Annotated in this window: 43 protein-coding genes, 1 tRNA gene, 1 pseudogene and 1 other annotated feature; of the genes and pseudogenes, 13 read left to right on the top strand and 32 right to left on the bottom strand. The window is 42.9% G+C overall.

Going from position 1 to position 55,522, the window contains the following annotated elements:
- Window positions 1–452 (top strand): XRE family transcriptional regulator (locus tag WMO75_RS07205; protein ID WP_349077867.1); only part of this gene is annotated, 452 nt, incomplete at its 5' end.
- A 201-nt stretch (window positions 453–653) separates the two neighbouring features.
- Here the strand turns inward: WMO75_RS07205 and tuf are convergent.
- The 4 genes from tuf to rpsL all read right to left on the bottom strand — a co-directional run bounded on the left by tuf (window position 654) and on the right by rpsL (window position 5,394).
- Complete coding sequence (tuf, locus tag WMO75_RS07210) at window positions 654–1,847, bottom strand: elongation factor Tu (RefSeq protein ID WP_005423313.1); 1,194 nt, start codon at window positions 1,845–1,847, stop codon at window positions 654–656.
- A gap of 263 nt (window positions 1,848–2,110) precedes the next feature.
- Window positions 2,111–4,234, bottom strand: coding sequence for an elongation factor G (fusA, locus tag WMO75_RS07215; protein ID WP_227222331.1), 2,124 nt, complete (start codon window positions 4,232–4,234; stop codon window positions 2,111–2,113).
- A gap of 17 nt (window positions 4,235–4,251) precedes the next feature.
- Complete coding sequence (rpsG, locus tag WMO75_RS07220; protein ID WP_044925146.1) at window positions 4,252–4,722, bottom strand: 30S ribosomal protein S7; 471 nt, start codon at window positions 4,720–4,722, stop codon at window positions 4,252–4,254.
- A 255-nt stretch (window positions 4,723–4,977) separates the two neighbouring features.
- A complete protein-coding gene (gene rpsL / locus WMO75_RS07225) occupies window positions 4,978–5,394 on the bottom strand; it encodes a 30S ribosomal protein S12 (protein ID WP_118253109.1) in 417 nt (138 codons plus the stop codon).
- Window positions 5,395–5,694: 300 nt separating this feature from the next.
- Between rpsL and WMO75_RS07230 the strand changes: the two genes are divergently transcribed.
- Entirely contained in the window at window positions 5,695–6,123 is a 429-nt protein-coding gene (locus WMO75_RS07230; RefSeq protein ID WP_118253112.1) for a hypothetical protein, read from the top strand.
- Window positions 6,124–6,156: 33 nt separating this feature from the next.
- The gene (locus WMO75_RS07235; RefSeq protein WP_118253115.1) at window positions 6,157–7,233 is read left to right on the top strand and encodes a serine hydrolase; all 1,077 of its coding nucleotides are present in this window, start codon (window positions 6,157–6,159) and stop codon (window positions 7,231–7,233) included.
- A gap of 62 nt (window positions 7,234–7,295) precedes the next feature.
- Here WMO75_RS07235 and WMO75_RS07240 read toward each other — a convergent pair whose 3' ends face one another.
- The 7 genes from WMO75_RS07240 to rplJ all read right to left on the bottom strand — a co-directional run bounded on the left by WMO75_RS07240 (window position 7,296) and on the right by rplJ (window position 20,141).
- Window positions 7,296–8,540 (bottom strand): hypothetical protein, encoded by a 1,245-nt coding sequence (locus tag WMO75_RS07240; protein ID WP_118253118.1) that lies wholly within the window; start codon window positions 8,538–8,540, stop codon window positions 7,296–7,298.
- A 19-nt stretch (window positions 8,541–8,559) separates the two neighbouring features.
- Window positions 8,560–9,366 carry a PP2C family protein-serine/threonine phosphatase gene (locus WMO75_RS07245; protein WP_302700781.1) on the bottom strand — a complete coding sequence of 269 codons (807 nt, stop codon included), beginning with the start codon at window positions 9,364–9,366 and terminating at the stop codon, window positions 8,560–8,562.
- Between the two features lie 13 nt (window positions 9,367–9,379).
- Entirely contained in the window at window positions 9,380–11,086 is a 1,707-nt protein-coding gene (locus tag WMO75_RS07250) for a serine/threonine protein kinase (RefSeq protein ID WP_022213570.1), read from the bottom strand.
- A gap of 334 nt (window positions 11,087–11,420) precedes the next feature.
- Window positions 11,421–15,134 (bottom strand): DNA-directed RNA polymerase subunit beta', encoded by a 3,714-nt coding sequence (gene rpoC, locus WMO75_RS07255; RefSeq protein ID WP_118253124.1) that lies wholly within the window; start codon window positions 15,132–15,134, stop codon window positions 11,421–11,423.
- A gap of 17 nt (window positions 15,135–15,151) precedes the next feature.
- Entirely contained in the window at window positions 15,152–19,009 is a 3,858-nt protein-coding gene (gene rpoB, locus WMO75_RS07260) for a DNA-directed RNA polymerase subunit beta (protein ID WP_118253127.1), read from the bottom strand.
- Between the two features lie 202 nt (window positions 19,010–19,211).
- Window positions 19,212–19,586: a 50S ribosomal protein L7/L12 gene (gene rplL / locus WMO75_RS07265; RefSeq protein ID WP_118253130.1), complete on the bottom strand. Its 375-nt coding sequence runs from the start codon at window positions 19,584–19,586 to the stop codon at window positions 19,212–19,214.
- Between the two features lie 42 nt (window positions 19,587–19,628).
- Entirely contained in the window at window positions 19,629–20,141 is a 513-nt protein-coding gene (gene rplJ, locus WMO75_RS07270; RefSeq protein ID WP_022213415.1) for a 50S ribosomal protein L10, read from the bottom strand.
- Window positions 20,142–20,173: 32 nt separating this feature from the next.
- Window positions 20,174–20,311: a sequence feature (ribosomal protein L10 leader region), on the bottom strand.
- 145 nt (window positions 20,312–20,456) lie between these two features.
- Here rplJ and WMO75_RS07275 point away from each other — a divergent pair.
- Window positions 20,457–22,547: a CDP-glycerol glycerophosphotransferase family protein gene (locus WMO75_RS07275; RefSeq protein WP_303223597.1), complete on the top strand. Its 2,091-nt coding sequence runs from the start codon at window positions 20,457–20,459 to the stop codon at window positions 22,545–22,547.
- A 64-nt stretch (window positions 22,548–22,611) separates the two neighbouring features.
- On the opposite strand, the gene WMO75_RS07280 is transcribed toward WMO75_RS07275, so the two are convergent.
- Window positions 22,612–23,724 (bottom strand): acyltransferase family protein, encoded by a 1,113-nt coding sequence (locus tag WMO75_RS07280; protein WP_022213417.1) that lies wholly within the window; start codon window positions 23,722–23,724, stop codon window positions 22,612–22,614.
- Between the two features lie 182 nt (window positions 23,725–23,906).
- Here WMO75_RS07280 and WMO75_RS07285 point away from each other — a divergent pair, with 182 nt between their 5' ends.
- A complete protein-coding gene (locus WMO75_RS07285; protein ID WP_303223595.1) occupies window positions 23,907–25,472 on the top strand; it encodes a CDP-glycerol glycerophosphotransferase family protein in 1,566 nt (521 codons plus the stop codon).
- Window positions 25,473–25,489: 17 nt separating this feature from the next.
- On the opposite strand, the gene WMO75_RS07290 is transcribed toward WMO75_RS07285, so the two are convergent.
- Genes WMO75_RS07290 through WMO75_RS07300 form a run of 3 tightly spaced genes read right to left on the bottom strand, consistent with a single transcriptional unit; the run spans window position 25,490 to window position 27,116 of the window.
- Window positions 25,490–26,266 (bottom strand): sulfite exporter TauE/SafE family protein, encoded by a 777-nt coding sequence (locus tag WMO75_RS07290; RefSeq protein WP_303223594.1) that lies wholly within the window; start codon window positions 26,264–26,266, stop codon window positions 25,490–25,492.
- 26 nt (window positions 26,267–26,292) lie between these two features.
- The gene (locus WMO75_RS07295; RefSeq protein WP_303223593.1) at window positions 26,293–26,844 is read right to left on the bottom strand and encodes a GNAT family N-acetyltransferase; all 552 of its coding nucleotides are present in this window, start codon (window positions 26,842–26,844) and stop codon (window positions 26,293–26,295) included.
- 20 nt (window positions 26,845–26,864) lie between these two features.
- Window positions 26,865–27,116, bottom strand: a complete 252-nt coding sequence (locus WMO75_RS07300; RefSeq protein ID WP_022213421.1) for a hypothetical protein — start codon at window positions 27,114–27,116, stop codon at window positions 26,865–26,867.
- A 145-nt stretch (window positions 27,117–27,261) separates the two neighbouring features.
- Between WMO75_RS07300 and WMO75_RS07305 the strand changes: the two genes are divergently transcribed.
- Entirely contained in the window at window positions 27,262–28,350 is a 1,089-nt protein-coding gene (locus tag WMO75_RS07305; protein ID WP_118253143.1) for a pyridoxal phosphate-dependent aminotransferase, read from the top strand.
- A gap of 16 nt (window positions 28,351–28,366) precedes the next feature.
- Here the strand turns inward: WMO75_RS07305 and WMO75_RS07310 are convergent, their stop codons facing one another.
- The 5 genes from WMO75_RS07310 to WMO75_RS07330 form a co-directional block, all read right to left on the bottom strand.
- The gene (locus tag WMO75_RS07310) at window positions 28,367–30,094 is read right to left on the bottom strand and encodes a helix-turn-helix domain-containing protein (RefSeq protein ID WP_349077875.1); all 1,728 of its coding nucleotides are present in this window, start codon (window positions 30,092–30,094) and stop codon (window positions 28,367–28,369) included.
- A gap of 113 nt (window positions 30,095–30,207) precedes the next feature.
- Entirely contained in the window at window positions 30,208–30,462 is a 255-nt protein-coding gene (gene spoIIID, locus WMO75_RS07315; RefSeq protein WP_022213424.1) for a sporulation transcriptional regulator SpoIIID, read from the bottom strand.
- 69 nt (window positions 30,463–30,531) lie between these two features.
- Window positions 30,532–31,524 carry an aldo/keto reductase gene (locus WMO75_RS07320; protein ID WP_303223592.1) on the bottom strand — a complete coding sequence of 331 codons (993 nt, stop codon included), beginning with the start codon at window positions 31,522–31,524 and terminating at the stop codon, window positions 30,532–30,534.
- A 102-nt stretch (window positions 31,525–31,626) separates the two neighbouring features.
- Entirely contained in the window at window positions 31,627–32,310 is a 684-nt protein-coding gene (locus tag WMO75_RS07325; protein WP_199705007.1) for a DNA alkylation repair protein, read from the bottom strand.
- Window positions 32,311–32,354: 44 nt separating this feature from the next.
- Window positions 32,355–33,176 carry a MerR family transcriptional regulator gene (locus WMO75_RS07330; protein WP_303019496.1) on the bottom strand — a complete coding sequence of 274 codons (822 nt, stop codon included), beginning with the start codon at window positions 33,174–33,176 and terminating at the stop codon, window positions 32,355–32,357.
- Between the two features lie 181 nt (window positions 33,177–33,357).
- On the opposite strand from WMO75_RS07330, the gene WMO75_RS07335 reads away from it, so the two are divergent.
- Window positions 33,358–34,449, top strand: coding sequence for an FtsW/RodA/SpoVE family cell cycle protein (locus WMO75_RS07335; protein ID WP_303223591.1), 1,092 nt, complete (start codon window positions 33,358–33,360; stop codon window positions 34,447–34,449).
- 33 nt (window positions 34,450–34,482) lie between these two features.
- Here WMO75_RS07335 and feoB read toward each other — a convergent pair whose 3' ends face one another.
- Window positions 34,483–36,846: a ferrous iron transport protein B gene (gene feoB / locus WMO75_RS07340; protein ID WP_118699083.1), complete on the bottom strand. Its 2,364-nt coding sequence runs from the start codon at window positions 36,844–36,846 to the stop codon at window positions 34,483–34,485.
- A 357-nt stretch (window positions 36,847–37,203) separates the two neighbouring features.
- Between feoB and WMO75_RS07345 the strand changes: the two genes are divergently transcribed.
- Complete coding sequence (locus WMO75_RS07345) at window positions 37,204–38,871, top strand: alpha-glucosidase (RefSeq protein WP_173905411.1); 1,668 nt, start codon at window positions 37,204–37,206, stop codon at window positions 38,869–38,871.
- 130 nt (window positions 38,872–39,001) lie between these two features.
- Here the strand turns inward: WMO75_RS07345 and WMO75_RS07350 are convergent.
- Window positions 39,002–40,156, bottom strand: a pseudogene (locus tag WMO75_RS07350) (FprA family A-type flavoprotein); the annotation flags it as partial.
- 235 nt (window positions 40,157–40,391) lie between these two features.
- Between WMO75_RS07350 and WMO75_RS07355 the strand changes: the two are divergent.
- Both WMO75_RS07355 and WMO75_RS07360 read left to right on the top strand, forming a co-directional pair.
- On the top strand, window positions 40,392–40,874 hold the full coding sequence (locus tag WMO75_RS07355) for an Lrp/AsnC family transcriptional regulator (protein ID WP_022213432.1): 483 nt from the start codon (window positions 40,392–40,394) through the stop codon (window positions 40,872–40,874).
- On the top strand, window positions 40,871–42,046 hold the full coding sequence (locus WMO75_RS07360) for an aminotransferase class I/II-fold pyridoxal phosphate-dependent enzyme (RefSeq protein ID WP_302700783.1): 1,176 nt from the start codon (window positions 40,871–40,873) through the stop codon (window positions 42,044–42,046). Before WMO75_RS07355 ends, WMO75_RS07360 begins: the two co-directional genes overlap by 4 nt.
- A 42-nt stretch (window positions 42,047–42,088) precedes the next feature.
- Here WMO75_RS07360 and WMO75_RS07365 read toward each other — a convergent pair whose 3' ends face one another.
- Window positions 42,089–42,961: a DMT family transporter gene (locus tag WMO75_RS07365; protein WP_302700784.1), complete on the bottom strand. Its 873-nt coding sequence runs from the start codon at window positions 42,959–42,961 to the stop codon at window positions 42,089–42,091.
- 241 nt (window positions 42,962–43,202) lie between these two features.
- On the opposite strand from WMO75_RS07365, the gene thrH reads away from it, so the two are divergent.
- The gene (thrH, locus tag WMO75_RS07370) at window positions 43,203–43,808 is read left to right on the top strand and encodes a bifunctional phosphoserine phosphatase/homoserine phosphotransferase ThrH (RefSeq protein ID WP_302700785.1); all 606 of its coding nucleotides are present in this window, start codon (window positions 43,203–43,205) and stop codon (window positions 43,806–43,808) included.
- 103 nt (window positions 43,809–43,911) lie between these two features.
- Here the strand turns inward: thrH and WMO75_RS07375 are convergent.
- Window positions 43,912–43,982 (bottom strand) — tRNA-Gly (locus WMO75_RS07375).
- 91 nt (window positions 43,983–44,073) lie between these two features.
- On the bottom strand, window positions 44,074–45,822 hold the full coding sequence (locus tag WMO75_RS07380; RefSeq protein WP_302700786.1) for an ABC transporter ATP-binding protein: 1,749 nt from the start codon (window positions 45,820–45,822) through the stop codon (window positions 44,074–44,076).
- 119 nt (window positions 45,823–45,941) lie between these two features.
- On the opposite strand from WMO75_RS07380, the gene WMO75_RS07385 reads away from it, so the two are divergent.
- The gene (locus WMO75_RS07385; protein WP_227222347.1) at window positions 45,942–46,304 is read left to right on the top strand and encodes a DegV family protein; all 363 of its coding nucleotides are present in this window, start codon (window positions 45,942–45,944) and stop codon (window positions 46,302–46,304) included.
- Between the two features lie 152 nt (window positions 46,305–46,456).
- Here WMO75_RS07385 and WMO75_RS07390 read toward each other — a convergent pair whose 3' ends face one another.
- The 5 genes from WMO75_RS07390 to WMO75_RS07410 form a co-directional block, all read right to left on the bottom strand.
- Window positions 46,457–47,416: a carbohydrate kinase family protein gene (locus WMO75_RS07390; protein WP_118697282.1), complete on the bottom strand. Its 960-nt coding sequence runs from the start codon at window positions 47,414–47,416 to the stop codon at window positions 46,457–46,459.
- Between the two features lie 135 nt (window positions 47,417–47,551).
- Window positions 47,552–49,036, bottom strand: coding sequence for a glycoside hydrolase family 32 protein (locus WMO75_RS07395; protein ID WP_302700787.1), 1,485 nt, complete (start codon window positions 49,034–49,036; stop codon window positions 47,552–47,554).
- Window positions 49,037–49,061: 25 nt separating this feature from the next.
- On the bottom strand, window positions 49,062–50,741 hold the full coding sequence (locus WMO75_RS07400) for a type 2 periplasmic-binding domain-containing protein (protein WP_118750214.1): 1,680 nt from the start codon (window positions 50,739–50,741) through the stop codon (window positions 49,062–49,064).
- 21 nt (window positions 50,742–50,762) lie between these two features.
- Complete coding sequence (locus WMO75_RS07405) at window positions 50,763–51,656, bottom strand: carbohydrate ABC transporter permease (RefSeq protein ID WP_227222322.1); 894 nt, start codon at window positions 51,654–51,656, stop codon at window positions 50,763–50,765.
- 16 nt (window positions 51,657–51,672) lie between these two features.
- Complete coding sequence (locus WMO75_RS07410) at window positions 51,673–52,611, bottom strand: ABC transporter permease (RefSeq protein ID WP_227222321.1); 939 nt, start codon at window positions 52,609–52,611, stop codon at window positions 51,673–51,675.
- A 222-nt stretch (window positions 52,612–52,833) separates the two neighbouring features.
- Here WMO75_RS07410 and WMO75_RS07415 point away from each other — a divergent pair, with 222 nt between their 5' ends.
- Complete coding sequence (locus WMO75_RS07415) at window positions 52,834–53,862, top strand: LacI family DNA-binding transcriptional regulator (protein WP_349077881.1); 1,029 nt, start codon at window positions 52,834–52,836, stop codon at window positions 53,860–53,862.
- A gap of 75 nt (window positions 53,863–53,937) precedes the next feature.
- Here the strand turns inward: WMO75_RS07415 and WMO75_RS07420 are convergent, their stop codons facing one another.
- Together WMO75_RS07420 and WMO75_RS07425 are read right to left on the bottom strand one after the other, a co-directional pair.
- Window positions 53,938–54,393, bottom strand: coding sequence for an Hsp20/alpha crystallin family protein (locus WMO75_RS07420; protein WP_227222319.1), 456 nt, complete (start codon window positions 54,391–54,393; stop codon window positions 53,938–53,940).
- 161 nt (window positions 54,394–54,554) lie between these two features.
- Window positions 54,555–55,013, bottom strand: coding sequence for an Hsp20/alpha crystallin family protein (locus WMO75_RS07425; RefSeq protein WP_118699090.1), 459 nt, complete (start codon window positions 55,011–55,013; stop codon window positions 54,555–54,557).
- Window positions 55,014–55,522: the final 509 nt, after the last annotated feature.

Raw genomic sequence — 55,522 nt, forward strand, 5'->3', positions numbered from 1 at the left:
AGAAATTTCATGTCTCACTGGACTGGTTATTTGGATTATCTGAAAATAAAGTACAGATTTCTACTCTCAGCGATATTCTTTGGGTTTTACTGCAGATGAATGAATCCAATGAACTCCGGTATGAACTGGATATAAATAATAAACTTCCCGGTGATATAGAAACAGAAACACAGAAATGGTATGCCGGACTTCGCTTTTATGGAAATGATCCTGAACATTCTTTAAACGCAGATATGTGTAATTTTCTTGCTGATCTGCAGGAGAACAGAGAAAGCCTGGAATCTTATTTCACAGGCAAAGATATGTTTGATATGTGGAAAAAGCAGACGTTGGAATACTACACTTCCAAACCTGTCACCCATAAAGAAATTGAAGAACTGGATTTTGAGACACGAATCCGTAAACGAGATGAACTTTTAACACAGAAATTTTCCAATAACGAACAGAAATAGTATCATAACAGTATCACAGGCAGATATGCGAAGATTTTCATTTTCTTCCCATACCTGCCTGTTTTTAATTTATTCGCTATTCTTTACAGCCTTATTTTAAACTTTTTACTCAACAGAAAAACCCCGGAAACCTTACGGTTCCGGGGTATCTTACGTTTGGACACATGTACCTTGCGGTACTCAATATATATTAGTCAGTGATTACTCGATGATTGTAGCAACACGTCCTGATCCTACAGTACGTCCACCTTCACGGATAGCGAAAGTAAGACCCTGGCTCATAGCGATTGGGTGGATCAGTTCGATTGTCATTTCGATGTTATCTCCAGGCATGCACATTTCTGTTCCTTCTGGAAGGTTGCAAACACCTGTTACGTCTGTTGTTCTGAAGTAGAACTGCGGACGATAGTTGTTGAAGAACGGAGTATGACGTCCACCTTCATCTTTTGTCAGAACGTAAACCTGAGCTGTGAATTTTGTATGGCATGTAAGTGTTCCTGGTTTAGCAAGAACCTGTCCACGCTCGATTTCGTTTCTCTGAACACCACGAAGAAGAGCACCGATGTTATCACCAGCCTGAGCTTCGTCAAGAAGTTTACGGAACATTTCGATTCCTGTAACAACAACTTTACGTGTTTCTTCTTTGATACCAACGATTTCAACTTCTTCAGATACGTGAAGAACACCAGCTTCTACTCTACCAGTAGCAACTGTTCCACGTCCTGTGATAGAGAATACATCCTCTACAGGCATAACGAACGGTTTGTCTGTGTCACGCTGTGGATCCGGAATGTACTCATCAACTGCGTTCATGAGTTCCATAATCTTGTCTCCCCATGGGCCAGCCGGATCTTCAAGAGCTTTAAGAGCAGATCCCTGGATAACCGGAATGTCATCTCCTGGGAAGTCATACTCGGAAAGAAGTTCACGAATTTCCATCTCAACCAGTTCAAGAAGTTCGTCATCATCTACCATATCACATTTGTTCATGAATACAACGATGTACGGAACACCAACCTGACGAGCAAGAAGAACGTGCTCTTTTGTCTGAGCCATAACACCATCTGTAGCAGCAACTACGAGGATAGCACCATCCATCTGAGCTGCACCTGTGATCATGTTCTTAACGTAGTCAGCATGTCCTGGGCAGTCAACGTGTGCATAATGTCTATGCTCTGTCTGATACTCAACATGTGCTGTAGAAATTGTGATACCACGCTCTCTTTCTTCTGGAGCTTTATCGATATCTTCGAAGTTTTCAACTGTGTTTCCTGGAACTCTTTCAGCCAGAACTTTTGTGATAGCTGCTGTTAAAGTTGTTTTACCATGGTCAACGTGTCCGATGGTACCAATGTTACAATGCGGTTTTGTTCTCTCAAACTTAGCCTTTGCCATTTTAAAATGTCCTCCTTAAAAACTATGCTCTTTCTTCCAGAGCATTTTATCAGTTTTAGACTTGCTATCCTTGATTATATTGCAAATCAAGGATATTTGCAAGCTTTTTTATTACTGTTCACTCCGTTCACAGTAACTTGGTCAAAATGCATTCCAAATCACCTACGGTGATAGCATTTTGCCCCGCATGTCTCGGGATTCTGCCATATTCATGGCAAAACACCTCGCGGAATATTCTCTGTAAACAGTAGTCTCTCTATTTATCAGTCTTTCTTAGAAAGAATCTTTTCCTGAACGGACTTCGGAACCTGTTCGTATTTCTCGAAGAACATGGAGTAGTTACCACGTCCCTGAGTTCTGGAACGAAGGTCTGTTGCATATCCGAACATTTCAGAAAGCGGAACGAATCCACGGATCATCTTACCTCCGCCGATATCATCCATACCTTCGATACGACCACGACGGGAGTTGATATCACCGATAACATCACCCATGTAATCTTCCGGAGTAGTAACTTCGACTCTCATGATAGGCTCAAGAAGAATCGGAGATGCTTTCTGCATAGCATCCTTGAATGCAAGAGAACCTGCAATGTGGAATGCCATTTCAGAGGAATCGACTTCATGATAAGAACCGTCATATACGTTTGCATGAACGCCGACTACCGGGAATCCACCCAGAATACCAGCTTTCATAGCTTCCTCGATACCTTCGCCAACAGCCGGGATGTATTCCTTCGGAATAGCACCACCAACAACTGTGGATTCGAACTTGTACAGTTCTTCTCCGTTGGCATCCATAGGCTCGAATTTAACTTTACAGTGACCATACTGTCCACGACCACCAGACTGTTTAGCATATTTGCTGTCGATGTCTACGGCCTTAGTAATAGTCTCTTTGTATGCAACCTGAGGAGCACCTACGTTAGCCTCTACTTTGAATTCACGAAGCAGACGGTCAACGATGATTTCCAGATGCAGCTCACCCATACCAGCGATGATTGTCTGACCTGTTTCCTGGTTTGTATGTGCACGGAATGTCGGGTCTTCTTCTGCCAGTTTTGCAAGAGCTTCACCAAGTTTACCCTGACCAGCTTTTGTCTTAGGCTCGATTGCAAGTTCGATAACCGGTTCCGGGAACTCCATGGACTCAAGGATTACCGGATGCTGGTCATCACAGATTGTATCACCAGTTGTGGTGAATTTGAAACCGATTGCTGCTGCGATATCTCCAGAGTATACTTTATCCAGCTCCATACGTTTGTTAGCGTGCATCTGAAGGATACGGCCAACACGTTCTTTCTTGTCCTTAGTAGCGTTGAGTACATAAGAACCAGAATTCATAGTACCGGAGTATACACGGAAGTATGCCAGTTTACCAACAAATGGGTCTGTCATAATCTTGAATGCCAGAGCGGAGAACGGCTCTTCATCAGAAGAATGTCTCACGATCGGGTTGCCTTCCAGGTCAACACCCTCGATTGGAGGAATGTCTGTTGGAGCAGGCATGAATTCAATGATCGCATCCAGAAGTTTCTGAACACCCTTGTTTCTGTATGCAGTACCGCAGCATACCGGTACAGCTGTACATTCGCAAGTAGCTTTACGAAGAACTGCTTTCATCTTTTCAACAGTCGGTTCTTCACCTTCCAGATATTCCATCATTAAATCATCATCGAGTTCGCAGATCTTCTCTACGAGTTCTGTATGATAAAGTTCTGCTTCTTCCTGCATGTCTTCTGGGATCTCAGTGATGGAAATGTCTTCACCTTTCTCATCATTGTAGATGTAAGCCTGCATTTCGAAAAGGTCGATGATTCCTTTGAATTCATCTTCTTTTCCGATTGGAAGCTGTAAGCAGATTGCGTTTTTACCAAGACGAGTCTTGATCTGATCTACAGCATTGTAGAAGTTTGCACCGAGGATATCCATCTTGTTGATGAATGCCATACGCGGTACGTTATAAGTGTCAGCCTGACGCCAAACGTTTTCAGACTGAGGTTCTACACCACCTTTTGCACAGAAGACGCCGACAGCGCCGTCAAGTACACGGAGTGAACGCTCAACCTCTACGGTGAAGTCTACGTGTCCTGGAGTATCAATGATGTTGATACGGTGTTCCAGAGCACCTGGTTTAGTCTTGCAGTGATCCTGCAGAGTCCAGTGACATGTTGTAGCAGCGGAAGTAATTGTGATACCTCTCTCCTGCTCCTGCTCCATCCAGTCCATTGTTGCGGTACCTTCATGAGTATCACCGATTTTGTAGTTGACACCTGTATAATAAAGGATACGTTCTGTAAGAGTTGTCTTACCTGCATCGATATGAGCCATGATACCAATGTTTCTGGTACGCTCAAGCGGGTATTCTCTACCTTCTTTTCCAGCCAATTGGATTTCCTCCTTGATTAGAAACGATAGTGAGCAAATGCTTTATTTGCTTCAGCCATCTTGTGCATATCTTCTTTCTTCTTAACAGATGCGCCTGTGTTGTTCATTGCATCCAGAAGCTCGTTTGCAAGTCTCTCCTCCATAGTCTTCTCGCCTCTTTTACGAGAATATGTGGTGAGCCAGCGAAGAGCCAGTGCCTGACGTCTGTCTGCTCTTACCTCGATCGGAACCTGGTAAGTAGCACCACCGATACGTCTTGCTTTTACTTCGAGAAGCGGCATGATGTTGTTCATAGCCTCTTCAAAAACTTCGATAGCTGGTTTGCCAGCTTTTTCTTCAATTCTAGCGAATGCGCCGTATACAATCTTCTGAGCGACACCTTTCTTACCATCTAACATGATGTTGTTGATAAGCTTGGTAACCACTTTGTTATTGTACATCGGGTCTGCCAGAACGTCTCTTTTCTGAGTATGTCCTTTACGTGGCACGTTACTTCCCTCCTTAATCAAAATGATTAAATCATCGGTACTCACTATAAAAACTAAGGTGTTCGCACTGGTAAAGTCCTATATTTAACCCGCAACCGACAGGGTATATGGAATACCGTACAATATTTATAGCTATAAGTGAATCTTCGATTGATTGCTTATTTTCTATTTTGTCTCCCGTTCAGACGGGAACCTTCTTGAATATTGCATATTCAAGAAGTATCGCAAATTTCTCGCTAAGCTGCGAAATTTGCTTTATTTCTTTTTAGGTCTCTTAGCACCATATTTGGAGCGAGACTGTTTTCTGTTAGCTACACCTGCGGTATCCAGTGTACCTCTGATGATGTGGTATCTGGTACCAGGTAAGTCCTTAACACGTCCACCACGGATAAGAACAACGCTATGCTCCTGAAGGTTATGTCCTTCTCCTGGGATATAGCTTGTTACTTCGATACCGTTGGAAAGACGAACTCTGGCGATCTTTCTAAGAGCTGAGTTAGGTTTCTTAGGTGTTGCAGTTTTAACTGCTGTACAAACTCCACGTTTCTGTGGTGCAGACTGCTCAACAGCTTTCTTTCTTAAAGAGTTGAATGTTCTCTGCAGAGCCGGTGCTGTAGATTTCTTTACAGATGTCTGACGTCCTTTTCTTACTAACTGGTTGAATGTTGGCATTCCATTTCACCTCCCGATTATTTTCTCCATGGTTTGCCATGGGGTAGCGCGGTTGCTATTGTCAAATTTAAATGCCGGGCAACAAAAAAACAGCGTTCCTGTTGCACGCCTGCTCATTATATCCCGTAAAAATGCGGCTGTCAAGGCATTTTACATGATTTTTTCTTTTTTTTACGAATTCCTGATTATTGCTTTTTGAAGGTACTCTGTTTATAATATTGAAAAGATTATTTCGCTGATGCTGATAATCATTTTTACTTTATTGCTTTACTTCTATATAATAAGAAAGGATTTCTCATCATGAAAGAAAAGCTGAATCCTGGCATTCTTTTGCTGGTCCTGACTGGTCTTCTCTTTATTGCCGGAATTTTCCTTGTCGAACTCAGAACTGCCCGGCAGATCTCCGATTACGAAGCCCAGCTGGACACCTTCATTCAGCAGGTGGATGCCAAAAAAGAAGAACTTGATAACGCCAGTTCCGCTTACGCTGATGCGATCCAGTCTCAGAAGGATCTTCTCAACTGGAAGAAACAACAGAATTCCGGTACACGTCAGACCGTGAGTGAACGCCTTCCTGAAGCAGAATCTGCTGATACACAGACCTCTGTTTTCAATCAGAATACTTCGCCCGAATACAATTCTTTCACTTCAGGGGGAAACAACGATACTGAAGACGAAATATCTGAGATCAACCCGCAGGATTCCGAAGATCTTTTCAGCGATCAATAACCTGTTGCACTTAAAAAGAAAGGATATCTTAATATGAATACCCCTAAACAGCAAAAACCTTTTTTTCTGTACATTATCATCAGCATTCTGGCTGTAGCAGTCATCGGACTTGGCGGACTGGCTCTGTATTCACTGAATGGTCTTGCCTCCCTCCAGTCCAAAGTCACTGAACTTCAGGATACCGTACAGGAAATGGCAGAAACATCCGCAAACCTCGTTGCTCAGTCCGATGAACTCAAGCAGCTCCAGGAACAAAATCAGCAGTCGTCTTCCGATACAGTTTCTGCTGAATCTGCAAGTCAGGAAGAAGGAACGCTTTCCCCATCCCACTCCTCCGAGACGGTCTCCTCTGAGACTACAACGGATGAAAGTCTGAACAATCTTCTTTCACAAGTCAGAACTCTTCTTCCGCAGGATAATGGAAACTGGTCCGTTTACGTCTGCAACCTTATGAAAGGCACCGAAGGCACGATCGACAATCAGCCGATGCAGGCTGCCAGCCTGATCAAGCTGTTCATTATGGGCACCGTTTACGAAAACTACGATCAGCTCTGCGAAACATACGATGCAGATACCCTGAACAGTTATCTCAATCCTATGATTACTGTTAGTGATAATGATGCTGCAAATACTCTCGTAAATATGCTCGGCGGCGGCGATGATTCTGCCGGCATGGATGTAGTCAATGCCTTTTGCCAGGCGCACGGATATACCAGTACTTCCATGGGCAGACTTCTTCTACACAGCAATGAAAATGGCGATAATTATACTTCCGTAAATGACTGCGGACATTTTCTCAAAGAGATCTACCAGATCAATGCAGGTACTGCTGAGAACCCAACTTTATCCCATGCCGATGCCATGTACTCTCTTCTCAAGATGCAGGAACGCCGCAACAAAATCCCGGCAGACATGCCGGAAGGTGTCAGCGTTGCAAACAAGACCGGCGAACTCGACAATGTTGAAAATGATGTTGGAATCATCTACAACACAACCAAAGGCATCGACCTGGTTGTATGCTTCATGTCTCAGAATCTGAGCAGTACCAGCAATGCGCAGGAAACGATTGCTCAGGATTCCCGTATGATCTACGGATACTACAACGAATAAAACGCATCACCCAAAGGCCATACGGTTTAAACAGATCGTATGGCTTTATTTTTATAAAAAAATCAGCTTTTTTCTTCCGAGGTTTCCCCGTCTGTATCTTCATAGGACATCTCCCATATATCAGCAAAAACCGCCAGCGGGCAGTCCGTAAGAAGACACATCAGTAAAAAGCACTCATACGGATTCACAATATAAATCTCACTCATTCCACATTTATGCAGAATCTTCTGTATTTCTTCAAGGAAATGATGATATCGATTATATGGATCATCATCCTGCATCTCCTGCGAAACAATAAAAAACTCCAACGTGATCAGATCAAAACGTTCCACCGGAAACTTATGATTCATGATGCTGTTGATCCGCTGTCTGCTGAACCGCTTCTGGCTGAAATGCTTCGCCAGAATAGACGCAGACATTTTTTTGAGATTTCCCATCTTATTTACAGGAATTCCACTGCAGATAACTTTTTCCACATCAGAATCCGTAATATCAGAAATATTCCACACTTTGTTGCGGTCTTTTTCCACTTCATCACCCTGATACATCCTGGCGATGATTTCCTTGGCATGAGTCAGAAGGCGCACAAATTCCTGAAATGCCTGACTCTTCTCTGACATCGGGTCATCCGCTCCAACCTTGACATAGGCCAGATACTTCAGAAGTTTCTCCTCATTGTCCAGGATCAATGCGCCTGAATATACCTTGGATGCCTCGGTGTAATCCGGATCAGGCTCCAGTTTCTCATAGGCTTTCTTAAGTTCTTCTGCCTTATGATAGCCAACTTGCATGGTATAACAATACCAGTAGATCACCTCATCCGGATTATGGAAATCAAAATCCTGCTCTCTCAGTACCCGTGTCAGAAAATCCGAAACATCCTCCGAACTCATACGAAGTCCAAAACCAAGCAAAAATACAGTCTCTCTCTTGACAGATGCCTGTGTCAGCCAGTTATTGACAAGAGATGTCAGTTTCGTTGATGTAGGATTCATTGATTTCGGTGTACAAGTCTCATGAAAAGACTCAATCACGATGTCTCTGTAAATATCCTGCGTTACTTCATTATAGGGTTCTTCGAGTCCTGCACGTTCATAAATATATCGCTTCAGGTGATCTCCAAAAGATACCAGTTCCATTTCTTTATATAAATAATGAAAAATAACATCAGCATCTTCGTCTTCAAACCCATCCAGACTGACGACCTGTCGGAATCTCTGTGCTGCTTTTCGTGTGAATTCAAAATCTTTGACAGAATCAAAAGCAACTGTCTGTTCAAAATCCAAATCCTGCATACGGTTTTTCATAGTCTGTCACCTTCATATTCTATAAAAAATAACTTAATAATTTTCTAAACCAGTTTTGTTCCTGCTCTGCAAGTTCGCAGAGTATTACTGTAATGTTGTCTCTGCCTCCTTTTTGGAGGGCCTGTTCTACCAGAAGTTCTGCTGTTTCCGCTACCGGAACTTCCCTTGCAAGAACAGCCGCGATCTCACTGTCAGTAAGCATATCTGTGATTCCATCTGAACATATGAGATACCGAGTCCCGATCACTGCCTCCTGTGCTGTGATCGTCGGCTCAAGTCCCATGCTTTCCTCCGGGATCCCAAGATACTGTGTCAGCGGCGGCTTGCCGAATCTTCCTCCCCCAAGGACATGATCCAGCGAAAGCTGATGTATCTGTCCTTCCGGCGAAACGCGGTAAATACGACTGTCACCCAGATTGCATGAATATACTTGGTCTGCCCCAAAAGCAAGAATTGCTGCAGTTGTTCCCATGCTGTTTATTTTATTTTCCTGTCCGTAATCACATACAGCACGGTTCATCTGGAAGCAGAGTTCATTCAGGAACTCTTCCGGATATTCTGAGATTTCTTTCTTTTTTTCTTTATAAAACTCACCACAGGATTCTGCTGCAAGGAATGCTGCCATTTCTCCACAGCTTTCGCCTCCCATTCCGTCAAATACGGCAAGAAGCGGAAAATCCTTCTGTTTTATCTTTCCGCTGCGGACATGACTCATTCCCTTGTTTTCTGAATCAAGACTCTCGCCACAGCACCAGAAATTGTCCTCATTATTATTCCGCACCTTACCTATGTGGCACGTATATGCATATTCAATCTGATACGCCATAGCCCTTCCTTTCTCAGGATGCAGATGTACTGTCAGCAGAGAGATTCAACTGAGCTTTGTACTCTTCCGCACGATCCCAGTATTTCTCTCCTCTTGTTACATACTCCTCACTGTCTGTCTCGTTATCATGACAACGGTTTTTGTCATCGATCCAGCGGATCAGCTTACCGTCCTCATAATAATATCTGTCTATTTTCTGCTCTCCGTCCTTCAGATCACTCAGCGTATTGTTATCAGCCCATATATAGGCAAAAAACAGTTCATCATTCCAGTAATAATATTCTTCATAATAACCATCTTCTGACAGATCCGGATAGATCAGTATCTTCATAACCTGCCAGTCTCCATTATCCCGCTGTTTCAGGTAACTGATCTTTCCTTCTTCTTCAGATCCAATCCAGCTGTAATCATTCAGATCATCGCTGATCTCTGTTGCCTGTGACTGAATTTTTTCCAGAGTCTCCTGAAGTTGTTTATTTTCTGCACTCTGAACCGTCTCTGTAACTGACTGCTTCAGACGCTGTAATTCTGCATTTTCTTTCAGAAGCCAGATAAAAACGCCCACAACAATACAAACTGCTATCACCATAATGACAGCAGCCGCAACAAGTGGCTCAAATTTCTGCTTTTTCTTTGCAGGTTTCCTTCGATGCTGTGGAGAACGGCTGATTCTTCTGCCTGTCCTTTTGTCTGTATTTCTCAGTACAACCGTTTCCTCAGGTTTCTCTTCTTCTGTAAAATTTCTGTCTGTTTCCGGAGAATCTGATATGATCTCCGGTTTTCTGATATCCGACAGTTCCGGCTGCCCAGGATATCGAACCTGCTCCAGTGCCATTCGAAATTCCTCAGCACTTTCATAACGATCATGGCGATCATAAGCACATGCTCTGAGAATCACGTCTGCAAAAGCCTCCCCTGCTTCTGCCGGCGGAGGCAGTTCCTCTCCTGCCATTCTCCTGTTCAGTGCCTCTTCCTTGTCCCGATACGTGATCAGCTGCTTCTTAAGGCTGATAAAAGGAAGTCTGTTATGGTTTCTTAATTTATAAAGTACAATTCCAAGGGAATAGATGTCTACTCTGGCATCATATGCCTCTCCTTTGTACATTTCCGGTGCCATATAAGAAAATGTACCCTTCTTAGATAACCCACTCATTGTCCGATCCAGTTCCCGGGCAATGCCAAAATCTCCCAGTTTGAACTCCCCAAATCTGGAAACAAAAATATTCTCAGGTTTAATGTCTCTGTGAATGATATTCTGGCACTGGCAGTATTCCAGTGCTTTACACAAATCGATTCCTAAATGTATCACATCATCTTCTGAAAGTGCGCGTCCGGCACAATAATCAAGAAAGCTGGTCAGATATTCCATTCGGATGTAAATATCCCATCCAATATCGTCCAGATATTCCACTACTTTATAATCCTCAACAGAGACTACATGAGAATTGCCTCGAAAATACTCCATCGTATTCACTTCCTGGATACATTCTTCTACCAGGCTGTGAAAATATTCCTTTACCGATTGTTCATCCGGATTTTCCGAACGAATACTGCTCAATTCTCCGGCATTCGAGGGAATCGTAATAACTTTGATCGCAGAATAAAAGGTCTTGCCCTGCTCTGTACGTTTTGCCTTATAGACCTTACCGAAGGATCCTTCACCGATCTTCTCCACGATCTTCCATTCCGGCCATACAGAAACCGGAAGTTGTTTGTCCATCTATCCTCCCTCCTCTCCTCTCGTAATATGATCTATATTTATTTGAATGTAATTCGTAACTGTTCAATAGCCTCACAGTTACATAACTTCTATTTTATTCTAAATCCTATATCTATATAAAAAACACTAAGTAACTCTATGTCTTTAAAACTCTGTATCTTTGAAACTTCCATCAGGAAGTGCTCTTAGTATAGCATGTCCACCCGCGTCTGTCTGTAGTTTTCGCTTTTCTTCCATCTTTTTTCACACAATCTTTATACTTTTCCTGCAAAAAGAAAAAAAGAAGCCCCAGATTTACTTTGATCATAAATCTGGAACTTCTTCTGTAGTTCATTTATTCTTCTGTTGTATCGATATCCTCATCGTCCAGAAGGATCTCATCCTCTGCATCATCAGAAACATCCTCTGCGGATTCTTCTTCCATTGTCAGCATTTCATCATCCTCTGGAAGTTCATCTACAGGCTCTTCTTCTGCCACAGGTGTTTCCTCCGGCATTCCTGTATCAAGCTGAATGTCTCTGTAACGTTTCAGACCAGTTCCGGCCGGGATCAGCTTACCAATGATAACGTTCTCTTTCAAACCTACCAGGTGGTCAACTTTACCCTTGATAGCAGCTTCTGTCAGGACTTTGGTTGTTTCCTGGAAGGACGCTGCTGACAGGAAGGAATCTGTTGCCAGGGAAGCCTTGGTAATACCAAGCATAACCTGTTTTCCTTCTGCCGGTGTCTTGCCTTCTTTTTCAAGTTTTTCGTTAACTTCTTCGAATTCAAGAACATCAACAAGTGTTCCCGGAAGGAATTCTGTATCTCCGTTTTCTTCGATACGGATCTTCTTCAGCATCTGGCGGACCAGAACCTCGATATGCTTATCACTGATTTCTACACCCTGGAGACGGTATACTCGCTGAACCTCACGGAGCATGTAATCCTGAACAGCACGAACACCCTTGATTCTCAAGATATCGTGTGGGTTTACACTACCTTCTGTCAGCTCATCACCAGCTTCAAGTACCTGTCCGTCTGTGATCTTGATACGGGATCCATAAGGGATCAGGTAAGTCTTGGAGTCGCCGTCTTCCGGATTGGTAACAATGATCTCACGTTTTTTCTTGGTATCGTTGATAACTGCAACACCAGGGATTTCTGTGATGATAGCAAGACCCTTAGGTTTTCTTGCCTCAAAAAGCTCCTCAACTCGAGGAAGACCCTGTGTGATATCTCCACCGGCTACACCACCACTATGGAATGTACGCATGGTAAGCTGTGTACCAGGCTCACCGATAGACTGTGCTGCGATGATACCAACAGATTCTCCAACCTGAACAGCTTCACCAGTTGCCATATTTGCACCGTAACATTTAGCGCAGACACCAACCTTGCACTTACAGGTCAGGATCGTACGGATCTTAACTTCTTCGATCGGACCACCGTTAGCGTTTACACCCTCACTCATGATACGTGCTGCACGTCTTGGTGTGATCATATGGTTTGCTTTAACAAGAACTTCACCATCTTTGTTTGTGATGGTCTCGCAGGAGAAACGTCCTGTGATACGTTCCTGAAGGTTCTCGATCTCTTCCTTGCCATCCATGAAGCCTTTGACATACATACCAGAGATCTCCGGTCTGTTTTCACAGCAGTCTGTTTCACGAACGATAAGTTCCTGAGATACGTCAACCATTCGTCTGGTCAGGTAACCAGAGTCGGCTGTACGAAGAGCGGTATCGGACATACCTTTACGAGCTCCATGCGCGGACATGAAGTATTCCAGTACTTCAAGACCTTCACGGAAGTTTGACTTGATAGGAAGCTCGATAGTGTGACCAGTTGTATCGGCCATCAGACCACGCATACCGGCAAGCTGTTTGATCTGCTTATCGGAACCACGGGCACCGGAGTCAGCCATCATGAAGATGTTGTTGTATTTATCAAGACCGTTCAGAAGGGCTTTGGTAAGCTCATCGTCAGTCTTCTTCCATGTCTCAACAACTTCTTTGTAACGCTCTTCTTCTGTAATAAGACCACGTTTGTAGTTCTTTGTGATCTTGTCAACGATATTCTGTGCGTTCTGGATCATCTCAGGTTTCTGAGGCGGCACAGTCATATCAGAAATGGATACTGTCATAGCTGCACGGGTAGAATATTTGTAACCCATAGCCTTGATGGAGTCGAGAACCTCTGCGGTCTTGGTAGCTCCGTGAGTGTTGATGACTTTCTCAAGGATCTGTTTCAGCTGTTTCTTACCTACCAGGAAATCAACCTCAAGAAGAAGTTCATTACCCGGAATGCTTCTGTCTACATATCCAAGGTCCTGCGGAAGAATTTCGTTGAACAGGAAACGTCCAAGTGTGGACTCTACAGTTCCTGTCAGCTCTCTTCCATCTGCCAGTTTTCTTGTGCAGCGTACATGGATTCTGGACTGTAATGTGATAACTTTATTTTCGTAAGCAAGGATTGCTTCGTTTACGCTCTTGAAGTATTTGCCTTCGCCCGGATTTCCTGGTCTCTCCTGTGTCAGATAGTAAATACCAAGGACCATATCCTGTGAAGGAACGGCTACCGGACCACCATCTGAAGGTTTCAGAAGGTTGTTTGGTGAAAGTAGAAGGAAACGGCACTCTGCCTGAGCTTCCTGGGAAAGCGGAAGATGAACAGCCATCTGGTCACCATCGAAGTCGGCGTTGAACGCGGTACAAACGAGCGGATGAAGTTTGATAGCTTTACCTTCTACAAGAATCGGCTCAAATGCCTGGATACCCAGACGATGCAGTGTAGGTGCACGGTTCAGCATAACAGGATGTTCTTTGATAACATCTTCCAGTACATCCCATACTTCCGGCTGAAGTTTCTCTACCATTTTCTTGGCATTCTTGATGTTGTGGGAAGTTCCGTTTGCAACAAGCTCTTTCATAACGAAAGGTTTGAAAAGCTCGATTGCCATTTCTTTCGGAAGACCACACTGATAGATCTTCAGTTCAGGTCCAACGACGATAACAGAACGTCCGGAATAGTCAACTCGTTTACCAAGAAGGTTCTGACGGAAACGTCCGGATTTACCTTTCAGCATGTCAGAAAGGGATTTGAGAGCTCTGTTTCCAGGTCCTGTTACCGGACGGCCACGACGACCATTGTCGATCAGCGCGTCTACTGCTTCCTGAAGCATACGTTTCTCATTACGAACAATGATATCCGGTGCTCCCAGTTCCAAAAGACGTTTCAGACGGTTGTTACGGTTGATGATTCTTCTGTACAGATCATTCAGGTCAGATGTTGCAAAACGTCCACCATCGAGCTGTACCATAGGACGAAGATCTGGCGGGATAACCGGGATTGCAGTCATGATCATCCACTCCGGACGGTTTCCGGATTCACGGAAAGATTCTACAACTTCCAGTCTCTTGATGATTCTGGCACGTTTCTGTCCAGTTGCATCTACCAGTTCTGTCTTGAGTTCCTCAGCATCTTTCTCAAGATCGATCGCTTTGAGAAGTTCCATAATAGATTCTGCACCCATTCCAACACGGAAATTGTATCCGTATGCTTCACGGGCATCCTGATATTCTTTCTCAGTGAGAACCTGTTTGTACTGAAGTCCGGAGTCAGCCGGATCCAGTACAATATAGTTTGCAAAGTATAAAACTTTTTCCAATGTTCTCGGAGACAGGTCAAGGATAAGTCCCATACGGGATGGGATTCCCTTGAAGTACCAGATATGGGATACCGGAGCTGCAAGCTCGATATGTCCCATACGCTCTCTTCGTACAGAAGATTTGGTTACTTCTACGCCGCATCGGTCGCAGACAACACCTTTATAGCGGATTTTTTTGTATTTACCGCAGTGGCACTCCCAGTCCTTGCTTGGTCCGAAAATTCTTTCACAGAAAAGACCGTCCTTCTCTGGTTTCAGAGTACGATAGTTGATGGTCTCCGGTTTTGTTACCTCACCTCTGGACCATTCTCTGATCTTCTCAGGGGACGCCAGTCCAATCTTGATGGCATCGAAAGTCATTGGCTGATATGTTTCATTGGTAGTTGTTGATTCTGCCATGTATTCTTTCCCCTTTCTTACTTGTCGTCATCATCATCATAGGAATCGTCGAAGTCCAGGAAATCCTCTTCGCCCTCATCCTCTTCTTCTACATCTACGAGTTCTTCGCCTTCAAATTCCTGTTTGGTATAACCATGTTTGCCGAAGGACTCTTCTTCTCTGTGATGTCTGCTGTCACCTTCGATTACGGAACGAAGATCTGTATCACCATAATCTACTGTTTCCAGAAGGTGTACTTCTGTATTGTCATCTTTGAGTACTTTGACATCAAGACCCAGAGACTGAAGTTCTTTGAGAAGTACCTTGAAGGATTCCGGAATACCCGGCTCAGGGATATTGTCACCCTTGATGATCGCTTCATAGGTCTTAACACGTCCTACAACATCGTCGGACTTCACTGTCAGGATCTCCTGCAGTGTGTAGGAAGCACCATATGCCTCCAGAGCCCAAACCTCCATCTCTCCGAAACGCTGTCCACCGAACTGAGCTTTACCACCCAGAGGCTGCTGTGTTACGAGGGAGTATGGACCAGTTGAACGTGCATGGATCTTATCATCTACCAGATGATGCAGTTTCAGGTAATGCATGTGACCGATAGTTACACGTCCATCGAAGTACTCACCGGTACGTCCGTCACGAAGCTGAACTTTACCATCTCTGGAAATCGGAACACCTTTCCACAGTTCTCTGTGGTCTTTGTGCTCATCAAGATATTCCATAACGTCAGGAGCAAGTACATCCTGATATTTTGCACGGAATTCTTCAAAATCTTCAATATTTACATAATCATTTGCCAGTTCCAGTGTATCCTGGATATCAACCTCGCTCGCACCATCGAATACAGGTGTGGAAACATTGAATCCAAGTGCCTTGGCTGCAAGACTTAAGTGGATCTCCAGGACCTGTCCGATATTCATACGGGAAGGTACACCCAGAGGGTTCAGCACGATGTCAAGTGGACGGCCATTTGGAAGGAATGGCATATCTTCAACTGGAAGTACACGGGAAACGACACCCTTGTTACCATGACGACCAGCCATCTTATCGCCAACAGAAATCTTACGTTTCTGAGCGATATAAATACGAACAGACTGATTTACTCCAGGAGACAGCTCATCGCCGTTCTCTCTTGTAAATACTTTGGCATCTACAACAATACCATATTCTCCGTGAGGAACCTTAAGGGAAGTATCACGAACTTCTCTTGCTTTCTCACCAAAGATTGCACGAAGAAGACGCTCTTCTGCTGTCAGTTCTGTCTCTCCCTTAGGAGTAACTTTACCAACGAGGATATCACCGGCACGAACCTCTGCACCGATACGGATGATACCACGCTCATCCAGATCCTTGAGTGCATCATCGCCAACACCCGGAACATCTCTTGTGATCTCTTCCGGTCCAAGTTTGGTATCACGGGCTTCTGCTTCATATTCCTCCATATGAATAGAAGTATATACATCGTTCTGTACAAGTCTTTCGCTTAACAGAACGGCATCCTCGTAGTTGTAACCTTCCCAGGTCATGAATCCGATCAGCGGGTTCTTACCAAGAGCCAGCTCGCCGTTTGCGGTAGACGGACCATCAGCGATAACCTGTCCAGCCTCTACATGCTCGCCCTGGAACACGATCGGTTTCTGGTTATAGCAGTTACTCTGGTTACTACGAAGGAATTTGGTAAGATGATAATCATCTTTTGTTCCATCATCATTCTTGATGCTGATATCTGTAGAAGTAGAACGAAGAACAGTACCGGACTTCTTGGCTACAACACAAACACCAGAGTCAACAGCAGTCTTGGTCTCCATACCAGTTCCAACAACAGGAGCTTCTGTTGTAAGAAGCGGAACGGCCTGACGCTGCATGTTTGATCCCATCAGCGCACGGTTAGCATCGTCGTTCTGCAGGAACGGGATCAGTGCAGTAGCGACGGAGAATACCATCTTAGGAGATACGTCCATGTAGTCAAACATGTGTTTCTCGTATTCCTGTGTCTCTTCACGGAAACGACCGGATACGTTCTTGTGCATGAAATGACCTTCTTCATCGAGAGGCTCATTCGCCTGTGCTACATGGTAATTATCTTCCTCATCTGCTGTCATATAAACAACTTCATCTGTTACGACCGGGTTAGCCGGATCAGACTTGTCAATTCTGCGGTATGGTGCCTCAATGAAACCATACTCATTGATTTTTGCATAGGATGCAAGAGAGTTGATCAGACCGATGTTAGGACCCTCAGGAGTCTCGATCGGGCACATACGTCCATAGTGAGAGTAGTGGACATCTCGAACCTCGAATCCGGCTCTGTCTCGTGACAGACCGCCAGGTCCCAGTGCGGAAAGACGTCTCTTATGAGTCAGCTCACCAAGAGGGTTGTTCTGATCCATGAACTGTGACAGCTGTGAAGAACCGAAGAACTCCTTAACTGCTGCTGTTACAGGTTTGATATTGATCAGGGACTGCGGAGAAACGCTCTCTGTGTCCTGAGTTGTCATACGCTCACGTACAACTCTTTCCAGTCTGGAGAGACCAATGCGGTACTGGTTCTGAAGAAGTTCTCCAACAGAACGGATACGACGGTTACCCAGATGGTCGATATCATCGTCATTACCAATGCCATATTCCAGATGCATATTGTAGTTGATAGAAGCAAAAATGTCTTCTTTTGTGATATGCTTCGGAATAAGATCATGGATATCTCTGACGATTGCAGCCTTGATATCCTCAAGGTTATCATTTTCTTCCAGAATTTTCTCAAGGACAGGGTAATATACTAATTCTGTAACACCCAGTTCCTTTGGATTGCAGTCAAGATCTACATATGATGTAAGATCTACCATCATATTGGAAAGAACTTTGATCTTGCGCTCCTCGCCCTGGATCCATACATATGGAACAGCAGCGTTCTGAATCTGATCTGCAAGTTCAATTGTAACGTTAGTACCTTCCTCTGCCAGAATCTCTCCTGTAGATGGATCTACAACAGCTTCTGCCAGCTTGTGGCCTGCGATACGTTTATTGAAATGAAGTTTCTTATTAAATTTATAACGTCCGACCTTGGCAAGATCATATCTTCTCGGGTCGAAGAACATTGCCATGATAAGGCTCTCTGCGCTCTCTACTGCCAGCGGCTCACCTGGACGGATCTTCTTGTAAAGTTCCAGAAGACCTTCCTGGTAGTTTGTAGAAGTATCCTTGCCAAAACTTGCGAGGATCTTCGGCTCTTCACCAAATAAGTCAACAATTTCTGCATTGGTGCCGACACCAAGGGCACGAATCAGCACAGTGATCGGAACCTTACGGGTTCTGTCCACACGTACATAGAAGATATCGTTGGAATCAGTTTCGTATTCCAGCCATGCTCCTCTGTTCGGGATGACGGTGCTGGAAAATAATCTCTTACCAATTTTATCATGTGCAATTGCATAATAAATACCAGGGGAACGCACCAGCTGGCTGACAATAACACGCTCTGCACCATTAATAACAAAAGTACCTGTTTCTGTCATTAACGGAAGATCTCCCATAAAGATCTCGTGTTCGTTGATTTCCTCTGTTTCTTTATTTATCAGTCGCACGCGAACCTTCAAAGGTGCCGCGTAAGTTACATCACGTTCTTTGCACTGCTCAATGTTATATTTTGCATCTTTTGCGTCATACGTGAAATCGATGAATTCCAGGCTGAACTTTCCGCCATAATCCGCGATCGGAGAAATATCATCAAACACTTCTTTGAGGCCCTCATCGAGAAACCACTTATAGGAATCTTTCTGGACTTCAATCAAATTCGGCATTTCCAGAACTTCTTTTTGTCTCTGGTAGCTCATGCGCATGCTTTTTCCAGTTTTTACAGAACGAATTCTGTTTTTTTCCATTGACGTTTCACCCCTGTTTTTTTTATTTATTTTACAACACGACCCTGTTTACGGTTTGAGATAAACAGGCATATCTTGCCATAATATAGCATTCTTCACTATAGCATAGCAAAATCAAGCTGTCAACAACTTTTTTAATTTTTTACACAAAAATTTAGGGACACCATCAGGTGTCCCCGCATCACTTATTTCTTTAACAGAATTATTTAAGAGTGATCTTAGCGCCTTCTGCTTCAAGTTTTGTTTTGATGTCTTCAGCTTCAGCTTTGGATGCGCCTTCTTTAACAACCTTCGGAGCACCGTCAACTACTGCTTTAGCTTCTTTCAGTCCAAGACCGGTAACTTCACGAACAACTTTGATAACTTTAACTTTGTTCGGTCCAACTTCTGTAAGTTCTACGTCGAACTCATCTTTCTCTTCTGCTGCTTCAGCGCCTGCTCCAGCTGCTGCAACTACAACACCTGCTGCTGCGGATACACCGAACTCTTCTTCGCAAGCTTTTACGAGATCATTTAATTCTAATACAGATAATTCTTTGATTGCTGCAATAAATTCTTCTGTTGTTAATTTTGCCATTTTAATTTCCTCCATTTATTATATTTTATTATTATTTTAGGATTATTCTGCTGCTGCCTCTGTATCAGCGCCACCCTGTGCCTCAGCGATCTGATTAAGCACACGAGCGAAGTTTGTGATAGGAGACTGGATGCTTCCAAGAAGTTTTCCAAGAAGTTCTTCTCTGGACGGAACCTGGGACAGAGCCTGGATTCCAGCCTGATCGTTGTAGTTTCCTTCAACTACACCAGCGATCAGCTCAAGAGCTGGGAACTGCTTTGCGTATTTAGCAAGGATTCTTGCCGGTGCTGTAGCATCTGTTGCAGAAATTGCAATAGCATTAGTTCCTTCCAGATGCTGGCTAAGTTCTTCACAATCAGTACCTGCGAATGCACGTTTCATCATTGTGTTTTTGTAAACTTTGTACTGAACACCAGCTTCTCTTAACTCTTTACGCAGAATTGTATCCTGTTCAACTGTAAGACCACTGTAGTTAACAAGTACTACTGCCTGTGCGTCTTTAATGCTGTTTGCGATTTCTTCTACGATTGGTTGTTTCAGTTCTACTTTTGCCATAAATGGTACACCTCCTTATAGATTTATACCGCCGCGTCATAAAAAAAGCCTTACTGCATAACGACAGTAAGGTCTCATGTAATCTCATATAGAATACTAAGTCCTCGGTAGGCGTTGTGATCCTTATGCCTTACGGCACCTACTGTCTTCGGCAGCGTTCTGTGATAGAATAGCATATCCTTTTTTATATGTCAAGTATTTTTTTAGCAAAATAGCAAAATATTTTGTCAGTCGAAAAATGTTTAAATTTTATTAATATTATGTTATAATTATGTTACTTATAAAACTTTAACCACAGATTATATTGGAGGAATTATGAAAATCAAATCACATACATCTGATTCATCCTTTTCCTGGATCAACGGAAACCTCTCTGTTTATATTTCAGCTCTTTCCTCTACGAAAGTGACTTTGAAATTCGCAGACTTTTCTGCCGGAGCTTTTTCTTCTTATCGTTTCCTTGCACGGAATCCTAAGACAAAAGAAGATATTTCCATTCCTTTTGCGCAGATTGATCCCTGTACATTCCAGTTGGACCTGCTGCCTTTTCAGGAATATTTCCAGTTCAAACGACATTCGGAGTTTATTCTCACTTTAAGCTGTGTAGCTTCTGATAACAGCCATACCTTATATGCTCTCCGTCCGGATAATAATTTTAATAAGAAATATCACATTTTTGCCAAAGATATTTATTTCCCGGAAGATACTTCTTCTGAGCCTGCAGAATATATCGGTATATTTACTGCCAGATTAGATAATCTTCTTATTATAGATTTATGCAGCCGGACATATTTTATGGAAAATCTTCTGACCTGTGCCTACCACAGTCTTAAGATGAGCCATGGAGTTCTCCGGATATCTTTCGACCTTGAAAAAAGCAGGCACAAATATATAAAAACCGGACTTTTTTTCCGAAGCAAGCTTGCCGAAGATGCCGTAACTTATGATTTCACCACCAAAAGCATAAAATCCAACGGAAATCTTCAGCGAATAACCGTTTCCCTGAACCTTCGCTCTATTGAATGGAAGAGCCTGTACTGGGATATTTTTGTTCTGGTTCGAAATGCAGATACCGGAGATGTTTCCAGAATTCCGATTTTTATGACCGCTCTGCAGCGAATGCAGCAAAAATTCCTTTCCAATGTTGCCTACAAGACAGACGAGAATTTTTACTTTTATCCATATTATACAAGTAAACAGACTCTCGCATTTGTAAACCGTCAGAGAGAAAAATATGACGGCATGGATATCATCTTCAAGGAATTCCTCTCCGTTTTCCTTTATCGTGTCGCCAGACCTTACTGGAAACGGAAGCACATCTGCCTGGTATGCGAGAAATTTTCTTCCATGGCACAGGACAATGGTTATTACTTTTTCAAACACTGCATGGAACAGGACGAGGAAGCTTTCCTTAATAAAAAAATCTACTATATCATAGATAAGGATTCTCCGGACCGTTCCAAAGTGGAACCTTATAAGAACCGGATTCTGGATTTTATGTCCATCCGGCACATGGTTTATCTGCTCGCGGCAGATCTTATCGTCAGCTCCGATTCCAGATACCATACCTATGCCATGCAGTCCCGCCACAGTATTTTTAACCGTTATATCAAAAAAATTCCTTTTGTCTTCCTCCAGCATGGAGTTATCGCTCTGAAACGTGTTGATAACTTCTACGGCAAAGGCAAAAAGGGTGGCTGCGATCTCTTCGTCGTATCCACCAACAAGGAAAAACAGACAATTGTTGAGAATTTTGAATATGAACCTGACGAAGTCATCAACACCGGACTTCCACGATGGGATGTACTCAAAGATAAATCCCAGGGCAAACGTGAAATTCTGATCATGCCAACCTGGAGAAACTGGCTGGATTCCGTACCGGATAAAGATTTCGAAGAAAGTGATTATTTCCGCCATTATATGGGGCTCCTGAATTCTGAACGTCTGAATCAGATTCTGGAAAAATATGATCTTGAAGTCAACTTCTATCTGCATGCAAAATTTCAGGAATATGCAGATACCTTCAAATCAATCAGTAAACGGATCCATCTGATCTCTTTTGGTGAAGTTGCCGTAAATGAAATGCTGATGCGCTGCCGTATGCTTATCACGGATTATTCCAGTGTATGTTGGGATATTCTTTATCAGGATAAACCAAGTCTGTTTTATCAGTTTGATATTGAGAAATACAACGAAGCACATGGAAGTTATATTGATATGGAAACAGAACTTTTTGGCGACAGGGCAGCAACTCAGGAACAGCTTCTTGACTATCTGGAAGAAACCGTACAAAATGACTTCCACTTAAAACCGGAATACGAAAAAATGCGCGGAGAATATCTCCAGTTTAAGGATCACGAACACAGCAGACATATCTGCGAGGAAATCAAAAAAAGATTCCATTAAAATAGCAAACGCAGTAACCGGAACCTGATTTATTTCAGATTCGGTACTGCGTTTTTTATCTGTTTTATAAAGTACGATCTGCCCAGCTTATGATGCTGTTACTGATCCATGCAGAAAATTTATCAAATCGTATGATTTTCTGCACAACGCCAAGTAAAATAGAAAGTGCGAGACTCACAACCAGGATAAACAGCCATATCACTGCCGCATGTCCAAGAGAATAGGTAGGATCTCTCAGCCATACTGCTCTTATAAATGTATGGATATAAAAAATATTTGCAGAATGTTTTCCTATAAACTGCAGAATCTGGCGAATCCCCGGAATTCCGATCACAAACTCATAAGACCAGTAAACGATCAGCACCGGAATCACACCGTTGAGTGCAAATTCAAAATGATCAATTCCCCACTGCGTATTAAACATTTTGCAGAGGACATACAATGCACCTGTGCTCAAAATAAATTTCAGCAGTTTATTTAATACTGCGTTTTTTACAATATGAAATTCTCTGAGCCTTTCCAAAACATTCTGATCTGCAAAGCAGACTGCCAGCGGAGCTACAAGTAAATACTTTGTAAGATGCACATGCTTTTCCAGCATAAAGCTTCCGATGAGCAGAAACATGAAGACCATCAGCCACCCGTACCGCTTATAAAATCTGACCAGAAAAGGCATAAAAAAGATCAGCAGAATCTCAAGACTCAAATACCACCAGGTATTGATCTGCATCTGCGTCCCAAAGAGATGTCCCAACCCGAGGAAATCCATTCCGGCATTGATCAGATTAATCGGAAATCCATCACTGTAGCGGGATGTATGTGTCAGGTAAGTTACCCCCATGCAGAACAGAAATGGCAGGGTAAAAGAAAGCACAAGTTTCACATACCGTTTCAGAACAAACAATGTTGCCTCATGTCCTGTAAACTCATATTCATGATACTGGGCTTTCATCGACAGAGTAAGACCATACACTGACAGGAATGCAAAAATTCCAACGCACTGAACCATCACACGGCAGACTGCCATTGCCTTTGCCTCCGACAGCGGCCAGAAGCTTACCGGATACCCATACAGCCGGCTTTTTATTGAAAAGCCATGATAAAGAATCAAAAATATAATCGCAATTCCTTTCACCGCAGCCGTATCTGCTTTGGTAAATTTAAATTTTCTCTCCATTTACGTTTCCTCATAAATTTTTGTTATCACTGTGTATTGTTTCATTCTATCTCAGGTTCTTATCGATTGTCAATCAAAGGAATATCACAATTCCACCGGACAAAACCCATTGCAAATCTTTCCTCCGTTCTGTATAATTTCTGTAACTATAATAAAAACATCACAAGGACAGGAAGTTTTTCATGGAACATTCATTACATGTAACCCATATAAAAATAAAAAGATCACAGCTTTATCTCACAATACAGCTCCCCAGACCGGATATGAAGATTCAGGCAGAACTTTTTTATCAGAATTCTTCACAAAATTTCCGGCATCAGCTCCGCTGTGTTTCCAAAAATCCACAGAACCTGATCTTTCAGATCGATGTCTCTGTTCTGGAACCTGGTGAAAACGACTGGAACCTGCGGCTGTATTCAGACGACTGTCCAGACTCCTGGATGCCTGTTATTGGCAGCCGTCTTCGCATGCAGCTTATTCTCGGCAGCTACTCTGTAAAAAAAGACACATGTCTGTTTTTCCCGATGGGGAGTACCGGGCATCGTTTTATCCTGCGGAGCCGTCCACTGCGGTCATACGACAGTCCTCTTTTTCATTTTAAAGAACTCGCCGCTTTTGGTCTTGGCAAACTGATGAACCCACTCTTTAAGAAACGGCATATCTGGCTGATCTATGAAAAATACTGTATTTCTGCTCAGGACAATGGTTTTTATTTTTTCCAGTATTGTATGAAACATCTTCCAGCAGAAGAAAAGAAAAACATTTTCTTTATATTGGACAAATCTTCCCCACAATGGAAGGCCACACGGAAGTATCGTTCCAATGTCATTCCATTCCTGAGTTTCTGCCATCTTCTGTACCTCATGACAGCCCGGCTGTATATTGCTTCTGACAGCCGGCTTCATGCCTTTGCGTGGAAACCGATGCCAAACCTTATCTCCCGGGAGATCAACAAACATGATATTTATTTTCTCCAGCACGGTGTTCTGGCATTGAAGCGGGTAGAGAATCTTTTTGGAGCCAGCGGCACAAGTTCCATGACTTATTTCACAGCTTCTTCCGAAATGGAAAAAGCGATCATCGAGCAGGACTTCGGATACAGACCAGAACAGATCCCTGTGACCGGTCTCAGCCGCTGGGATGTTCTGAAAGACAGATCAGATCTTTCGCATCCTTCCATCCTTGTTATGCCAACATGGCGAAGCTGGCTGGAAGACCAGAGTGATGAAACCTTCCGGCAGAGCAGTTATTACAGAGAATATGCTGCCCTTCTGAATGATCCGAAACTCCGGGAATTTCTGCATCAGACGCATACCGAACTGATCTTTTATATCCATCCGAAACTCCGGGAGTACATCTCTGCTTTTCATGCAGATGATCCGCTGATAAGGCTGATCCCATTTGGCAGTGTTCCGCTGAACCAACTTATTATGAAATGTTCCATGCTGATCACCGATTATTCCAGTGTATCGTGGGATGTTTATTATCTTGGCAAACCGATACTTTTTTATCAGTTTGATCTGGACAAATACAATGAAACAAATGGAAGCTATATCGACATGGAAAAAGATCTCTTCGGCGAACGCTGCCTTACCAGAGAGGAACTGCTTCCGAAGATTCACGAATACTATGAAAATGGTTTTAAAGAAAAGACTGCATACGCAGAAATGCGAAAGAAATATCTCGCTTATCACGACCACAACAATCGCAGACGAACTTATGAATTTATAAAAGACCAGGGCTATTAACGCCCCGGTCTTTCTTCTTATCCTATCAATTCTGTTAATACTTTTATGAAAAAGATCACGATCACAACCACGATGATCGGCTTAACGATCTTGCTTCCATTACTTGTAAAGCAATGGCTTCCCAGATAATTTCCTATCATATTACAGCACCCTGCTGCAAGTCCCAGCGGAATATACGCAGCCCCGTTGAACAGAAATACTGCAAGTGCCGAAATGTTTGTAGTCAGGTTGATCGCTTTTGTTGTCCCTGCCGCATCATGCAGAGAAAGATGACAAAAAGCTGTAAAAAGCAGCATCAGGAATGTGCCTGTTCCCGGTCCATAGATTCCGTCATAAATTCCAACTGCAAATGCGATAACGATACATTTCATGATCAGATTCGGAGTTACTTTATCTACCACTTCGTAATCTGGATTTTCCTGTAGTGCTTTGCTTCGAAGCACATAAAAAAGAATGATCGGCAGCACGATCAGCATGGCGATCTTCAGTACTTTCTCATCAATCATCAGTGTGATCTTTGCCCCAAGTGCAGATCCTATAAAGGCCGCTACAATGGATGGTGCACAGATCTTCCATTTCATAAATCCCTGACGCAGATAATAAAAAGATGATACTGCTGTTCCCATACTGCTGCTGATCTTATTTGTTGCGATCGCTGTATGCACCGGCAGACCTACGATCATATAGGCCGGAAGTGAGATCAGTCCGCCTCCGCCTGCGATCGAATCCACAAAACCTGCCAGAAATACAAAAAAGCATACAACCAGATAGACTAAAACAATGTGTTCTCCCATAACTCTCCCCTTATTCCTTGTTTATTTTATCTCTCAGAAATCAGAGTAGGACGCAGCATCTGCACATACTCTTCATCCAGAACTTCTCTCAGAAAATCCACATACTCCTGAAAAGACAGTTCCCCATCCGGTGTGAGGATTTCAAAATCTGTATGATATACATTCGCAGACAGCCCGGTCTCTTTCAGACCATTTCTCAGGTAAAAAGCCTTTCTCCTTCTACGTTCCTCTGCATTATCGGCCTGTTCATCCTGTGTCTCGATCTCAAAGATATATTTCTTATTCTCAAAATGTGCAAGCAGGACTTCCAGTCCCTTACTTCCATAGCCGCAGCTCCGCTTCTCCGGTGTTATCGCATAGTAATCCAGAAGCGCACGATCCCCGCTGATCATATTGATGGCAAGTCCTACAAACTCATCTCCATCCACCATCGCAAGCATTTCCATTTTGCCGTCATCGACAAGCTGTTCCATTACATGCAGCGGCTTTTTTTCCTGCTCCGGAAATGCATTGTCATACAATTCATAAAGCTGTGCTTTGTATCCCGCTCCCTCATCTGCGATATTTATTAGTTTCATAGTTTTCCGACTCCTGTCTGTTAATTGCTGATCATATCCGGCCAGGAAAGGATCTCCGCTGAAATCTCCGCTTCATAATCTCCTTCAATATCCTGGCTTCTTCCAGCCTCATAAATATTGGTCTCTGCTCCCCAGACTCCATCATGATATTCCCACACATGGAATTTCAGGCCGCGGAACATAAAATCAAGGCTCCCGCATCCGTCTTCTTCTGTGTATTCATATTTGATATTCTTTTTTTCCAATGCATCCTGTACTTTTTGTAATCGCATTTCTCTTCCCCCCAACTGTTTATCTGCAAAACTGACTACTATTATATGCAAAATACGCCTGAAAAGCAAGTTTATCTACTTGCAGATAGATCCGGAATGCTTTATGATAGTAAAAGACTAAAAAAATACGAGGAAGTGTACAGCTATGACTACAAAGATAGTTTTTCATGGAAGTGACATAGAAAAAATATGTGAGTACTATCATTTAAATAAAGAAGATATCGTAAAATTCGGTGCCAATGTCAATCCGCTTGGACTCTCATCCAAAGTCAGGGATGCACTGGCTTCAAATATTGACCTTTTTTCTTCCTATCCGGATCGAAATTATACTTCTCTTCGAAATACAATTTCTGAATACTGCAATATTCCGGCTGACTTTATCCTCCCGGGAAATGGATCCAGCGAGCTGATCTCTCTGTTGATCCAGGAAAGAGCTCCGAAGCATACCCTGATCCTGGGACCAACTTATTCCGAATACTCCCGTGAACTTTCTTTCTCCGGAAGCACACAGGAATATTATCATCTTCAGGAAGAACGGGATTTTTGCCTGGATATTGATGATCTCTGCAAGACGCTCGAAAATGGTTACGATTTCCTTATTCTCTGTAATCCTAACAACCCGACTTCCTCTGCGATTACCCAGAATGAACTCCGTAAACTGATCGCTTTCTGTGCTAAGCATAATATTTTCGTGATGATCGATGAAACTTATGTAGAATTTGCACCGGATATCAATGAGATCACCGCAGTTCCGCTTACACAGGAATTTACGAATCTCATGGTTCTGCGTGGCGTTTCCAAATTCTATGCCGCACCGGGAATGCGTCTTGGCTACGGTGTCACCGGAAATATGGATTTTCTCGCCAAAATGAGAGAGAAACAGACACCATGGTCCCTCAACAGTCTTGGTGCCTATGCCGGAGAATTAATGTTCAAAGATCAGGAGTATATCCAGAAGACCAGAAATCTGATTCTTTCTGAAAGGGACAAACTTTACAAAGAACTGAAAGAACTCCCAACATACAAAGTTTATCCTGCGTATGCAAACTTTATCCTGCTCAAGATCCAGAAACCGGGACTTACTTCTTCCGATGCCTTCGAAGCCTGCATCAAAGAAGGGCTCATGATCCGTGACTGTGCTTCTTTCCAGTGCCTTGACGGAGAATTCATCCGCTTCTGCATCATGATGCCAGAAGATAATACACGTTTACTTAACGTATTAAAGCAGCTGTGATCCAGCTGCTTTTGTCTTATTCTCTACTCTCTTTTGCCTTTCGTTTCTCTATCATTTTCCACACAGTTTTACAGAGTTTTGGTTCCTGGATCACAAAGTGGATCGTTGGATTTTTTGTTTTGGAAAGCATAATCCAATTTTCATCCATAATGGATACCTGAAGATTTCTGAATTTTGGTGCAGAATTTTCGATCAGAATATAATTTGTATGGCTGGCAGCAAAATTTCTCGTTTCTTCAAGATGTTTTTTGTATAAATCTGCAGAATACCATAATTCCTGACCGCCAAAGATACCTGCCAGCGGGATAAAACAGAATTGAATATTCGTCTCCTCCTGCACGGCAACTTCATTTTCCATTTCACTGTGTTTCAAAATATCTTCCACCCTTGTTTTCTGGTTCAGATAATAATACTTCAGCTCTCTTATAAATTCAGAAGAAAAATAGTTTTCGGAAATGATCTCATCTAAAGTCGCTTCTGACATTGTGTATAAGGGCAGTGACGGAAGGATATTTCTCCGTTTTCCCTGCTCCTTCTGATCTTCCAGCAGAAACCTGGAAAATTCCTGTTTATTTTCTTCTCTGTACACTTTCATCAGGACATTTGCCCTTGAGATCAGATTTCGGATCTGTTTATTGTAATAAGCCACTTCCTCTTTCTTTTCTGTCACATAGTATTTGCTGTCTTCATCGAAGCCCCTGACCGCACCTTCGCGCAGCGCAACTGCACCTGAAACTCTGATCCCGTTACAAAAATTATTTCTCCGGCTCTGATAAAGACAATAAGACTCCATCTGTCCCGCCATATAAACCGGAATCCATTTTTCCATCCCAAGAAGAAGTTCATGGAGCGATCTGCTCATATTATGGATAACTACCAGTTTCAAACCTTTTTTCTGCAGAAGCATAATCCCCTCGATCCATCGATTACAAAATTCCGGATTTCCGAAGATATTTTCAACAGGCATATCGCTGTAATGAATTGACGGCTCCATAGATTCCGAAGCCAGCGTCAGCCTGATAAAATTCATTTCTGCCTTCATCATTCCTTCTTTTCCATAATATATTTTTCGTGTCGTAAAAGGGAGGGTCACATAGGACTCTCCCGATTTATCAATCTTATGCAGGCATTCATTCAGATCAAACTCATCTATTTTTCGTAAAAATATATCTGTCGGATCAACCAGTGGATCTTCTCCGGTGCACAGCCATTCCTCCAGTGCTTTTACAGCTTCTTCATCGTTTCTGATCTTATCCTTCTCAACTCCCAGTAACTGCCGGATCCCTGTACGGTCCGCAATATGATGTTCCAGAATATATGCCGCGACCTTTCCTGCAAAATCCTCCGGATCTGCCGGTCGCCTCTGTCCGCTCTTGATTCTCTGAATATAGGAAGGTTCGTAATACAGCTCCTTTGTCATCTTGCTGACTTTGATCTCAAGCGTATCGATCAGCATATTCAGATTTTTGCGAAATCTCTCATAGTCAAATGAAGTTATTTCCAGCTGCTTCTCAAGTATCTTATAAAAGTTTTCTCTGGAAAATCCAGTATATTTTTTTCTGTTACTTAAAATCTGCAACCCATCGAGTATTTTTTCTAACTGTTCACTTCTCTGCTCCGGAACTCTTTTTCCTGAAACATAGCGATTTACCGTACTGGCCGGCAGATTTCCCGCCTCAGCAAGTTCTTTCTGTGTACAGTTCATTTCGTCCAGGCTCTTTCTCAGTTCTTCATGAAACATCATAAGTGTACCTTCCTGCCAATGCTTTTTTGCACTTTTGTTATTTTATGGTGCATTATAGTATAAAAATATAAACCACGCTTATATTTAGTACAAATATTTCTATATACGCAACATTATCTCACCATATGCAGATACTTTTCCTTCGTAGCAAGTCCCCCACGGATATGACGCTCCTGCTTGTTTACATCGAGGACCTTCCTCACTTCCATTGCCAAGGATGGATTGATCATTCTGAGACGTTCTGCACAGTCTTTGTGCACCGTACTCTTGCTTATCCCAAATTTTTTCGCCGCCTGCCGCACCGTTGCCCTGGTCTCAATTATGTAACATGCTACTTCCACTGCCCGCTCTTCAATATAATCTTTCAAAGGAAAATCCCCCGAAGACACTGTTTTTATAGTGTATGCGGGGGATTCTTGTAAACATTCCTTATTCTTTTAATTCAGTGAGATCTCATCGATCAGCTTCAGTTCTTCTTTCGTAAATGGTGTACAGCTGATCGCTTTTACATTGTCAAGGATCTGCTGCGGTTTGGATGCACCGATCAGTACACTGGTCACTTCCTTCTGCTGAAGGAGCCATCCAAGAGCCATGTCTGCAAGTTTCTCGCCACGCTGTGCTGCCAGATCGTTCAACTTACGGATCTGATCAAGTCTGTGTTCGTCAAGAGCGCTTTCCTTAAGGAATCTTCCGTCTGTACGGATACGGCTGTCTTCCGGAATGCCATTCAGATAACGGTCAGTGAGCTGTCCCTGCGCAAGCGGGCTGAATGTGATGAGTCCTTTCTTGAGGATGCCGGTTGTTTTCTTAAGTCCGTTCTTTTCTACCGTTCTGTCAAAGATAGAATAACGGTTCTGGTTGATCACAAACGGGCAGCGCAGGTCTTTGAGGATGGCAGCCGCCTCACTGAGTGTTTTGCCATCGTAGTTGGAAAGTCCGACATAAAGTGCCTTACCGCTCTGAACAGCACTTGCCAGTGCTCCCATTGTTTCCTCCAGCGGGGTATCCGGATCCATTCTGTGATGATAAAAAATATCCACATATTCCAGTCCCATACGTTTCAGGCTCTGGTCCAGGCTCGCAAGAAGATACTTGCGGCTCCCCCAGTTTCCGTAAGGACCATCCCACATTTCATAACCGGCTTTTGTCGTAATGATCAGCTCATCACGGTAAATTCCCAGGTCTTCCTTAAGGATCTTGCCAAAATTCTTCTCCGCACTTCCCGGCTCCGGTCCATAATTATTCGCCAGATCAAACTGTGTGATCCCATTATCAAATGCTGTAAAACAAAGCTGCTTCATATTTTCGAAATTCGCAGTATCCCCAAAATTATGCCACAACCCCAGTGACACCTTCGGCAGCATCAGCCCACTGTTCCCGCAGTGACTGTATTCCATAGTTGTATATCTGTCTTTTGATGCAGTGTACATGATTTTTACCTCCCAATATGCGCATATATTTTATTGCTTTTATAGAAGATTATCACTTCAAGTACACTTGAAGTCAAGAAGTTTTCACTCAATTCACATGATTCATCTCAGGCTCTTCAGATATACCTTCTGTTCCGGTGTTATCCGGTAGCTTTCGACGGCTTTCTGGATTGTCTTCCTGTGTACCCATTCCGGGAGACGCCGTTCTTCCAGATAGGGAATGGTCGCTTCCCATTGTTTTGCCAGAGCTGTGGCAAGATACCAGGCGATCATCATGTTTACATAATATTCTTCCGAACGGACTCCTGCTGCAAGTTCCAGGTATTCCGGTTCAAAAGCCTCGTCCAGATAAAAACTCATCAGCAGACCGATCCCATAACGGATCGTATAAGTTTCACCGGAAGCGATCCAACTTCTGATCTCCGGCAGAAGTTCTTCTCTGTGCTTCGCAAAACATTTCGGTGCTGGCAGGTCACAGGTCGCCCAGTTATTTATATATGGAAGAAACTTCTTCACTTCGGCAAGACAGGTTTCGTAATCTTTGATCCCTGTCACGATCATCATATGCATGTTATTTTCTTCATAATATCGGTGTGGAAGGACCTGCAGAAATTCTTCTGCCTCCGGTGTCTTTGCAAATTCTTTGGCAAATTTACGCAGCATCGGTGTACGGATCCCTATCAGGGTTTCCTTATCAGTCCCCGGCAGAAGTTTACTGTGGAAATCCCTGTACTTCAAATCCTGCATTTCAAATAACTGTTCCTCTAATTTCTCAATATCCAGCATTTCACTGTCTCCCCAAATTCTGTATTTTTATCTGTATTCCTCTCTCACACAACAGGAATCCTGATCTCCGTCACAAACTTGTCCGTATCATTCGTCATTCCATAATCGATCAGCGTGATCTCCCTGGAAAATCCGGCGATCTTAAGGCCCCGTTCCCGTATGTACTCCAGAAGTTTCCTGTAATACTGCGGTGCCGCATTGTGCCCTCCGCAGAAACGGATCGATACGCATTTCTGTTCTGGAAAAATCTCCGTTTTTCCTTCGTAAATATCTTCCTCATCAAGTCTCAGAAAAACAAGGTCATAACTTTGAAAATCGTCCTTCTTTAATTTTTCTTCTGAAATCCCCACGCCAACTTTGCCCAAGAATGCCAGCGGCTCCTTCTGCCCTTTCTGCAGACGGCGGATGGCAGTTTCCAGATCAAGATACGATTCCGGCTTCAGGGAATCTTTCATCCATGCGATCCTGCATTTCGGTGTACAGACCATTTTTATCTGATCCAGTTCTGAACTCACCGCATCCCGAAGCTGTTCCAGGCGGTGGTCGATCTTCCCTGCAATGATATCCAACTCCTGTCTTTTTTTCTCGATGATCTCTTTCTGCCGGACCAGCTTCTCCTCCATCACCTGTGTGTCTCTGTCATGTAGAAACTCCGCGATCTCCGAAAGCGGCAGATCCAGCACCCGCAGATAACGAATCGTATTCAGCACTTCAAGCTGACGGACTCCATAATAACGATAGCCTGTTTTTTCATCCACATACTCCGGTTCCAGAAGTCCTTCCTGCTCATAATGGCGTAAAGTCCCCATGCTGACATGAAAAATTTTTGCCACCTCTCCGATCTGGAGCAGTTTTTTATCCTGCATAATGTCCCTCGTTTTCAGATTTTTTCTTACTGTTGTTACCCTTTTTGCACATGATATACCGCGTCTCATACCATGTCAATCCCCTCGCAGAATATAAAAAGCCTCTCTTTCGTACAATCCCTGAGGTATATTTTTCCTGTTTTCTTTATATCTTTAGATAAAAGCCTTTTCGGAGTCTGTCATGCCAAGGGACAAACAAAAAGCTTCTTCCCGGATGGATATGACCATGCTGACCCTGGTGATCCTCCTGACTGTTTTTGGTCTTGTCATTCTTCTCAGTGCCAGCGAATACAATGGCAGAGTCCGTTTCCATGACTCTGCCTATTACTTCAAAAAACAGCTCTTTGCCTCTGCGCTCGGGCTGGGTGCTATGTATTTTGTTTCCAGTATAGATTATCACTTTTTTGTCCAGCTCGCCCCTGCAGCATATCTTCTTTCCATGCTTCTTTCAACAGCCGTGCTTCTCTTTGGACAGGAGATCAACGGTTCCAGGCGCTGGCTGAATCTCGGTCCTCTTTCTTTCCAGCCATCCGAATTTGCCAAAGTCGCTGTTGTCCTTTTTCTGACCTGGCAGATCGACCGCTCCCGCAAAAAGACGGACGGATTCTGGTTCATGTGCCGGACGATGTTTACCCTGCTTCCCATTGTCGGCCTGGTCGGTTCCAACAACTTAAGTACCGCGATCATCATTCTCGGAATTGGTGTCATTCTGATTTTTGCATCGTCACCTCATTATCTCCAGTTCATCGCTCTCGGCGGTGCAGGCATTGGATTTATCGCCATTTTTCTTGCTGCAGAAAGTTACCGTCTGGAGCGCCTTGCGATCTGGCGGGATCCTGAAAAATATGAAAAAGGCTTCCAGACGATCCAGGGACTTTACGCAATCGGAAGCGGCGGGCTTTTTGGACGGGGACTGGGTAACAGTATACAAAAACTGGGCTTCGTACCCGAAGCCCAGAATGATATGATCTATTCGATTATCTGCGAAGAACTCGGTCTCACCGGAGCCATTCTCCTGATCCTTGTTTTTGGTCTGCTCCTGTGGCGGCTCTGTGTGATCTCCATGCACAGTACAGACCTTTCCGGTGCGCTTCTCTCTGCCGGGATCATGGGACATCTGGCGATCCAGGTCATCCTAAACATCGCCGTTGTCACCAACACGATCCCCAACACAGGGATCACCCTCCCCTTCATCAGTTACGGAGGAACTTCCATTGTATTCCTTCTCGGTGAAATGGGGCTTGCCCTGAACGTCAGTCATCACCGCAGATAAATCTTATGTATAAAGATAACCAACTAATGTCTTTTAGAAGAAAAATCCTCCCACAAGATAGACCACAAACGCTGCCAGCCATGCGATCACGCATTGCCCGATCACAACACCAACTGCCCATTTGCCACCAAGTTCTCTCTTTATAGAAGCGATCGCTGCCACACATGGTGTATACAGAAGACAGAACACCAGAAGGCTTGCTGCTGAGAGCGGTGTAATACAGGAAAGCAGTGTCGCTGTATTTCCAAACAGAACAGACAGTGTGGAAACAACACTTTCCTTTGCCATAAATCCTGTGATCAGTGCTGTGGAGATCCTCCAGTCGCCAAATCCCATCGGTCTGAAGATCGGTGCCGCTACACTTGCCACCATGGCAAGAATGCTGTCTTTGGAATCCTCCACAATGCTGAGATGCGCATTGAATGTCTGCAGGAACCAGATCACAAGCGTTGCGACGAAAATAACTGTAAATGCTCTCTGCAGGAAATCTTTTGCCTTATCCCAGAGAAGATGTCCGACATTCTTTGCTCCCGGCATACGATAGTTCGGAAGTTCCATAACAAACGGAACCGCCTCTCCACTGAAGAGTGTCCGGCGCATCAGAAGTGCCATCAGGATTCCCATCACGATCCCTCCAAAATACAGTGCGATCATCACGATCGCTCCATGTTCCGGGAAAAACGCCGCTGTAAAAAATGCATAGATCGGAAGCTTCGCAGAACAGCTCATAAACGGTGTCAGCATGATCGTCATTTTACGGTCACGCTCTGACGGAAGTGTACGGCTCGCCATAACTCCCGGTACGGTACATCCAAAACCGACCAGCATCGGAACGATGCTCCTGCCGGAAAGCCCGATCTTACGAAGCAGTTTGTCCATCACAAACGCAACCCGCGCCATATATCCACTGTCCTCCAGAAGCGAGAGGAAGAAAAACAACGTCACGATAACAGGAAGGAAACTCAAGACACTTCCCACTCCGTTAAACACACCATCGATCACAAGAGAATGAATGACATCGCTCACATTCGCTGCCGTCATCCAACGGTCCACCATACCTCCAAGTGCCGTGATCCCCATATCCAGCAGATTCTGGAGAAATGCTCCGATCACACTGAATGTCAGGAAAAACACAAGTCCCATGATTCCCACGAAACACGGGATCGCTGTATATTTGCCGGTCAGAATCCGGTCGATCTTCATACTGCGAAGATGTTCCTTACTCTCTTTTGGTTTGACAACCGTTTCATCACAGACTCTCTCAATAAAATCAAACCGCATATGTGCGATCGCCGCCGCCCGATCGAGTCCACGTTCTTTTTCCATCTGCTTTATGATGTGTTCCAGAGTTTCCTTCTCATTCTGATCCAGCTTCAGGCTGTCCATGATCAGCTGATCTCCCTCTGCCAGCTTTGCCGCTGCAAAACGGACCGGGATTCCTGCTGCCTGTGCATGATCCTCGATCAGATGCATGATTGCATGAAGGCATCGATGAACAGCGCCTCCGTCTTTATTTGCATCACAGAAATCTATGATCCGTGGTTTCTCCTGGTATTTCGCAACGTGAAGCGCATGCTCTACCAGTTCGTCAATACCCTCGTTCTTGGCTGCCGAGATCGGTATGACCGGAATTCCAAGCATTTCCTCCATGCGATTGACCAGAACAGAGCCTCCATTCTGTCTCACCTCGTCCATCATGTTCAATGCAAGGACCATCGGCACATCCAGCTCCATCAGCTGCATGGTCAGATAAAGGTTTCTTTCTATATTAGTAGCATCAACGATATTGATGATTCCCTTCGGGTGCTCATCCAGAACAAAATTCCTCGTTACGATCTCTTCGCTGGAATACGGTGACATGGAATAAATTCCCGGAAGGTCTGTTACCAGTGTATTGCTTTTGCCACGGATCATTCCATCCTTACGGTCTACCGTAACACCCGGAAAGTTTCCCACATGCTGGCTTGATCCTGTAAGCTGGTTAAACAGCGTCGTCTTGCCACAGTTCTGGTTTCCCGCCAGTGCAAATGTCAATGGTACATGATCCGGCAGTGGATGTTCATCCTTCTTTTCATGGAACTTTCCACCCTCGCCAAGTCCCGGATGCGGCATCGCCTCGGCTGCTTTCTTCTGCAAAGGCGTTGGCTTCTGTTTCGTTTCTTTTGCATCACGGATATTTTCAATCTCAATCTTTTCCGCATCTGCAAGACGCAGTGTCAGTTCATAACTGTGGATACGAAGTTCCATCGGGTCTCCCATCGGTGCATATTTCACCATGGTCACATCACCCTTCGGAATCAGACCCATGTCCAGAAAGTGCTGTCGCAAAGCCCCCTCGCCACCGACAGAGCGAATCGTCGCGGTTTTCCCGATCGGCAGTTCTCTTAATGATGTCATAATCTGCTTTCCTCTTCTTTCCTCTGTTCTTTAGTTTTTATTGATATTTATTACTGTTCACAGGAAATATCCTGCGAGGTGTTTTGCCATGAATATGGCAAAATCCCGAGACATACGGGGCAAAATGCCATCACCGAAGGTGATTTGGAATGCATTTTGACCAAATTACTGTGAGCGAAGCGAACAGTAATGATACTTTTTCTCAGTACGTACGAACTAACCGTATGCTAAATGAGAATATTTGTCAATAGTTATTCTGTAAAAAGTCAAAATATCGTAGTTTTTGGTCAGATTCTCATAAGATTTTTTTCATTCTGACCATTATAATAAAGTACAGAATTTAAGGAGGAATTTCTTATGGAACGTAAATGGTGGCAGGACAAAGTAGCCTATCAGATCTACCCAAAAAGTTTTTATGATTCAAACAATGACGGAATCGGTGACATTCCGGGAATTATACAGAAATTAGATTATCTCAAAGACCTCGGTGTGGATATTATCTGGATCTCTCCATGTTATCCATCTCCTTTTGCAGATCAGGGATATGATATTTCAGATTACTATGACATCAACCCTGCATTCGGAACTCTCGAAGATATGGACCATCTTCTTGCCGAAGCAAAAAAACGCGATATGTACATCATCCTGGACCTGGTTGTAAACCACTGCTCTGATGAACACGAATGGTTCAAAAAAGCCTGTGAGGATCCGGATGGAAAATACGGAAACTTCTTCTACATCGAAGACCGCAAAGAGGGAGAACTCCCGTGCAACTGGAGAAGTTATTTCGGAGGCTCAGTCTGGGAACCGCTCCCGGGACATCCGGACAAACAGTATCTCCACGTCTTCCACAAAAAACAGCCTGATCTTAACTGGGAAAACCCGGAAGTACGCGAGGAAGTTTACAAAAACATCAACTGGTGGCTTGACCGTGGAGTCAGTGGATTCCGTATTGACGCGATCATCAATATCAAGAAAAAACTTCCATTCAAAGATTACCCGGTTGACCGCCCGGACGGACTTTCCAGTATCCACTATATGCTTGAGGATGCAACCGGTGTCGGAGAATTCCTCGGCGAGATGCGTGACCATACTTTCAAACCACACGATGCTTTTTCTGTAGGTGAGGTTTTCAATGAAAAGGAAGAAGAACTTCCTGATTTCATCGGAAGCAACGGATATTTTTCCAGTATGTTTGATTTCTCCACGACCGTATTCGGTGGAAGTCCGAACGGATGGTACGACCACAAAGAGATCACACCGGAAGATTACAAAGAATGCTGTTTCCACTCCCAGAAACGTATCGGCGATATCGGATATCTGTCCAATATCATCGAAAACCACGACGAGCCGCGCGGTGTCAGCCACTACATTCCTGACGGAGATCTTTCTCTCCAGAGCAAGAAATTCCTGGCTGCCATGTACTTCATGCTCCGCGGACTGCCGTTCATCTATCAGGGACAGGAGATCGGTATGGAAAACCTGACATTCACTTCTATTGACCAGGTGGATGATATCAGTTCCATCGATGAATATCATGTAGCCCTGGACGCCGGCTGCACCGAAAAAGAAGCTCTCGCCTGTGTCTCCAGATACAGCCGTGACAATGCCCGTACACCGGTTCAGTGGGATACTACCGAAAACGCAGGATTTTCCAAAGGTACTCCATGGCTTCCTGTAAACCCGAACTACAAAGACATCAATGTAGAAGCTCAGGTAAATGACCCGGATTCTTTATTCTCTTTCTACAAAGCACTGATCGCTCTGCGCAAAGATCCAGAGTACAAAGAAACCATCGTTTACGGCGAACTGATCCCTTACCTTGAGGAACAGCACAATCTGATGTCCTATTATCGAAAAGGCGACAAAACTCTCCTGGTTCTCGGAAACTTCCAGAAAGAACCACAGAGTGCAGTCCTTCCGTCCGCATACAAAAAAGTACTTCTCAACAACTACCCGGAAGTATCTGTAAGCGGAAATACTGTAACACTTGACAATTATCAGGTTTTGATCCTGGAGCTTTAATATTACCCCCTTAATATTGCTTGTTTATTTATCATCTTTTCTTTCTTCAGGCAACTCCAGTAATTTAAAAAAGCCCCCGCGAAGTTTTCCTTACTTCGCAGGGGCTTCTTTAGTATCTGGGTATTTTTTATTTGCAGAGTTCTTCTGCCATCTTGTCCAGTTCTTCGATATTTTCATCACTTAAAGAAGACATGATCTTGACTGTATTGTCCAGCCAGGTGATATTCTTGCTCTTCTCGAATTTCGCCTGCATAACTTTGGCTGCATTCGGAGCCCAGCTTCCGTTCTCGATCAGACCGATGGTTCTGTTCTGGTAGCTTCTCTCTGTCAGATGGTCGATGTATGTCTTCATGAACGGGAAGATATCTGCATTGTAGGTGATGGTTGCAAGAACCAGTTTACCGTAGCGGAATGCCTCCTCAACTGCCTCTGCCATGTCATCTCGGGCAAGGTCAAATACAGTAACCTTCGGGCAGCCTTTTTCTTTCAGTTTCTCAGCCAGGATTTCAACGGCTTTCTTGGTGTTTCCATAAACGGATGTGTATGCGATCACAACACCCTCATCTTCTACTTTGTAAGAAGACCAGATATCATATTTCTCAATATAATGTCCCAGATTCTCAGTCAAGACCGGTCCGTGCAGAGGGCAGATGATCTGGATATCCAGAGTTGCAGCCACTTTGAGAAGCTTCTGAACCTGCGGACCATATTTGCCGACAATACCGATATAGTAACGGCGTGCTTCGCAGTCCCAGTCTTCCTCTACATCAAGTGCGCCGAATTTACCAAATCCGTCAGCAGAAAACAGAACTTTGTCTGTGCTGTCGTAAGTTACCATAACTTCCGGCCAGTGTACCATCGGAGCAAACACGAAAGTAAGCACATGTCTGCCAAGGGTCAGGGACTCACCATTTCCAACTTCAAGAGTTCTTCCCTCAAGATCCAGGTTTCTGAAGAAGTTCTTCATCATGCCAAAAGTCTTGGTATTTGCCACGATCGTTGTATCCGGATATGCATTCATAAAGTTCTCGATATTTGCTGCGTGGTCCGGCTCCATATGCTGAACTACCAGGTAATCCGGCTTCGCGCCATCCAGAACTGCTGCGATGTTATCGAGCCATTCCTTTGTGAAGTTTGCATCAACAGTATCCATAACTGCAATCTTCTCATCCTTGATCACATAAGAATTGTACGCCATTCCATTCGGCACATCATACTGACCTTCAAACAGGTCTACCTGGTGATCATTTACACCTACATATAAGATATCATTCGTGATTTGCATTGTAATTTCTGCCTCCTTGACTTTTGTCATTTTCATCGTTTCTCCTATTATAGCATCCTTTTTCTGGAAAAGAAACACTTTTAGTTGAATACTTTACTTTTTTTATCCAATTTCAACTCTCTTCGTATTTTTCCCGTTTTTACTGTAAAAAATCCGTCGAACGTGGTATGATAGAAATAATCTCCGGAAATATCCCGGAACAGATTATGTGATTTTAGTTTTGGAGGAAATAATCTTGAGAAAACAAATATTAAGTTATCTTGAAAAAAACAGCAAAATGGATTCCAAAGAGATCGCCATTCTGCTTGGCACAGAACCAGATGTTGTTGAAAATGAGATCCGCAAGATGGAAGAAGAAAAAATCATCTGCGGCTACCACACCATGATCGACTGGGACAAGACCAGCTCCGAAATGGTCACTGCACTGATTGAAGTGCGTGTAACACCACAGCGTGGCCAGGGATTTGATTCCATCGCAGAACGTATCTACAAATATCCGGAAGTCCGTTCCGTATATCTGATCTCAGGCGGCTACGATCTGATGGTCATTCTCGAAGGCAAAACCCTCAAAGAAGTTTCCCAGTTCGTAACAGACAAACTGTCCACACTGGATTCTGTCTTAAGTACCGCAACCCACTTCATCCTGAAGAAATACAAAGACCACGGTACGATCTTCGATCAGAAAATCAAAGACGAAAGGATGCTGGTGACACCTTGAGAAAACTTGTAGCAGACAAGGTGGCAGCCATCCAGCCATCTGGAATACGTAAATTTTTTGACATCGTAAGTGAAATGGATGACGTAATCTCTCTCGGTGTCGGCGAACCTGATTTTGATACTCCATGGCATATCCGTGATGAGGGTATCTACAGCCTGGAAAAAGGCCGGACATACTACACTTCCAATGCCGGACTCCTGGAACTCCGTCAGGAGATCAGCAAATATGTACAGAACAAATACAAAGTTTCCTACGATCCCAAGAGTGAAATCCTTGTAACCGTAGGCGGCAGTGAGGCGATCGACCTCTCCATGCGCGCCATGCTGGAACCTGGAGATGAAGTCCTGATCCCGCAGCCATCCTTCGTTGCATACGAGCCATGTGCTGTCATGGCAGACGGCGTGGCGAAATTTATCGACCTCAAAGCTGAGAACGAATTCCGCCTGACCGCAGATGATCTGCGCGCAGCGATCACTGACCGTACCAAAATCCTGGTCATGCCATTCCCGAACAACCCGACCGGTTCCATCATGCCACGTAAAGAACTGGAAGAAATCGCCCAGGTTGTGATCGAGAATGATCTCATCGTAGTATCTGACGAGATCTATGCAGAACTGACTTATTACGATGAGCCGCATGTTTCCATCGCAAGCCTTCCGGGAATGAAAGAGCGTACACTCCTTCTGAACGGTTTTTCCAAGACTTTCGCCATGACTGGATGGCGTCTTGGATATGCATGCGGACCTGCTGAACTTATCAAACAGATGACCAAACTTCACCAGTTCGGAATCATGTCTGCACCGACTACCAGCCAGTATGCAGCGATCGAAGCACTCCGCAATGGTGAAGCAGCTGTACAGGAAATGCGTGAGGCCTACAACGGACGCCGCCGCTATCTGATGCATGCTTTCAGAGAAATGGGGCTGGAATGCTTCGAGCCATTCGGTGCCTTCTATGTTTTTCCGTCAATCAAAGAATTCGGCCTGACTTCTGATGAATTCGCAGAGCGACTCCTTCGCGAAGAGCATGTCGCTGTCATTCCAGGTTCTGCCTTCGGCAAATGCGGCGAAGGATTTATCCGTATCTCGTATGCTTACTCTCTGGAGAATCTTAAACTGGCAATGTCACATCTTCAGCGATTTATTGAGAAATTACGCAGCGAAAAACAATAATTCTTTTGCATAAGGATCATATAATGCAAAAGCAGCAGAGAATCAATTTTTCTCTGCTGCTTTCATGTTATAAAGGAACATTCCAAGTGATGCCAGAATGATTAGTCCATATCCTATGAAACTGTATTTATCCGGAATCTCTCCAAAAAGGAAAAATCCAAGAAGTGTTGCAAATATGATCTGCGAATAATCAAAAATCGATATCTTGCCTGCCGGTGCATATGTATACGCTGCCGTGATCGTAAATTGTCCGCCCGCCGCAAAAGCACCTGCCATCAGAAGCGTTCCAATCTGGGTCCAGGTCATCGACACATAATGAAAAATCATATATGGCAGTACAAACAGACAGGAAAACACAGAAAAATAAAACACAATAACAGGCCCCTTAATCCCATGTGTTCCAAGTACCCGCACCATTGTATAGGCAATTCCTGCTCCAAGTCCTCCACAAACACCAATAAGTGCCGGGATCAGTGCCGCATCCTGGAATCCTGGTTTTACAACAAACAGACATCCGATAAATGCCAGGAATACACAGGCTCCCTGCACCGGTGTGATTTTTTCCTTCAAGATCAGAAACGAAAAAATGATGGCAAAAAACGGAGACAGTTTATTCAGAATGGAGGCATCCGCTACTAGCAAATGATCGATCGCATAAAAGTTACAGAGTATTCCAAGTGTACCAAACGCACATCGAAGAAAAAGTATTCCCAGATACTGCTTCTGCACCCTTGGTACAATATGATTTCTGGTCAGAATCACTGCCGCAAAAACAGCAGCCACCAGATTACGGAAAAAACTCTTCTGTATAGATGGAAGATCCCCTGCCAGACGCACACTCACATTCATACACGCAAAGAAAAACGCCGACAGAATGATCATGACCATTCCCTTTATATAATTTTCCTGTTTCATATGATTTCACCATACCTTTCTCTTTTCCAGTGTTTCTATCATAACACTATTCCTGAGGAAGATACAATAGAGATTCTTTGTAACTGTTCGCAGATAACGATTGTTTTTGTTAATTTTTCTTTCTGCAAAATTATATATAGCGATTTCGACATTTTTCGGCTATAATAAAGTCTGTACACACACTTAGAGAGACGCGGCACCTTATTACAACGTTAAAGCCGCTTCAGAACGGAGGATTATTATGGAAATTGTTTGTTTAGACCTTGAGGGCGTACTGGTACCTGAAATCTGGATCGCATTCGCAGAGGAAACCGGTATCCCGGAATTAAAGAGAACAACAAGAGATGAGCCGGACTACGACAAATTAATGAAATACCGTCTCAATATTCTGAAAGAGCACAATCTTGGACTGAAAGAGATTCAGGAAACAATTTCCAAGATTGATCCACTTCCGGGCGCAAAAGAATTCCTCGACAATCTCAGAGAAATGACACAGGTAATCATCATCAGCGATACCTTCTCTCAGTTCGCAGGACCTCTGATGAAAAAACTCGGCTACCCGACTATCTTCTGCAACTCTCTCGTTGTAGCAGACAACGGCGAGATCACAGACTTCAAGATGCGCTGTGAGAAATCCAAATACACTACGGTCAAAGCCCTGCAGTCTATCGGCTACGACACCATCGCCAGCGGCGACAGCCACAACGACCTCGGCATGATCCAGGCAAGCAAAGCAGGCTTCCTCTTCAAGAGCACCGACGCCATCAAATCCGAATACCCGGAAATCCCGGCATATGAGACATATGACGAACTCTACGATGCAATTAAAGAAGTGATTGAAGGATAATTTTTCTAATTCCATTTTTAACCAAAAAACTCCCTGACATTTCAGTTCCTTTTATGAAAAATAAGATTCTGAATCGTCAGGGGGTATTTTATTGTAGCAAAAAAGCGGGTGATGGGAATCGAACCCACGTATCCAGCTTGGAAGGCTGGTGTTCTACCATTGAACTACACCCGCATCTGTAATGCATTTACTATAATATCATATTTTCCAGAAAATGCAAGCAGATTTTTAAAATTTTTTATATTTTTGTATTTATATATATTGTTTATTCTTTTAACTCCTGTGTATGGACCAGAGAAGCATAGATACCAGCCTCCCTCATCAGCTCCTCATGTGTTCCTTTTTCCACGATCTGACCCTGCTCGATCACCACAATCTTATCCGCATTTTTTACTGTAGAAAGTCTGTGAGCAATAATGATCGTTGTCCTTCCGACCGCAAGCTTTTCGAAGGTTTCCTGAATCTTTGCCTCTGTCACACTGTCAAGTGCTGAGGTTGCCTCATCAAGAATAAGCACCGGCGGATTTTTGAGAAAAATACGTGCAATTGAAATTCTCTGTTTCTGCCCTCCGGAAAGGAGTGCTCCTCTCTCTCCGACATTCGTATCAAACCCTTTTGGCATCTCCATGATGTCATCGTAGATTTCTGCCATCTTTGCGGCTCTGATGATCTCATCCATCGTTGCATCCAGCTTTCCATATCGGATATTTTCTGCAATACTGTCCGCAAAAAGAAATACCTCCTGCTGCACAACACCAATGTTTCTGTGCAGAGATTCCTGCGTTGCTTTCCTTACATCCATACCATCAATTGAAATACTGCCCTCTGTGACATCATAAAATCTTGGGATCAGCTGACTGAGTGTTGTCTTGCCTCCGCCTGATGAGCCGACAAAAGCAATCGTTTCACCTGGTTTAATATGAAGAGAAACATCCTGAAGCACCTCCTGATCTCCCTCATAGGCAAACCCGACATGTTCAATATCAATTCTTCCCTCCACATTCTGAAGCTCATCTGCATCCGGATCATCCTTCAAAGCCGGTTCTGTACGCATCAGCTGCACAAATCTGTGAAGACTGGCCGTTCCGTTTGCAATCAGTTCCACAGTTGTCGAAAGCTTCCTTACCGGATTCACAAATGTAGAAACATACAGGCTGAATGTGATCAGATCAATGATATTCAGCTGCTCTGACATGATCAGTGCACCGCCAACTGCGATCACGATCACAGAAAGAATGCACATAAAAAATTCCATCACCGAATTAAAAAGTGCCATTGCCCTGTAAAAATCCGCCTTGGAATCACGATAACTCAGATTCGCGGAGTCGAATTTATTAAGTTCCTTTTCCTCGTTTGCAAAAGCCTTCGCTGTACGAAGTCCGGAAAGCCCGGATTCAAAATCTGTATTGATAGATGCCATCTCTTTTTTGACATTACGCGAAGCATTCTGCATAGAGAAACGACATTTCCACACAACCAGCAAAAAAATCGGAATCGTCACTGCGATCACCAGTGCCAGTTTCCACTGAATCGTAAACATAATGATGAGCGCACCAATGATCGTCACTGCCGATATAAAAATATCCTCCGGTGCGTGATGTGCAAATTCCGTAATATCAAAAAGCTCCGATGTGAGCTGACTCATCAGCTGTCCCACACGGGCATTGTCGAAATATGCATAACTCAGTTCCTGGATATGCTGAAACAGATCATGCCGGAAATCCGTCTCCACCCGCACGCCAAACGTATGTCCCCAGTAAGTAATAATATAGGTAAAAACTGACCGCAGGATATACGCACAGAACACAACGACCATTACCGTCCAGAATGTCCTCCACGCATTATCCGGCAGCAGCTTGTACATACACCACCTAGAAATAAACGGAAATGCCAGATCTATTACTGCTATTGCCAGAGCACATACCATATCCAGCAAAAACAGCTTCCTGTGTGGTCTAAAATATGACAGGAATATCTGCATCTCACTTTTGTTTTTAAAATCTTTCTGGTTCATTTCTTATTGCTCCTGATTCTTATTTATTCTCTTATTTTAGCATAAATTCAAGTCGAACGCACGTAAAGATTTGGTACGTGATTCTGGTCAGCATAAGCTATTGAAATGTTTTAAATTTGGTGTTACAATTTGTCACATTAATAGCCACTATCGGAAATGTTCTCAAAATCAAGCCTATTCTCAGAGGAAACAAAGATGGCTATATTGTAACTTATAAAAATGTCCGTGGACGTAAAGCAGCCCTGAATACTCTGATCAATCTGGTTTGTGATAATATTATAAAACCTGAAGAACAGATTATCGGTATTGCACATGCCGACGCTTACGAAGATTCTCTTTATATCATGGATAAAATAAGAGAAAAAATCAACATACGTGATTTTATCAACACATCTTACGACTTCTGCACCGGAAGTCATGTCGGTCCTGATACAATTGCCCTTTTCTTTATCGGTAAAGACAGAGAACTGGTCCAGTCATAATTCTCCCCATATATAGCCGGGATCCTTTCGTATCCCGGCTATATATGGGGAGAATAAGCAATGGAAGTTAACCTTCAATTGCGATATAACCATCTTTTTCTTCAACGACTTTCAGTGCTTTCTTCGGAACAGAAAGTTTCAGAATGTCATCTTCACATTTCACATGTTTTCTGAATTTCATCCCTCGTCGGCATTACACGCAATGCTCCTTTTCTTGTTGTGATCACAGATGCTGCTGCATTTGCAAAAGTCAACATTTCCTTTAGTTTATTTTCATCTAAACCTTCCATTCCGTGTTCACAAATATAATGTAATACACAACCACAGAATGTATCTCCTGCTCCTGTTGTCTCAATTGTATTTTTCTGAAGGAACGGTTTTACTTCTACCATCGTTCCGTTATAGTATGCACGACTTCCTTCTTTCCCCATAGATACAAGAATCAACTGAATCTGATATCTTTCTCTGATCCAGTTTACCCCGGCAGTATAATCTTCTTCACCTGTCAGCCACTGAATCTCATTATCTGAAATTTTCAGAATATGACAGTGTGCTAATCCATATAATACCTGTTCCTTTGCCTCATCTAAAGAATTCCAAAGAGGTGGACGTAAGTTCGGATCAAAAGAAATAACTGCACCAGACTCTTCTGCAATACGGATTGCTTCTTTTGTTGCTTCACGTACTCCTTCATGTGTCATAGACAATGTTCCGAAATGGAAGATTTTTGTTTCTTTAATAAGTTCTGCCTGAACTTCCGTTTTATTCAACATCATGTCTGCTCCCGGATTTCGATAAAATGAGAAATCTCTGTCTCCATCCGGATAAGTATGCACCATTGCCAGTGTTGTATGGATTTCCTTGTCTGTACATAATCCTTTTGCATCAATCCCTACTTCTGTTATCACATCTCTCAGCTGTTCTCCGAAAAAGTCTTCACCTACTTTTCCGATGAATGCCGTCTTATGTCCTAGTTTCGTCAGCATTGCAAGTACATTGCAGGGTGCGCCTCCTGGATTTGCCTCAAAAAGTGGGTTTCCCTGATTACTTTTTCCATTTTCTGTAAAATCAATTAACAATTCTCCAAGTGCCACTACATCATATTTTTTCATCATATTCTCCATTCTGCCGCAAAAAACGACATTTCTTCTATCATTGATACTATGCTCCTATATGCAAAAGGGATTCCCGTTTCAGGAATCCCCTATCATTATCCATGCATCTTCAATTTCAATATAATTTTTGTCCTAAACCAGATTGTATTTCACTATATCGATTTTAGCTGCACCTTCAGCAAAGAATGAAATTCCTTTTGCCTCTTGTTCTGTAAATATAACAACAGACATAACCTGCTCACCGTCATTAATAAATATTTCAGCACTGAATCTATCCAAGATCACACGAAGCTTTAATTCATTGGCATCGCCATTTACCAGACACCTTCTCTGATGAACTAATGCTCGTTCGGTTCCTGAAAATTTTCTGTCAATTTTCAGGACAGACTCATCCGGGCGGAAACTTAATTCTGTATAAAACTTCTCATTTTGTGCAAAACGTAATACAAATTTCTTATACACATTTTCTTTATCTTCCGGACGTATCACAAGTTCCATATCTATAGTTCGTCCTTCGATTTTGTCTAATGTGATCGCATCATTATCTATTACTACATCGTTGTACTCAACTCTGTCTTTACGCATTGCATCGAGTTCTTTGATCGGAGTCTGATAAAGTCTTCCGTTTTTCACAGACACTTCTCTCGGCAGACTCATTTGCGCAAACCATTTTGAGTCATTACAACGATGAGCAGTCGTATCCCAGTTCTGCATCCAGGCAATCATAATTCTACGGCCATCCGGTGCAAGCAAAGTCTGCATTGCATAATAATCCATTCCATAATCGACGCTTTGTACTGTCTCTTCTTTTAAGGTATGTGTCTCCGGATCCATCTCTCCGATGATACATAAGGTCCCATTTCCATTATGGAACTCCAGTCCTTCCGGCAACATGTCCTGTGGACTTGTCAGAAGAACATGTTTTCCATCTAATTCGAAAAAGTCCGGACACTCCCACATCTTTCCATAACGTTTTTTATTTTCTGCCAGTACACTGACAAATTCCCATTCAAATCCATCTGCACTTTTGTAAAGAAGAATCTGTCCACTTCCATCTGCCGGACGGCTTCCGATCACACAATAGAAGTACCCATCTTTTTCTTTCCAGATCTTTGGATCCCGGAAATCCACTTTACTTGCACCTTCCGGCAAGTCTTTAGCTGTCAGAACCGGATTCTTTTCATATTTCTTATAATTTTTTCCATCTCCAACAGCCACTGCCTGTGTCTGAATATCCCTTGCCGTTCCATCTTCAAGCGTCTCCTGATCTACAGCAGTATAAATCAGCAGCTGTCTGCCGTCGTCCAGTTCTATTGCACTTCCTGAAAAACATCCTATCTTATCATAATCTTCATCCGGTGCCAGAGCTGCCGGAAGATATTCCCAGTGAAGCAGATCTTTACTTACCACATGGCCCCAGTGCATACTGTTCCAATGTGTATCATATGGATTATACTGGTAAAACAAATGATACTCTCCCTGATAGCAGGAAAAACCATTTGGATCATTCATCCATCCAACATATGGACTCACATGAAAAGCCGGTCGATCCTCTGCTTTTATCTGCAGCCCCTGTTCAACTTCATATTTTCTAGCCTTTTCTAACATCTCACTCATGAAAATTCTCCTGTTGTTTGTATCGTTATTTTTCTTCACTCAACGACTTCTGATACTCATCAAAGTATTTCTGTTTAATTGAAATATAATCAGAAAGTCCATACTGTTCCATTTTCTTCAGATAAGAATCCCACTCTTTTTCAATTCCGCCATTCAGGATCCAGTCTGCTTTCTTCTGTTCTGCATATTTTTTGATATCTGTATCATACTGAGATACTTTATTGGTATCATCAATGCTCATGAATACGTTTGGATAAACATATTTGCTGTTCATATCCTGTAAATAAGTTTCATGCATATTGTCCAGACGCCATTTTGCATCCTCTGGCTGTGTTACATAGACGTCATAATATTCATTCAGAACTGCAAGAGGACCATTTACAGATTGTGCTTCACGTACTTCTACCGGAGACTGATCCCCCAGATCCATGTGTTTCAGCATTTCTCCACCATCTTTATTGGTAGACAGTTCAAAAATGTTAAAGGAATCCTTCTCTCCATAAGTTCCCCAGTTATTCTGCGGTGACTGAAGTGGTGCATACATCTGATCGATCCATGCAGCAGCAAGTGCTGTGTTACGGCAGCTGGATGTAAGAACACATCTTCCACGATCATATCCACTTGTTTCACTGTTATTCTGTCTTGTAATGTTCCGCATACCATCTGGTCCTGTCAGAGCCGGCAGCATAACATAATCTTCATTATTATCAATATTGGCGATATCCCATGTAAAACAGAGACCATAGCGGTGATTCTTTCCTTTGGCAACATAAGTAGACCACTCTTGTGTAAATGCTTCCGGGTCAACCAGATCCTCTGTTACAAGTTTATGTAACCACTCAATACCTTCTTTGTATCCTTCCTGAACGGTTGTATAAATAACTTTTCCTTCATCCGTTACAGCGAAATGATCTCCTGTATCTCCATAGCCTTCTCCAAATCCATTGAGCAGAATTGCCGGATCCTGGTCACCATTATTGATGATAAATGACATTGGAATCACAGCACCTTCAATCGAAAATTCTTTTTCAAGCTCATCTGCATGATCACGGAATTGAATCAATACCTGTTCCAGTTCATCTGTTGTTGTCGGAATCTCGAGTCCTAGATAATCCAACCATTTTTTATTAATATACGGAATATCTCCGATTGCCTGAATGGCTTCTTTCCCAGAACCAAGCTGTTCAATCCATGGGAAGGAATAAATATGTCCATCTGGTGCGGTGCACATTGTCCTGTATTCTGGATATTTTTCAAACACTGCCTGTAAATTCGGCATATATTTATCTATCAGATTTTCCAGCGGAATGATAATCCCCTGTTTTGCATAACGCAGCAGATCATAATCACTCATTCCGGCATTGAATAATCCATCTGGCAGATTTCCAAATTGTGCAAGCGCCAGATTCTTCTTATCAGAGAACTGATCCGATACAAAACAAGTCCAGTCAATATGAACATTGGTCTGCTCTTCCATTCGCTGAAAAATTACTCGTTCATTCGGATCCTGTGTTGATGTAGCCGGTGCACTTGTAATAAAGGAAAGCTCTGCAGTTTCCTTTAATGGAAACTGCACCTCTGATACAGGTGTACCCGGATCAATTTCAGCCTCAAGCTGCTGCTTTTTTCCACATCCTGCAACTCCCACCATCATCGTCAGGGACAGTACAATTGCAAGCAATGCATTTACTTTTCTTTTCTTCATATCTGTATCGTTCCTTTCTTATTAGCCTTTTACCGATCCGACCATAATTCCTTCATCAAAGTATTTCTGGAAGAATGGGTACATTACTAACAGTGGTAAACTTGATACTACGATCGTTGCATATTTCAGCTGTTCTGCTACTTTTGCCATTTCTGCTGTACTCTGAATATCAGCGATCATTCCAGGCTGTGGTGTATTCTGTACCAGGATGGAACGGAGTACCAGCTGTAATGGCTGAAGATTTGCATCATTCAGATAAATCATTGCATCGAAATAACTGTTCCACATTCCAACAAAAGACCAGAGTGCCAGTACTGCAATGATTGGCTTACATACCGGAAGCATGATATTAAAGAAATGCTGGATCTCATTTGCACCGTCAATCGCAGATGCTTCTCTTAATTCTGTCGGGATTGACTGATAATAAGTTCTGGCAAGAATCATATTCCATACATTAAATGCTCCTGGAATCAGGATTGCCCACACTGTATTAACCATGTGCAGCTGATTGATCAGGATAAATGTAGGAATCATTCCACCACCAAAGAACATTGTGATCAGGAAAATAACATTGAAAAAGTCTCTTCCTACAAATTCCTTCTTTGACAGTGGATACGCAGCCAGTAATGTCACAAAAACAGAAATTACTGCAAATGCAAGTGAATACAGGAAGGAATTCAAAAATCCACGCCAGATCATTTCGTTCTCTAATACTCTTCGATATGCGTCTAATGTCCAGTCCTTAGTGTTAAAACTTAATCCCTGGTTATTCAAAACAGTAGGATCCATAAAGGATGCGAGTACTACATAAATAATCGGTATCGCTATAGAAAGGACGAATAAACCAAGAATAGTAAATCCGATTCCAAGGATTACTTTGTCTGTCCTTGAATATTTTCTCTTTTTTTTCTCCATCTCTTCTCCCTCTTTTCTATAATCCTTCTCCATCATTCAGTTTCTTAACAACCCAGTTCACAAAGATCAGCAAGATAACATTTACAACTGAATTGAAAAGACCTACCGCTGTCGAATATCCATAGTCTCCATTCAGAAGTCCAATACGGTATACATATGTAGACAGGATTTCTGATGCCGGAAGGTTCATATCTGTCTGTAAAGCATAAGCTTTTTCGAAACCAATACTCATGATATTTCCAGCCTGCAAAATAAACTGAATTACAATGATATTCTTAATTGCCGGCAATTCTACATACCAGATCTGCTGCAGAAGATTCGCTCCATCCATGATGGCTGCTTCTTCCAGCTCCTTGCTGGCATTCGCCAGTGCTGCTGTGTACATGATAGATGCCCATCCTGCGGTCTGCCAGATTCCACTTGCAATGTAAATTGTCCGGAATGCAGAAGGCATTGTCATCCAGTTTGTACTGATTCCTAATACTTTATTCAGTGGGCCTACAGGAGATAAAAGCATACGAACCATACCACAAAGCACGATGACTGAAATAAAGTTTGGCATATAGATCAAAAGCTGCACTTTCTTCTTAATTCCGGTCTTACGAATACGATTCAGAAGCAATGCAAGAATGATTGGAACCGGAAATCCCCACAGTAATCCATAGATACTCAATTTCAACGTATTCATCAGATAGTTCATAAAATCTGGTGAAGATAAGAATCGTCTGAAATACTCAAGCCCTACCCAGGGACTACCAAGAACTCCTTTTATTACATTGTAATCTTCAAAAGCAATCAGAAGACCTCCCATCGGGAGATACTTAAAAATAATTGTCAGTAAAAGTCCTGGCATCAGGAAAAAAAGATATAACTGCCAGTTTTTCTTCACATAAGTCATCTTTTCTCTCCACGTTCGCTTGCTTACGGACTTTGCTTGATTTTGCATTCTTTTCATGCACTTCTTCCTCCATTCCATTGATTTTATGAGAACCGGTTACGTAACCGGTTATTTTATGATTTAATATTACTATATCCATTTCTTTCTGTCAACACTTTTGTACACTAAAATAACCGGTTACGTAATCAGTTATTTTATCGTTGCGTTTTTCCATCAAAATTGCTATACTGAAAAATATTATTAACCATCAGCCATCATATTGAAGGAGATTCAACTTTTATGAGTAAAAAGAAACAGGTAACTTTTGCAGATATTGCGGAATACACCAATTTTTCAAAAACTACAATATCAAGATACTTCAATCATCCTGATTCTCTTACTTTGGAAAACCAGGAAAAGATTTCACAAGCTCTTGACACACTTGGATATAAAAAGAATAAGCTGGCAAAAGTTCTGGCAAATGGAAAAAGTGAATTTATTGGAATCATTGTTCCGAATCTTTACCTGCACTATTATTCTGAGATGCTGACACAATTCCTTTCCAGCTACCGTGATTATCATTATAAGTTTCTTGTTTTCGTCAGCGAAGATGGCGCAGAAGAAGAACAACAGTATATTGAAGAACTTCTGTCTTATCAGATTGAAGGACTGATTGTTTTAAGTCACACTCTTCCCTCTGAGAAACTCGCTTCCTACCAGATTCCTGTCATCGCAATTGAACGCGAAGCAGAGCATATCAGCAGCGTCAATACTGACAACTATATGGGAGCACTTCAGGCTACTTCTCTGTTGATTCGAGATAAATGTGATATATTAATTCACATAAATGTCAATGTGAATAAATCCGCCCCGGCTTATGACCGAATCCGGGCCTTTCAGGCAACTTGTGAAGAATATCATGTGCCATATGATATAGATTTGAGTGTAAAAGGTGCTTCTTATCATGAGCTTTTAGATGTAATCCGAGAGATTTTCAATAAGATAGAATCAAAATACCCCGATCAAAAAAAAGGTATCTTTCTTGCGAACGATACCTATGCTAATATGTTTCTTAATTTAATTTTCCAAAAATACGGGACATTTCCTGCCACTTACGAGATTATTGGATTTGACAATTCTCCGATTGCCAGCGAGGCAATCCTTCCGATCACAACCATCGGGCAGCAGATCGATGTGATTGCAAAAACTGCCATGGATCTTCTGGTCCAGCAGATGGAGGAACAGAAAAAGCGTGTTCCCAAACCATTGGGTGAACCCATCCATAAACAGATTACACCTATATTAATTCGCCGCAGTACAACAGAATAATTTATTTTTCATGTAAAAAAGGCCGGGATCCTTTCGGATCCCGGCTATATATGGGGGGAGAATAAGCAATGGAAGTTAACCTTCGATTGCGATGTAACCATCTTTTTCTTCAACGGCTTTCGGTGCTTTCTTCGGCACAGAAAGTTTCAGAATACCGTCTTCATATTTCGCATGGATATCTTCTTCACTGACTGCATCACCAACATAAAAGCTTCTGCTTAAAGTACCAGCATAACGTTCACGTCTGATGTAGTTGCCCTTCTTATCCTGTTCATCTTTATCAAGACCTTTGGCTGCTGACAGTGTCAGATAACCATCCTTCAGCTGAACCTTGATCTCGTCTTTCTTAAATCCCGGAAGATCCACATCCAGTTCATAGCTGCCGTCTGTTTCACGGATATCTGTTTTCATCATGTTCTGTGCATGTTTACCATAAAGCGGATTCTTCTTGCCCCAAAACTCATCGTTAAACGGGAAGTTCATCCAATCATCATCAAATAAGTTTTCTCCAAAAATACTAGGCATTAACATAAGTCATCTCTCCTTTTATGATAAAAAATCTATATACAAGTCTTTCGACTGTTGCCTGCAAATCTATATTTAAGGGTACTGCCCGAAGTCTCCGGGCAGCACCACGAGCTTTTTAGCGGTCAGATATTGTCTGACGGGAATCTGATCAAATCAATTACTGATTATTCAATGGTAATATATTTCGGATCATTGGAAACCGGTTTTGCTTCTTTCTTCGGAACAAACAGTTTCAGGATACCGTGTTTGTATTCACCTTTGATGTCTTCCTGTGTAACATCTTCACCTACATAAAAGCTTCTCTCGCATGCTCCTGCATAACGTTCACGTCTGATGTAACGTCCTGTCTTCTTGTCATCCTGCTCTTCATCAAGACCTTTGGCTGCACTGACGGTCAGATAACCATCTTTCAGAGCCACTTTAACTTCCTCTTTCTTAAATCCAGGTACATCAATGATCAGTTCATAACCTTCCTTGGTTTCTTTGATATCTGTTTTCAGAAGGTTCTGTGCTCTGTGCCCATACAGCTTCTTCTCTGCTTTCTTCTCATCTTTGTCATCGTAATAGAACGGTGTAAAGAAATCATCAAATAAACTTTCTCCAAAAATACTAGGCATTAACATAAGTCATCTCTCCCTTTTCTTTATAATCTATATCAACTAACTTGTTAAGTACTGAACCCGGCTGGTATGGAGGATATCTAAGAGATTTTCTTTCAATCTTCTTATCTCTTTATCCCTCTTCCTTTGTTCTAGCTGTAATATAACACTTATTGTTAGCACTGTCAAGAGGTGAGTGCTAATTATTTTGTGAAGATTTTGTGAACGCTACGAGCCATGCAAAATGGTGAAAAAAGACGCCCTGCTAGTTTACTTGCAAAGGCGTCTTTTTTGCTATTTTATAGGGCGACAGCCCTACAGCAAGGGAATTCTTTCCCGAGCTGTGCATGGCATAACATTCTCTTTCGCACTCGATTTTCTTGGTTTGACCACATTTTTACGACAAATTCTTGGAAAAATATATTTGTCTGATTTTCTTACTACTCCTCATCTCTTTTATTATTAGATTTCAGGCATACTTGCTATTTTCTTCTATTCAGCCTTCCCCTCCGGGAAAATAATTTTAAACACAA

Source organism: Blautia intestinihominis, assembly GCF_040096655.1.
GTDB classification, from domain to species: Bacteria; Bacillota; Clostridia; order Lachnospirales; family Lachnospiraceae; genus Blautia_A; species Blautia_A intestinihominis.

What these genes read in the sequence shown, in the direction of transcription:
- WMO75_RS07400 (WP_118750214.1), bottom strand. Translation starts at nt 50,741, where the DNA reads ATGAAGAAAAGAAAAGTAAATGCATTGCTTGCAATTGTACTGTCCCTG.
- WMO75_RS07250 (WP_022213570.1), bottom strand. Translation starts at nt 11,086, where the DNA reads ATGGACAAACAACTTCCGGTTTCTGTATGGCCGGAATGGAAGATCGTG.
- rpoB (WP_118253127.1), bottom strand. Translation starts at nt 19,009, where the DNA reads ATGGAAAAAAACAGAATTCGTTCTGTAAAAACTGGAAAAAGCATGCGC.
- WMO75_RS07335 (WP_303223591.1), top strand. Translation starts at nt 33,358, where the DNA reads ATGCCAAGGGACAAACAAAAAGCTTCTTCCCGGATGGATATGACCATG.
- WMO75_RS07405 (WP_227222322.1), bottom strand. Translation starts at nt 51,656, where the DNA reads ATGGAGAAAAAAAAGAGAAAATATTCAAGGACAGACAAAGTAATCCTT.
- tuf (WP_005423313.1), bottom strand. Translation starts at nt 1,847, where the DNA reads ATGGCAAAGGCTAAGTTTGAGAGAACAAAACCGCATTGTAACATTGGT.
- WMO75_RS07290 (WP_303223594.1), bottom strand. Translation starts at nt 26,266, where the DNA reads ATGGGAGAACACATTGTTTTAGTCTATCTGGTTGTATGCTTTTTTGTA.
- WMO75_RS07230 (WP_118253112.1), top strand. Translation starts at nt 5,695, where the DNA reads ATGAAAGAAAAGCTGAATCCTGGCATTCTTTTGCTGGTCCTGACTGGT.
- WMO75_RS07295 (WP_303223593.1), bottom strand. Translation starts at nt 26,844, where the DNA reads ATGAAACTAATAAATATCGCAGATGAGGGAGCGGGATACAAAGCACAG.
- rplJ (WP_022213415.1), bottom strand. Translation starts at nt 20,141, where the DNA reads ATGGCAAAAGTAGAACTGAAACAACCAATCGTAGAAGAAATCGCAAAC.
- WMO75_RS07415 (WP_349077881.1), top strand. Translation starts at nt 52,834, where the DNA reads ATGAGTAAAAAGAAACAGGTAACTTTTGCAGATATTGCGGAATACACC.
- WMO75_RS07345 (WP_173905411.1), top strand. Translation starts at nt 37,204, where the DNA reads ATGGAACGTAAATGGTGGCAGGACAAAGTAGCCTATCAGATCTACCCA.
- WMO75_RS07300 (WP_022213421.1), bottom strand. Translation starts at nt 27,116, where the DNA reads ATGCGATTACAAAAAGTACAGGATGCATTGGAAAAAAAGAATATCAAA.
- WMO75_RS07380 (WP_302700786.1), bottom strand. Translation starts at nt 45,822, where the DNA reads ATGAACCAGAAAGATTTTAAAAACAAAAGTGAGATGCAGATATTCCTG.
- WMO75_RS07310 (WP_349077875.1), bottom strand. Translation starts at nt 30,094, where the DNA reads ATGATGTTTCATGAAGAACTGAGAAAGAGCCTGGACGAAATGAACTGT.
- WMO75_RS07425 (WP_118699090.1), bottom strand. Translation starts at nt 55,013, where the DNA reads ATGTTAATGCCTAGTATTTTTGGAGAAAGTTTATTTGATGATTTCTTT.
- thrH (WP_302700785.1), top strand. Translation starts at nt 43,203, where the DNA reads ATGGAAATTGTTTGTTTAGACCTTGAGGGCGTACTGGTACCTGAAATC.
- WMO75_RS07305 (WP_118253143.1), top strand. Translation starts at nt 27,262, where the DNA reads ATGACTACAAAGATAGTTTTTCATGGAAGTGACATAGAAAAAATATGT.
- WMO75_RS07285 (WP_303223595.1), top strand. Translation starts at nt 23,907, where the DNA reads ATGGAACATTCATTACATGTAACCCATATAAAAATAAAAAGATCACAG.
- WMO75_RS07275 (WP_303223597.1), top strand. Translation starts at nt 20,457, where the DNA reads ATGAAAATCAAATCACATACATCTGATTCATCCTTTTCCTGGATCAAC.
- WMO75_RS07325 (WP_199705007.1), bottom strand. Translation starts at nt 32,310, where the DNA reads ATGCTGGATATTGAGAAATTAGAGGAACAGTTATTTGAAATGCAGGAT.
- WMO75_RS07235 (WP_118253115.1), top strand. Translation starts at nt 6,157, where the DNA reads ATGAATACCCCTAAACAGCAAAAACCTTTTTTTCTGTACATTATCATC.
- WMO75_RS07390 (WP_118697282.1), bottom strand. Translation starts at nt 47,416, where the DNA reads ATGAAAAAATATGATGTAGTGGCACTTGGAGAATTGTTAATTGATTTT.
- WMO75_RS07410 (WP_227222321.1), bottom strand. Translation starts at nt 52,611, where the DNA reads ATGAAAAGAATGCAAAATCAAGCAAAGTCCGTAAGCAAGCGAACGTGG.
- rpoC (WP_118253124.1), bottom strand. Translation starts at nt 15,134, where the DNA reads ATGGCAGAATCAACAACTACCAATGAAACATATCAGCCAATGACTTTC.
- rpsL (WP_118253109.1), bottom strand. Translation starts at nt 5,394, where the DNA reads ATGCCAACATTCAACCAGTTAGTAAGAAAAGGACGTCAGACATCTGTA.
- WMO75_RS07280 (WP_022213417.1), bottom strand. Translation starts at nt 23,724, where the DNA reads ATGGAGAGAAAATTTAAATTTACCAAAGCAGATACGGCTGCGGTGAAA.
- WMO75_RS07245 (WP_302700781.1), bottom strand. Translation starts at nt 9,366, where the DNA reads ATGGCGTATCAGATTGAATATGCATATACGTGCCACATAGGTAAGGTG.
- WMO75_RS07365 (WP_302700784.1), bottom strand. Translation starts at nt 42,961, where the DNA reads ATGAAACAGGAAAATTATATAAAGGGAATGGTCATGATCATTCTGTCG.
- rplL (WP_118253130.1), bottom strand. Translation starts at nt 19,586, where the DNA reads ATGGCAAAATTAACAACAGAAGAATTTATTGCAGCAATCAAAGAATTA.
- WMO75_RS07240 (WP_118253118.1), bottom strand. Translation starts at nt 8,540, where the DNA reads ATGAAAAACCGTATGCAGGATTTGGATTTTGAACAGACAGTTGCTTTT.
- WMO75_RS07320 (WP_303223592.1), bottom strand. Translation starts at nt 31,524, where the DNA reads ATGTACACTGCATCAAAAGACAGATATACAACTATGGAATACAGTCAC.
- feoB (WP_118699083.1), bottom strand. Translation starts at nt 36,846, where the DNA reads ATGACATCATTAAGAGAACTGCCGATCGGGAAAACCGCGACGATTCGC.
- WMO75_RS07395 (WP_302700787.1), bottom strand. Translation starts at nt 49,036, where the DNA reads ATGAGTGAGATGTTAGAAAAGGCTAGAAAATATGAAGTTGAACAGGGG.
- WMO75_RS07330 (WP_303019496.1), bottom strand. Translation starts at nt 33,176, where the DNA reads ATGCAGGATAAAAAACTGCTCCAGATCGGAGAGGTGGCAAAAATTTTT.
- WMO75_RS07420 (WP_227222319.1), bottom strand. Translation starts at nt 54,393, where the DNA reads ATGTTAATGCCTAGTATTTTTGGAGAAAACTTATTTGATGATGATTGG.